Annotated in this window: 54 protein-coding genes and 1 riboswitch; of the genes, 23 read left to right on the forward strand and 31 right to left on the reverse strand. The window is 47.2% G+C overall.

What is annotated here, in order from left to right; translation table 11 throughout:
* The first annotated feature begins 362 nt into the window (after window positions 1-362).
* Both NG796_RS19245 and NG796_RS19250 read left to right on the forward strand, forming a co-directional pair.
* On the forward strand, window positions 363-617 hold the full coding sequence (locus tag NG796_RS19245) for a polyprotein (RefSeq protein ID WP_261208515.1): 255 nt from the start codon (window positions 363-365) through the stop codon (window positions 615-617).
* Between the two features lie 129 nt (window positions 618-746).
* The gene (locus NG796_RS19250; RefSeq protein ID WP_261208516.1) at window positions 747-1,388 is read left to right on the forward strand and encodes a GUN4 domain-containing protein; all 642 of its coding nucleotides are present in this window, start codon (window positions 747-749) and stop codon (window positions 1,386-1,388) included.
* Between the two features lie 189 nt (window positions 1,389-1,577).
* Here the strand turns inward: NG796_RS19250 and NG796_RS19255 are convergent, their stop codons facing one another.
* Window positions 1,578-1,823: a UPF0175 family protein gene (locus NG796_RS19255; RefSeq protein ID WP_261208517.1), complete on the reverse strand. Its 246-nt coding sequence runs from the start codon at window positions 1,821-1,823 to the stop codon at window positions 1,578-1,580.
* 274 nt (window positions 1,824-2,097) lie between these two features.
* Between NG796_RS19255 and NG796_RS19260 the strand changes: the two genes are divergently transcribed.
* The gene (locus NG796_RS19260) at window positions 2,098-2,304 is read left to right on the forward strand and encodes a type II toxin-antitoxin system HicB family antitoxin (RefSeq protein ID WP_261208518.1); all 207 of its coding nucleotides are present in this window, start codon (window positions 2,098-2,100) and stop codon (window positions 2,302-2,304) included.
* Window positions 2,301-2,507, forward strand: a complete 207-nt coding sequence (locus NG796_RS19265; protein ID WP_261208519.1) for a type II toxin-antitoxin system HicA family toxin — start codon at window positions 2,301-2,303, stop codon at window positions 2,505-2,507. The genes NG796_RS19260 and NG796_RS19265 overlap by 4 nt, the downstream gene beginning before the upstream one ends.
* A 118-nt stretch (window positions 2,508-2,625) precedes the next feature.
* Here the strand turns inward: NG796_RS19265 and NG796_RS19270 are convergent, their stop codons facing one another.
* Together NG796_RS19270 and NG796_RS19275 are read right to left on the reverse strand one after the other, a co-directional pair.
* Window positions 2,626-3,030 carry a type II toxin-antitoxin system VapC family toxin gene (locus NG796_RS19270; RefSeq protein ID WP_261208520.1) on the reverse strand — a complete coding sequence of 135 codons (405 nt, stop codon included), beginning with the start codon at window positions 3,028-3,030 and terminating at the stop codon, window positions 2,626-2,628.
* Between the two features lie 5 nt (window positions 3,031-3,035).
* Window positions 3,036-3,299 carry a hypothetical protein gene (locus NG796_RS19275; protein ID WP_261208521.1) on the reverse strand — a complete coding sequence of 88 codons (264 nt, stop codon included), beginning with the start codon at window positions 3,297-3,299 and terminating at the stop codon, window positions 3,036-3,038.
* A gap of 309 nt (window positions 3,300-3,608) precedes the next feature.
* Between NG796_RS19275 and NG796_RS19280 the strand changes: the two genes are divergently transcribed.
* The 5 genes from NG796_RS19280 (at window position 3,609) to NG796_RS19300 (ending at window position 7,045) form a co-directional block, all read left to right on the forward strand.
* Window positions 3,609-3,911: a hypothetical protein gene (locus tag NG796_RS19280; RefSeq protein WP_261208522.1), complete on the forward strand. Its 303-nt coding sequence runs from the start codon at window positions 3,609-3,611 to the stop codon at window positions 3,909-3,911.
* Complete coding sequence (locus NG796_RS19285) at window positions 3,908-4,312, forward strand: type II toxin-antitoxin system VapC family toxin (protein WP_261208523.1); 405 nt, start codon at window positions 3,908-3,910, stop codon at window positions 4,310-4,312. The genes NG796_RS19280 and NG796_RS19285 overlap by 4 nt, the downstream gene beginning before the upstream one ends.
* 368 nt (window positions 4,313-4,680) lie before the next feature.
* Window positions 4,681-4,833 carry a hypothetical protein gene (locus NG796_RS26600; protein ID WP_411268821.1) on the forward strand — a complete coding sequence of 51 codons (153 nt, stop codon included), beginning with the start codon at window positions 4,681-4,683 and terminating at the stop codon, window positions 4,831-4,833.
* Window positions 4,834-5,151: 318 nt separating this feature from the next.
* The gene (locus NG796_RS19295) at window positions 5,152-6,345 is read left to right on the forward strand and encodes an AAA family ATPase (protein ID WP_261208524.1); all 1,194 of its coding nucleotides are present in this window, start codon (window positions 5,152-5,154) and stop codon (window positions 6,343-6,345) included.
* Window positions 6,338-7,045, forward strand: coding sequence for a hypothetical protein (locus tag NG796_RS19300; protein ID WP_261208525.1), 708 nt, complete (start codon window positions 6,338-6,340; stop codon window positions 7,043-7,045). The genes NG796_RS19295 and NG796_RS19300 overlap by 8 nt, the downstream gene beginning before the upstream one ends.
* 132 nt (window positions 7,046-7,177) lie before the next feature.
* Here the strand turns inward: NG796_RS19300 and NG796_RS19305 are convergent, their stop codons facing one another.
* The 6 genes from NG796_RS19305 to NG796_RS19330 all read right to left on the reverse strand — a co-directional run bounded on the left by NG796_RS19305 (window position 7,178) and on the right by NG796_RS19330 (window position 11,613).
* Entirely contained in the window at window positions 7,178-7,561 is a 384-nt protein-coding gene (locus NG796_RS19305) for a type II toxin-antitoxin system VapC family toxin (protein WP_261208526.1), read from the reverse strand.
* Window positions 7,562-7,563: 2 nt separating this feature from the next.
* Entirely contained in the window at window positions 7,564-7,773 is a 210-nt protein-coding gene (locus NG796_RS19310; protein WP_261208527.1) for a DUF2281 domain-containing protein, read from the reverse strand.
* Between the two features lie 410 nt (window positions 7,774-8,183).
* Complete coding sequence (cobW, locus tag NG796_RS19315) at window positions 8,184-9,224, reverse strand: cobalamin biosynthesis protein CobW (RefSeq protein ID WP_261208528.1); 1,041 nt, start codon at window positions 9,222-9,224, stop codon at window positions 8,184-8,186.
* 78 nt (window positions 9,225-9,302) lie between these two features.
* Window positions 9,303-9,911, reverse strand: a complete 609-nt coding sequence (locus tag NG796_RS19320; protein ID WP_261208529.1) for a HupE/UreJ family protein — start codon at window positions 9,909-9,911, stop codon at window positions 9,303-9,305.
* Between the two features lie 433 nt (window positions 9,912-10,344).
* A riboswitch (cobalamin riboswitch) is annotated at window positions 10,345-10,521 on the reverse strand.
* Window positions 10,522-10,658: 137 nt separating this feature from the next.
* Complete coding sequence (locus NG796_RS19325; RefSeq protein WP_261208530.1) at window positions 10,659-11,237, reverse strand: Crp/Fnr family transcriptional regulator; 579 nt, start codon at window positions 11,235-11,237, stop codon at window positions 10,659-10,661.
* Window positions 11,238-11,358: 121 nt separating this feature from the next.
* Window positions 11,359-11,613: a hypothetical protein gene (locus NG796_RS19330; RefSeq protein WP_261208531.1), complete on the reverse strand. Its 255-nt coding sequence runs from the start codon at window positions 11,611-11,613 to the stop codon at window positions 11,359-11,361.
* A gap of 882 nt (window positions 11,614-12,495) precedes the next feature.
* Between NG796_RS19330 and NG796_RS19335 the strand changes: the two genes are divergently transcribed.
* Window positions 12,496-12,852, forward strand: a complete 357-nt coding sequence (locus NG796_RS19335; RefSeq protein ID WP_261208532.1) for a hypothetical protein — start codon at window positions 12,496-12,498, stop codon at window positions 12,850-12,852.
* Between the two features lie 154 nt (window positions 12,853-13,006).
* Here NG796_RS19335 and NG796_RS19340 read toward each other — a convergent pair whose 3' ends face one another.
* A complete protein-coding gene (locus tag NG796_RS19340) occupies window positions 13,007-14,005 on the reverse strand; it encodes a metal ABC transporter solute-binding protein, Zn/Mn family (protein ID WP_261208533.1) in 999 nt (332 codons plus the stop codon).
* Between the two features lie 77 nt (window positions 14,006-14,082).
* Between NG796_RS19340 and NG796_RS19345 the strand changes: the two genes are divergently transcribed.
* Together NG796_RS19345 and NG796_RS19350 are read left to right on the forward strand one after the other, a co-directional pair.
* Window positions 14,083-14,880 carry a metal ABC transporter ATP-binding protein gene (locus NG796_RS19345; RefSeq protein WP_261208534.1) on the forward strand — a complete coding sequence of 266 codons (798 nt, stop codon included), beginning with the start codon at window positions 14,083-14,085 and terminating at the stop codon, window positions 14,878-14,880.
* A gap of 184 nt (window positions 14,881-15,064) precedes the next feature.
* Window positions 15,065-15,952: a metal ABC transporter permease gene (locus NG796_RS19350; protein ID WP_261208535.1), complete on the forward strand. Its 888-nt coding sequence runs from the start codon at window positions 15,065-15,067 to the stop codon at window positions 15,950-15,952.
* A gap of 146 nt (window positions 15,953-16,098) precedes the next feature.
* Here NG796_RS19350 and NG796_RS19355 read toward each other — a convergent pair whose 3' ends face one another.
* Window positions 16,099-16,686: a tetratricopeptide repeat protein gene (locus tag NG796_RS19355; RefSeq protein ID WP_261208536.1), complete on the reverse strand. Its 588-nt coding sequence runs from the start codon at window positions 16,684-16,686 to the stop codon at window positions 16,099-16,101.
* 196 nt (window positions 16,687-16,882) lie between these two features.
* Here NG796_RS19355 and NG796_RS19360 point away from each other — a divergent pair, with 196 nt between their 5' ends.
* Together NG796_RS19360 and NG796_RS19365 are read left to right on the forward strand one after the other, a co-directional pair.
* Window positions 16,883-17,335 carry a peroxiredoxin gene (locus NG796_RS19360; RefSeq protein WP_261208537.1) on the forward strand — a complete coding sequence of 151 codons (453 nt, stop codon included), beginning with the start codon at window positions 16,883-16,885 and terminating at the stop codon, window positions 17,333-17,335.
* 531 nt (window positions 17,336-17,866) lie between these two features.
* Entirely contained in the window at window positions 17,867-18,901 is a 1,035-nt protein-coding gene (locus NG796_RS19365; protein WP_261208538.1) for an SGNH/GDSL hydrolase family protein, read from the forward strand.
* 187 nt (window positions 18,902-19,088) lie between these two features.
* On the opposite strand, the gene NG796_RS19370 is transcribed toward NG796_RS19365, so the two are convergent.
* The 3 genes from NG796_RS19370 to NG796_RS19380 form a co-directional block, all read right to left on the reverse strand.
* Window positions 19,089-19,886 carry a glucosamine-6-phosphate deaminase gene (locus tag NG796_RS19370; RefSeq protein WP_261208539.1) on the reverse strand — a complete coding sequence of 266 codons (798 nt, stop codon included), beginning with the start codon at window positions 19,884-19,886 and terminating at the stop codon, window positions 19,089-19,091.
* A 43-nt stretch (window positions 19,887-19,929) separates the two neighbouring features.
* Complete coding sequence (locus tag NG796_RS19375; RefSeq protein ID WP_261208598.1) at window positions 19,930-21,114, reverse strand: pyridoxal phosphate-dependent aminotransferase; 1,185 nt, start codon at window positions 21,112-21,114, stop codon at window positions 19,930-19,932.
* 147 nt (window positions 21,115-21,261) lie between these two features.
* The gene (locus tag NG796_RS19380) at window positions 21,262-21,837 is read right to left on the reverse strand and encodes a manganese efflux pump MntP family protein (RefSeq protein ID WP_261208540.1); all 576 of its coding nucleotides are present in this window, start codon (window positions 21,835-21,837) and stop codon (window positions 21,262-21,264) included.
* Window positions 21,838-22,169: 332 nt separating this feature from the next.
* Between NG796_RS19380 and NG796_RS19385 the strand changes: the two genes are divergently transcribed.
* Window positions 22,170-22,772, forward strand: coding sequence for a cytochrome b/b6 domain-containing protein (locus tag NG796_RS19385; RefSeq protein ID WP_261208541.1), 603 nt, complete (start codon window positions 22,170-22,172; stop codon window positions 22,770-22,772).
* Window positions 22,773-22,919: 147 nt separating this feature from the next.
* Entirely contained in the window at window positions 22,920-23,489 is a 570-nt protein-coding gene (locus tag NG796_RS19390) for a DUF981 family protein (protein ID WP_261208542.1), read from the forward strand.
* Window positions 23,490-23,638: 149 nt separating this feature from the next.
* On the opposite strand, the gene NG796_RS19395 is transcribed toward NG796_RS19390, so the two are convergent.
* From NG796_RS19395 to NG796_RS19410, 4 genes are all read right to left on the reverse strand, one after another.
* Window positions 23,639-24,556, reverse strand: a complete 918-nt coding sequence (locus NG796_RS19395) for a hypothetical protein (RefSeq protein ID WP_261208544.1) — start codon at window positions 24,554-24,556, stop codon at window positions 23,639-23,641.
* Between the two features lie 230 nt (window positions 24,557-24,786).
* Window positions 24,787-25,014 (reverse strand): heavy-metal-associated domain-containing protein, encoded by a 228-nt coding sequence (locus NG796_RS19400; RefSeq protein WP_261208545.1) that lies wholly within the window; start codon window positions 25,012-25,014, stop codon window positions 24,787-24,789.
* A 264-nt stretch (window positions 25,015-25,278) separates the two neighbouring features.
* Entirely contained in the window at window positions 25,279-32,943 is a 7,665-nt protein-coding gene (locus NG796_RS19405) for a CHAT domain-containing protein (RefSeq protein ID WP_261208546.1), read from the reverse strand.
* A 354-nt stretch (window positions 32,944-33,297) separates the two neighbouring features.
* On the reverse strand, window positions 33,298-35,505 hold the full coding sequence (locus NG796_RS19410; RefSeq protein ID WP_261208547.1) for a caspase family protein: 2,208 nt from the start codon (window positions 35,503-35,505) through the stop codon (window positions 33,298-33,300).
* Between the two features lie 722 nt (window positions 35,506-36,227).
* On the opposite strand from NG796_RS19410, the gene NG796_RS19415 reads away from it, so the two are divergent.
* Window positions 36,228-39,362 (forward strand): CHAT domain-containing protein, encoded by a 3,135-nt coding sequence (locus tag NG796_RS19415; protein WP_261208548.1) that lies wholly within the window; start codon window positions 36,228-36,230, stop codon window positions 39,360-39,362.
* A 102-nt stretch (window positions 39,363-39,464) separates the two neighbouring features.
* The gene (locus tag NG796_RS19420) at window positions 39,465-39,851 is read left to right on the forward strand and encodes a hypothetical protein (RefSeq protein ID WP_261208549.1); all 387 of its coding nucleotides are present in this window, start codon (window positions 39,465-39,467) and stop codon (window positions 39,849-39,851) included.
* A 95-nt stretch (window positions 39,852-39,946) separates the two neighbouring features.
* Here NG796_RS19420 and NG796_RS19425 read toward each other — a convergent pair whose 3' ends face one another.
* The 3 genes from NG796_RS19425 to petJ form a co-directional block, all read right to left on the reverse strand.
* Complete coding sequence (locus NG796_RS19425) at window positions 39,947-44,431, reverse strand: Hsp70 family protein (RefSeq protein ID WP_261208550.1); 4,485 nt, start codon at window positions 44,429-44,431, stop codon at window positions 39,947-39,949.
* A gap of 388 nt (window positions 44,432-44,819) precedes the next feature.
* Window positions 44,820-45,530 carry a rhomboid family intramembrane serine protease gene (locus NG796_RS19430; protein ID WP_261208551.1) on the reverse strand — a complete coding sequence of 237 codons (711 nt, stop codon included), beginning with the start codon at window positions 45,528-45,530 and terminating at the stop codon, window positions 44,820-44,822.
* A gap of 223 nt (window positions 45,531-45,753) precedes the next feature.
* The gene (gene petJ / locus NG796_RS19435; protein ID WP_261208552.1) at window positions 45,754-46,086 is read right to left on the reverse strand and encodes a cytochrome c6 PetJ; all 333 of its coding nucleotides are present in this window, start codon (window positions 46,084-46,086) and stop codon (window positions 45,754-45,756) included.
* 95 nt (window positions 46,087-46,181) lie between these two features.
* Here petJ and NG796_RS19440 point away from each other — a divergent pair, with 95 nt between their 5' ends.
* Together NG796_RS19440 and NG796_RS19445 are read left to right on the forward strand one after the other, a co-directional pair.
* Complete coding sequence (locus NG796_RS19440; protein WP_261208553.1) at window positions 46,182-46,310, forward strand: hypothetical protein; 129 nt, start codon at window positions 46,182-46,184, stop codon at window positions 46,308-46,310.
* Between the two features lie 119 nt (window positions 46,311-46,429).
* On the forward strand, window positions 46,430-47,971 hold the full coding sequence (locus tag NG796_RS19445; protein ID WP_261208554.1) for a diguanylate cyclase: 1,542 nt from the start codon (window positions 46,430-46,432) through the stop codon (window positions 47,969-47,971).
* Between the two features lie 35 nt (window positions 47,972-48,006).
* Here NG796_RS19445 and psbV2 read toward each other — a convergent pair whose 3' ends face one another.
* From psbV2 to NG796_RS19470, 5 genes are all read right to left on the reverse strand, one after another.
* Window positions 48,007-48,507: a photosystem II cytochrome PsbV2 gene (psbV2, locus tag NG796_RS19450; protein WP_261208555.1), complete on the reverse strand. Its 501-nt coding sequence runs from the start codon at window positions 48,505-48,507 to the stop codon at window positions 48,007-48,009.
* A 334-nt stretch (window positions 48,508-48,841) separates the two neighbouring features.
* The gene (gene psbV / locus NG796_RS19455) at window positions 48,842-49,333 is read right to left on the reverse strand and encodes a photosystem II cytochrome c-550 (protein WP_015149082.1); all 492 of its coding nucleotides are present in this window, start codon (window positions 49,331-49,333) and stop codon (window positions 48,842-48,844) included.
* Between the two features lie 290 nt (window positions 49,334-49,623).
* Complete coding sequence (locus tag NG796_RS26495; RefSeq protein WP_317619332.1) at window positions 49,624-49,980, reverse strand: hypothetical protein; 357 nt, start codon at window positions 49,978-49,980, stop codon at window positions 49,624-49,626.
* Between the two features lie 288 nt (window positions 49,981-50,268).
* Window positions 50,269-51,192, reverse strand: a complete 924-nt coding sequence (accD, locus tag NG796_RS19465; protein WP_261208556.1) for an acetyl-CoA carboxylase, carboxyltransferase subunit beta — start codon at window positions 51,190-51,192, stop codon at window positions 50,269-50,271.
* Between the two features lie 139 nt (window positions 51,193-51,331).
* A complete protein-coding gene (locus NG796_RS19470; protein WP_261208557.1) occupies window positions 51,332-51,556 on the reverse strand; it encodes a DUF2007 domain-containing protein in 225 nt (74 codons plus the stop codon).
* A 264-nt stretch (window positions 51,557-51,820) separates the two neighbouring features.
* Here NG796_RS19470 and NG796_RS19475 point away from each other — a divergent pair, with 264 nt between their 5' ends.
* The 3 genes from NG796_RS19475 (at window position 51,821) to NG796_RS19485 (ending at window position 54,041) form a co-directional block, all read left to right on the forward strand.
* The gene (locus NG796_RS19475; RefSeq protein ID WP_261208558.1) at window positions 51,821-52,342 is read left to right on the forward strand and encodes a photosystem I assembly protein Ycf3; all 522 of its coding nucleotides are present in this window, start codon (window positions 51,821-51,823) and stop codon (window positions 52,340-52,342) included.
* A 116-nt stretch (window positions 52,343-52,458) separates the two neighbouring features.
* The gene (gene gatC, locus NG796_RS19480) at window positions 52,459-52,740 is read left to right on the forward strand and encodes an Asp-tRNA(Asn)/Glu-tRNA(Gln) amidotransferase subunit GatC (RefSeq protein ID WP_261208559.1); all 282 of its coding nucleotides are present in this window, start codon (window positions 52,459-52,461) and stop codon (window positions 52,738-52,740) included.
* 170 nt (window positions 52,741-52,910) lie between these two features.
* Window positions 52,911-54,041 carry a hypothetical protein gene (locus NG796_RS19485; protein ID WP_261208560.1) on the forward strand — a complete coding sequence of 377 codons (1,131 nt, stop codon included), beginning with the start codon at window positions 52,911-52,913 and terminating at the stop codon, window positions 54,039-54,041.
* 53 nt (window positions 54,042-54,094) lie between these two features.
* Here the strand turns inward: NG796_RS19485 and NG796_RS19490 are convergent, their stop codons facing one another.
* The 5 genes from NG796_RS19490 to NG796_RS19510 form a co-directional block, all read right to left on the reverse strand.
* Window positions 54,095-54,919 carry a prepilin peptidase gene (locus tag NG796_RS19490; RefSeq protein ID WP_261208562.1) on the reverse strand — a complete coding sequence of 275 codons (825 nt, stop codon included), beginning with the start codon at window positions 54,917-54,919 and terminating at the stop codon, window positions 54,095-54,097.
* A 177-nt stretch (window positions 54,920-55,096) separates the two neighbouring features.
* Window positions 55,097-55,351 (reverse strand): hypothetical protein, encoded by a 255-nt coding sequence (locus NG796_RS19495; protein WP_261208563.1) that lies wholly within the window; start codon window positions 55,349-55,351, stop codon window positions 55,097-55,099.
* A gap of 303 nt (window positions 55,352-55,654) precedes the next feature.
* Window positions 55,655-56,137: a hypothetical protein gene (locus NG796_RS19500; protein WP_261208564.1), complete on the reverse strand. Its 483-nt coding sequence runs from the start codon at window positions 56,135-56,137 to the stop codon at window positions 55,655-55,657.
* A complete protein-coding gene (locus tag NG796_RS19505; protein WP_261208565.1) occupies window positions 56,131-56,475 on the reverse strand; it encodes a hypothetical protein in 345 nt (114 codons plus the stop codon). Before NG796_RS19505 ends, NG796_RS19500 begins: the two co-directional genes overlap by 7 nt.
* A gap of 209 nt (window positions 56,476-56,684) precedes the next feature.
* Complete coding sequence (locus NG796_RS19510) at window positions 56,685-57,368, reverse strand: hypothetical protein (RefSeq protein WP_261208566.1); 684 nt, start codon at window positions 57,366-57,368, stop codon at window positions 56,685-56,687.
* Window positions 57,369-57,671: the final 303 nt, after the last annotated feature.

Genomic DNA, 57,671 nt, shown 5'->3' on the forward strand with positions numbered 1-57,671 from the left:
GTTATTCCTACAAGCCTCGGGGTTAAATCGGGGTGTTCTTCAATATATTTTAGAATGACACTCATTGCAGTAAAAAATATAAGCCGCTCTTATTATAGCATAGTCTGTAATTTTTGGAGATGCCTATTGGCTCCTAGTTTGGGGTACTTTAACCCCCTATTATTCCACCTTTCCCCCCTTTTGCCAACAAAATGCTACATTATCCCATTTTGGTGTTTGTAAATACCTCAGAGATCCCCCCCTAAATCCCCTTTTTATGGGGTTGACGAACTAAAAATCACTTGCCAGAATATTAGCAATCAATCCATATAACCCTGCATAAATTTAGGGTTGTATCTTGTAAATTAAGCAGCTAAAATATTATGAAAACCTACTCCGATTCCGGCGATCGCACTGTGGTTGGCTACATCACGGGAAAAAATGGTCAATATGAAGTTTTTCACAGAAGTCCTCACTCCAATGATTTGTACTTTCACAACTCAGCTACGAATAGATCGACTGGCTTTCGGGTTAACTCCAACGGCAATTATATCGGCCCTGATGGTGCGGCTTACCATAACAACCCCAGTGTCATTGCAGCGATTCAGAATCGCTACGATTTGGGAAAATATAGTTGACTGTAGAGAGGAGGAAAGTTGCTAAAGAATTAAAAATCTGGACGTAGGGACAATCCTTTATAGTTGTCTGGTTTGATTATTGTAAATAACAAGATGCCTTAATCATGTCAATTACCATTTTTTTTATTAATGTTTTTTGGTTCTTTTTTTGTAGTTTGCTATAAATTTAATCGCCGTAAAGAGCTAATATCTAAAAGTAGATTACGAAATTTTTTGGCAATTGAAAGTTTTAAAAAAGCTGATATAGAAACTAGAAAAATATTACTACATTTGTCGGATAGAACACACGAAGGAGTTTTGCGGGATATAGATATAAAAAATATATCTTGTCAAGATTTTCAAGAAATTGATAATCTTTGGATTAGATATAGTAAGGGACGATTTGGATATAGTATTCAAAGACAAATTTGGAAAAAGCATGGTCTGGAACTTGAAACTGAACTCGTTCCGACTCCATACGATCCTGAACGTCTGGGGTATCACGTAGACAAAGGGTTTCCAGTCGAAGTGGGCTGGTGGTGGGAAGAGAGCAGGGTTGGGAAAATATCTCACAATGATCCAGTTGCATTTAAAAGATTTTATCAACTTAATTTTACTTTGAAAGCTCCAATAGGGCATCTTCCCACTCACTTACGAACAGTCAATAGACACAGCAATGGAAAAATAATTGATAACAGAAAATTATCATCTATTGATGCTGTTTATTTGGGAGAGCTTAACGAAGGATGTACCTTAGCTATAGCTCAAAAAATCGATGAATGCAATTTATGATTACCTATATTGCTAACAAAAAAATCTTAGCGGAGTTCCAAAACATTTCTCGGTAATCGAAAGAGGTCAAAAGAGAGGTGAATTTAAAATCAAGTAAAGCCAACTCACCCTATCTGTCCTACGTCCTATTTTGTTAGGCTACTGCTCTAACTGTGCAGGCTTTCAGGATTTAGGGTAAGCTGACAAAAATCATGAACACTCCGTTTCCTCGAAAGTTTTGAGGTCTTTCTGAAACTTCTCAATATCATAGTGGACGCAAATACCTCGCTCAGAAATCAGTTGTTGAAACTGCACCCGATGCAGTCCCAATAACTCACTGGCTTTCCCTAAACTAATTTTATATTGCTGAAACAACATCAACACAATTTCCAACAATAGCTCATTTTCCGAAAGGCCACTCGCCTTTACTAAGTCATCGGAAATCACTAAACTCATGGGTAACTCTCCTGGGCTGAAATCTCCTGCTTAAATCTTAGCAGCCGGGGGAGCGATCGCCCTGGGTTGTGGATGCAATATCGCCTCTTGAAATCGCTCCTTAGCCCGGTCAATGGGTTGGAGGCAACAACACTCAACAACCCTCAGCAAGTTGTTAGTCTAACAACTTAACGATTCCCTGTGAAACCTGGCAGCGATCGCCGCTACTCATTTGGCGTGAAAACTGTGTTTGAGTCTGCTATACTGAACTAAAAAAAGTGATGAAGCTAAGTTTATGAAAATTAAAGCCATTATTCATCCAGCAGAAGAAGGGGGCTATTGGGCAGAAGTCCCAGCCCTTCCCGGTTGCATTACCGAAGGTGATACCTTGGAAGAGGTTACGCAGAATTTACAAGATGCCATTGAGGGTTGGCTGAGTGTTGCGAATAATAGCCTGAAAAAAACAGAGCCAACAGACGAAATTGTGGAAATTGCGGTATGAAGTCTATTTCTGGAAAACAACTTTCTAAAATTGTGGAAAAGAAGGGCTGGGTTTTACAGAGAATTACAGGAAGCCACTATATTTATAACAATCCCGAAGAACAAAAAATTCTCTCTATTCCTGTCCATAGTAATCAAGACTTAAAAATTGGCACTTTAAAGGCATTGATGAAAGTAGCCAATCTCACCGAGGAGGACTTGTGAAAGAAGACCCAGAAACAGAATAAAATAGAGTGATTTTGCTTTTAAGCGATTGAATCCCATTGCAGATACCATATCGCCTAGACTCAGAAACCCGGTTTTTGAACACAGTTTTTTGCTTTTATCCGGGGATAACTTCAAAAGCATCTTTATCATAGAGTCTATAAACATAAAAATCACTGTCTAATGTAAAAATTCGCTTAATTTTTTGGCTTTCTGCTACAGCCACCAGAGAAGCATCGGCTAAATCCATAGACAGATCTTGATATTTTTCCATTAAAACTTTCATGGGTTGACATTCTGCTTCATTAACTGCATGAAGATACAAGGCTTTTCTATTGAGGAGTTCCCATAAGATAGCCTGTGCTGACCAACCTCGCAATTCTGATAAGAAGTACATTGCTTCAGTAAAACAAGGCCATCTTGTTAACATAGAACCTGTTAGCGTTTTGTAAGTTTGAACACATTTAACCTGGGTATCTCCCTGGCCTTTATCAATCATAGCAATGAGAGGCCCAGTGTCCACTAAAATCAGGGTCGTCGCAGTCCTTGTTTAGATAATTTCGTGGCAATCTGTTCGCCAAAATCAGTTGGCTGAACCTGATGATGAGGTTCCATTTGACTATCGATCGCCCCAATTAAGTCTCCGATTTTTTCAGGTAAAGGTTCCGCTTCATGCTGGGGTTGTTCAAGTTGAGATAAAATCCACTTTTCGGGAGTTAACCCTTGTTTTTGGGCGACTTTTAGGAGGGCTTGATAAGTTTTTTCGGATAGAATCAGGGTATGTTCTGACATAATTTTACTCAGTCAGCTTGCTCCGATTTTAACTCTAATCCCTGTGAATGACAACGGTGCAATTGAGCCAAAAAGTAGGGGCGTTCCCTGGAAAATACCCACGCCAATTTTTGCCAAATCCCGCCCTTCTCTGGAACGCGCCTTCACCCTGATTAATGGGGTGGGACTCTAAGCTAGGAGATCTGGGTTATTACCATCATTTGTGGCATAGGGTGAAACAGCCTACATCTGTTTAAATCTTAGCAGCCGGGGGAGCGATCGCCCTCCAATTGCGGATGCCATATCGCCTACACTCAGAAACCTTCTGTGATGGGTGTCTGCATCCTCACCGAGGGCGATCGGGACTTCAAGCCTTGCGCTACAATAGTTGGAAACCCTACCCACTTTTTTAAATCCATGACAACCAACACTTCACTAGAAGAACGCATGGCAGCAGTAGAAGCAGCCATTACTCAAATTCAAGAAGAGATTGCCCCTCTGAAATCAAGCAACTGGTTACAGCAAATTAGCGGTTCTTTCAAGGATGAACCGGCTTTTGAAGAAATCCTCGCATTAGGGCAAGCTATTCGCCGAGGCGATGAGTCCGTATTAGACCCATCAGAAATAGAATGAGATATTTATTAGATACAGATCACCTGAGCATTCTTCAACGTCAATCGGGTGCAGATTATCAGAATCTGGTGGAACGAATGGCTCAATATCCCCTGGATGATTTTGCTATTTCGATTATTACAATTCAGGAACAAATGCTGGGCTGTCATGCCTATATTAACCGCGCTCGTTATCCGAATGAATTGGTTAAGGGCTATGAGATCATGGGAAGGCTAGTAGCTGACTTTCAGCGATTACCCATTCTCCCTTTTGATGGGATCGCAGCTCAAACCTTAGAGCAGTTAAACTCACAACGGATTCAACTGGCTCAGATGGATGCGAGAATTGCAGCGATCGCCTTGTCTCGGCAAATGATTTTATTAACTCGTAATCATCGAGACTTTAGCAAAGTGGCAGATTAGCAATAGAAGATTGGACAATTTGAAGTGGGTTAATGCAGAAACCGGGTTTCTCTGATAGGTTTATCCATCCTCACAGAGATTTTGCCAGAAAATCAGTTTCTGAGGTACAATTGCTGCAAACCAAAATCTCAACCCTGCTGATCCAGATAATATCTTATATGAACAGTCAAAAAATCACTGCCATCTTTGATGGTCAATCCTTGCAATTAGAATGGAGAAATAAAAATAAAAAAACAGGAAAATATCATGTCATACCTCGCGCCACAAAATCCTGAAAACGCAAAAATGCAAATTACGACAATACAAAAAAACAATGGGAATTTGCCGAAATCTGGGTAGACCCTTGGCTTTCACTCCCTCATATTCTGATGTTAGTTAAAGAACAATCCGGTAAATTCTCGATTCAAAATCCCGCACAAGACTATAAATCTATCTTTACCAGTGATACCTACGAAGAAAGTCAAATGTGGTTGCTGGAAGATGAATACGAACGAGTCACAGGCCGGTTTTGGCAACCATAGTAAAAGCAAGGCGCTCGCTTTTTGTTATAGGGGTAGATTGGGTTGAGGAAGGAAACCCAATGCCCACCAATATTTACCATAGAAACTCAACTATTGAGTGGTTTCGCAGACGGGTGCTTTTCACCGGATTGAGCCAGATATAGCGCATAACCCACACCTTGCCGAACCTCCTCCGGGAACTCCTTTAAATCCTCAAGAGAACTGCCAACCCACTCATAACCCGCAATCATCCTGGCCTCTCCCGTGCCATAATGGTTTTATTTTAACCCGTGAGGGAGAGGTTTTTGCCCCGATGGGAGAGGATGGGATAAGATACTTATGACGATGATTCGCACGGTCACAATTCGAGGCTTCAAGTCCATTTACTCTGCCACCCTAGAACTCGGTAGAGTGAATTGCTTCATTGGGGCCAATGGAGCGGGCAAAAGTAACCTGCTGGAAGCCCTGGGAGTCTTAGGCGCTGCAGCGAATGGCGTGGTTGATGATGAAAGCCTGCTGCGTCGTGGGGTGCGGGCGGGCTTACCCAGGCTGTATAAAAGCTCCTTTGCAACGGACCGCACTCCTGCACACATTGCCATTGAGGTTACCGGCTCAGGTAACGAAGCTTATCGCGTTTCTTTGCTTAACCCCCTGGATTCCCCGGAACCTGCTTGGTCGTATAAAACTGAAGTCCTCAGTGACGGGTATGAGGAAATCCTTTCTGATGGAATTCGCAACAAGAAAAACCTCAACCCCAAAGCTGGCTTGGCCGCCTTGCAGTTGGTGGAGCTAGACCCCAAGAATCCGGCGGCTCAACTGATGCAGCGCCTTCAGGAATTTGCCATATACTGTCCGAACACTCCCACCCTGCGTGGCATTGTCCCTGACCAACAATCGCGCCTCCCCCTGGGTGTGAGCGGTGGACTACTCGCCGAAGGGTTTGCCGCCCTGCGGGAGCATTTAGACGCTAGAGGGGAAGAAGGTGAGGAGATTCTGGAGCAAGTGCTAGAGTTAATCGACTGGGTGGCTGATATCCAAACCACCAGCTATGGAACGAATCTGCTCTCGCCCAAAGTGCCTCGGACTAAGCTACTCCTGAAATTCAGCGATCGCTTTATGAACCAAAGCCGCAACGAACTCACCGCCTACGATGCCAGCGAAGGCGCACTTTACGTTATCTTTGCGGCTGTGCTTTGCCTGTTACCTCAAGCTCCCCGACTGCTGGCGATCGACAATCTGGATCAAGCCCTGAATCCCCGGCTACTGGTCCGGCTGATTTCCCGTCTTGCGGGCTGGCTTCAAGATAATGACAGCGAGCGCCAAGTGCTGTTAACGGTCCATAATCCAGCCGCCCTCGATGGTCTGGACTTACTGGATTCGGAGGTGCGCTTGTTTGTGGTAGAGCGCAATAGCAACGGTCAAACCTGTATCCGTCGCCTCACACTTACCCCTGAACTCACTCAACTGAACCAGCAATATCCCCTCTCACGCCTCTGGATTATGGGGCATCTAGGAGCGGTTCCCAATGTCTGATCCGTTAAAAATTGCCCTAGTAGCTGAAGGGCCAACAGATTTTGAAGTGATTCAAGCCGCCCTTAAAGCTATCTTACCCCATCCATTTATCCTGACGCTCCTGCAACCGGAAGCGACTCTACCACAAATGGGAAGTGGTTGGGGCGGTGTGCTGAAATGGTGTCATGCGGCGCAACAGAGGCATCATGGCTCCCTGGATACTGACCCGACCCTGATGAGCTTTGATTTGCTGATTATTCATGTCGATGTGGATGTCTCAATGGGGCAATATGATAACTGTGGAGCAGCGGTGACAGAACTAGCGCAGCAGAACAAGTGGGGAACTCTCCCCTGCTCACAGCCCTGTCCTCCTGTAGCTGATACGGTGAATGCTCTGATGATCGTGATTCAAAGCTGGTTAGGAGGGGCTATACCTGGCGATCGCACGGTGTTCTGCCTGCCTGCCCAATCCTCCGGCACTTGGTTAGCAGCGGCGGTACTCGCTCCAGGGCATTCCCTCCTAGTTAAGGGCGAGTGCGATGTCAATCTGGAGAATAGACTCGCAACCCTACCCAAGGGACAGCGCATCAAGAAAAACAAGCGAGATTACCAAGTCCATGTGCCATGTATTACCCAGCATTGGATACAAGTCAAAGGACTTTGTAGCCAAGCTGCCGATTTTGAGCAGACTGTATTAACTGTAGTCCGTTTCCTGTCGTAGGGGGTTAGTTCTGTTTCTCTAGAGCCTGTTAATGATTGAAGTCGTTCTTATTTCCCTCCTGAGAAATTTGGCTTTTCAGAATTCGGCTATAATTGCTCAAGAACAGCAACAGATTAACACCCGGCCAAATTATTACCAGACTCGGTGAATGGAATAGGCATCAAAAGCCGAATCTCGACTAATCAAAATCAAGCGATGATTCATGGCTTGCGCCACCAAAATCCTATCAAATGGATCGCGATGATGCAGGGGTAGGGTAAGGTAGCACGCTGTATCAGAAAAAGTGATGGTCAAAACTTCTATTTTTAGTTGTTGTAGCACTTCCTCTAAATCAGAAAATGGTTTCTGTAGCCTAAGTTTGCCTAAACCCAATTTAATTGAAATTTCCCACAAACTGGCAATACTCACCGAGAGATTGTTATTGGCATCTTCCAAAATTTCGGTGACTCCATCACTTAAATTTTCACTGTTTTGCAAATACCAAAGCAAAGTATGGGTATCCAGTAGGCACTTCATGTTTACATATAATCCTTTAAATCTTCCAGAGGTTCATCAAAATCGTCAGACATCCAGATTTGACCCTGCCAAATCCCGAGCCCGCCTCGCTGGGGTGTTTTAGCGGGGGCTGTCGTATATCGGTTCACCAAAAATTCTGTATAGTCCAAAACTGACTGTTTTACAGATTCTGGGAGTTTTTCCACATTTTTTAAAATCGCATTCTCTATCATTTTTTTCCTTGAAAATCTGCCTATGTATGAATCAATCCCCTCTTTGACTGGGCTTTCACAGACCCTGGGATTTGATGTAGGTTAGTCCTCCCCTAGCTTTTAGGCAAGCCAACCGACTAGACTATAGCTATTGGTTTTAACCTGCTGAATCCTTGTTCTGTTCTTGTTAGCATAACACATTGCGGCTATCAAGGCCAGTCAGATGGTGTTTCGCCTAGGTCAAAAACAGTTGGGGAGGCAAGGTTCCCAAAATGAGTAAAGTGGCAGCAAACACAGCGGGTTTCTGGCAGGGGTTCTGCATCCTCATAAAAATTGAGGCAGAAGGTTTCTGAACCGATCGCGTGCAATCTTTTAAAAATTCCCCTGCATCCAATCCTTGGGTGCAGGGGAAGAAACGACTGAAGTTAGTGTTAGGAACTGGGGACGATCGCCTCTAAAATACGCTCACGGTTGAGGTTGCGTCCGATGAAGACTAGGCGGGTTTGGCGGGGTTCGGCTTCTTGCCAAGGGCGATCGTAGAAGTGGTCGAAGCGTTTGCCAACGCCTTGTAAGACTAAGCGCATGGGTTTATTGAGGACGGAAACAAATCCTTTGATACGATAAATTTCTAATTGTTCTACTAAGTTTTCTAGCTGCTTAACTAGGGTTTTAGGTTCAAAGGTTTGGTCGAGGATAATGTTGACTGAATTGATATCATCATCGTGGTCATGCTCTTCCTCGGTGTCGTGATGGCTGGGACGGCTGTCGAGGTTGTCTTCGACGGCAGCATTAAATCCGAGGAGTAAGTCGGCGGTAATTTCACTGCTTTTGCAGGGTACAATTTTGACGTGAGGGGGAAGTTGCGATCGCAGCCAAGTGATGACTTTTGTTTGAGTTGCCACATCGACTAAATCGACTTTAGTAAGTAATACTAAGTCCGCACAAGCGAGTTGATCTTCAAACAGTTCTTCGATCGGGGTTTCATGGTCTAAATTGGGGTCGGCTTGGCGCGCTTGTTCTAAGGCGTCGATATCGCCGACGAGGGTACCGGCTGCGACGGCCTCACAATCGACCAAGGTAACCACGCCATCTACTGTTGCACCCGTGCGAATTTCCGGCCAGCGAAAGGCTTGGATCAGGGGTTTGGGGAGGGCGAGTCCGGAGGTTTCGATTAACATACAATCGAGGCGATCGCGCTGTTTGAGCAATTCCTGCATGGTAGGCAAAAATTCCTCTTGAACGGTACAACAGAGGCAACCGTTGGTAAGCTCAATAATATTGCTTTCGGTAGCGGGAGATTCGTCACACACTTGACAGGATTTGAGAAACTCGCCATCGATGCCGACTTCGCCAAATTCATTGACGATTACGGCAATGCGCCGTCCTTGATTGTTTTGGAGGAGGTTGCGAATGGTGCTGGTTTTGCCAGCACCGAGAAAACCTGTGATGACGGTAACGGGAATTTTATGCATGGGGTGATGTGAGATAAAGTGAAAAATTAGACCCGATGAGGGTTGGATACGTCATCGGGTTGATGTTGAGGACGGGGATTAACCTAAAATTGAAGAGGCGAGAAATGCTGCGCCGATGCCACCGATCGCAAATCCAGCAAATCGGAGGGATAAGTTGGGGTCTTGATCCAAAGCGGTGAGCGTTTTGCGGACGAAGCCGATCGCAGCGGAGGCGATGGCGATTTGGATCGCGGTAAATCCAATCAGATAAGCCAATAGAGGGGCGGTTTCTGCGCCGATGATGGCTTCTCCGTAAGCATAACCATGAAAGATGCCAGCGACAGCAGCGATCGCAGCGACAAGCTTTAAATTAGGCCGTTCTTTCATCCCGAGGAGGATTCCGACAAGGAGGACGGAAGCGGCAATGATGATTTGTACCGCTGGAATATCTAGGGTGAGTAAGTGAATTCCGGTGCCTCCCATTGCCGCGATCGCAAAGGTGATGGGAATGGCGATACCGTAGGGATGGAAGGCAGAAAGTAAGGCGATCGCCACGACAAAGGCGAAATGATCTAACCCGATAATTGGATGTGCGAATCCCGAGAGGAGTCCCTCCCACACGTTACTCGGTGTCGCGGAATCCATCCCGTGATGGGCGAATGCCGGTTCGATTCCCCAGAACAAGGCAATGGCGAGGGCAACTATCATCACTCCCCCTTTTATTCTGGGTTCATGGGGTAGAACAGATGAGAATCGGTTGAGGATTGGCTTTAGCATGATGGGTTAGGTTAAAAAAAATTGATCGGGTCAACATCTATAAGTGAGTCAGGCCACGGGTATAAGTGCGACACAGACTCCATTTTTTAGGAAAGGTGAGGATTAACTCCTGGCAATGGGGAGAAAAAATCAGGCACTCGGAACCATTCCGAGACCTGGGTTTCCGGAAAAGTGGCTAAAATGTGAGAACTGGGTCTAGTTTACAGAACTCACAAAGACCGCAAATTTTTCCCCTCGGCGTTGGTGTAGGGTCAAAAGTACGATCGCGCTGCCGCACTGTTCCGCGCAAGGGCTACTATCGAAAGAATAGAGGGTTCTAGTAAAGGAAAATCAATGCCCATCTGTACCTCGCAGATGAATGTAAAGGGTGGACGACCGAGGCGGTGGGCATTCTGACTTACCAACCCCAGAGGGCAAATGGAGATTTACCGGAAAGCTGGAGTTGGGATCACAGTTGCGGGACAGTGCCGGATTGGGACCGGGCTTTCCCCCTTGCGTCTAATGGCTGGACCCCATCAGAACCGCCTGATAGGGCATATCTTACCCCATCGGTGACACTTTACGACGGGGGAAATGAGAGAAGCTTAAAAAGTTGCCCAGTTATCCCGGTTTTCGGGTGAGTCAGCGGGCAAAAAAGGGGCCAACGCTAGGTTAGGCCCTGGGGGTGGGATGAATGAGTTAAACCAGGGGTAACCCAATGGATTCGTACAGCAAAATGGATTGACGATGGGGACGGGCGATCGCCCCTTCATTTTCCAGGCGTTGGAGGAGGCGAGTCACCGTAACCCGGGAGATACCGATCGCCTCGGCAATTTCTTGATGGGTGATCGGCACTTCTAGCAACCGTCCCTGTTCCACAGGGCGACCGAATTTATCGCCTAACCAGACCAAAAATTTAAGCAAGCGTTCCTGGACTTGCTTGCAGTGAATAATAGTAAGGAGTTCCTCGGTTTTTTGAGCGTGGGTGCGAATCGCCTCTAAGACTTGTTGCCACTGATGCCCTGGAATCATGCTGACTTCCACGGAGGTTAAACATTCTATTTGATACCCGTTAATGCAACAGAGGGGTTCACCCACCACATCTCCTGGACCCCAATATCCCGAAGCGATGGTGGACCCCTCTTCCGTCCAGGCGATCGTCCGGACCACTCCGCCATCGATTTTCCACAGGATATCTTGCCACATCGGAATTGAGTCTTTGCGGCGGAAGGTTCGCCGCAGGGTGGAGGGGACTGAAGCTAACGTTGCAATGGTCATAAAAATATAGTTCTGAGATTATTATGAGTGGTTTTGAAATTGGATGAAAAAAGAGGCGATCGCCCCAAAAGTGCATTGGGGAAATGCGGGGGCAGTCGCCTCTTTTTTCGGCTTGAAAATGTTATTCAGCCTCATCGGACTCAGTGCCAATTCTTAATTGTTTTTTAGTCCGTTTGAGCTGTTTCCAAAGTCTTTTAATTTGTTTGTAAGCGTCCTCTGGCGGTAATTTCCCCCCGGTTTCTAAACAGCTAATCACGCTAACGCGCTGGGCAAACTCCTGCAAGTTGGCATTAAACACCATATTTTCTGGATGCTCTGGCGTAATTTTGCCGTAGTAACGACTGCGAGGAGATATAAAATCAAATTTGTCCTGCATTGTCTTAACCCCACTCTTTCCCTTGGCTATTTGCGGGAGAATCAAGCCCTGTACCGGAATTTGTTAGCACAGATTCCCCCTCCTGAACACTTTAGCGTTATTGCCAACTTGTGGCAATTAACCCCTGGGCCTTCAATTTTTGCGGTTCAGGTCTAGGCCGGAAACCGATTTTTAGCCGAGTTCAGGTTCGGCCATTGCTGCGGGAAAATTTTGCAAGGTTTGGGACCTATGTTTTTTAGCAGTTTTCCCCGGTAAGCAGTCTGTTCTTTTAAGTAATAAGCGCATTATTACTAGGGTATCTTTAGTCACCTATCTACCAAATCAGTCAAAAGAAATATTTTCAATTAAGTCGGGTTTCTGAGGGCATCAAGACCGTTGGAACTCTCGCAGAGGACCAACCGGGGACCCCGGCCCAAAGCCCCTGGGAAATCAGGCAAAAATTAGGTGAACCACTCCGTTATTTTCCGGCTATTGCTGCGGGATCCTCCGAAGGATAGGGCAACTTTGAGCAATGCAATGAACAAGGGTCTAGCATGGGGAACCTTACGAGGGTAAGGTTTTTTACATTCAGTGGGGATTTGCCTCACAAGTTTAAGACCATTTCCACTCCCCTCCCCTTACCAAAGGGAGGGGACCTCAGGTGCAGTTCCGCGTTTTAACCCTACTGGGGTAAGCAGGGGGGACCCTAACTTGGGGAGGGAGGGGAGCCAATAGTTTAAATAAATTAAGATTCAACATCCTCCAAAAGGTAGAGATTTAGACCGGATTCCGGTACAGTGAACAAAAGCGGGATGGAGAGGCGGAAAGATTGGCTGCCCCGATCGCCGCTGGTACGTGACAAATCTGCTGTCCAACGGCCTACTATCAGCAAAGGAATCCCAGATGAACCTCCTAGAACTAGAACGAGAAACCACCAAAATGACTCGGGTGATGATGACCCGACACATGGCGATCGGGAAAGATACGATCGCCGATCTCCGGACCCGGATGACCCTCGAAGAGTTATCCGGCGTGATCATTGTCAGCATCGAACGGTTGCTATGGTTGGACTGGGATGCGGTCGTTTGGGCGATCGCCCATCTGATTCCCGCCGATATCATGGCTCAAATCCAAAGCAATCTCCGGACCACCCTCTATCAGCGCTTGATTCACAAAGGCTTAATTCCCGGAGTGGATTTCAGCATTGATGGTCATGGAAATCTCAGGTTGAATGCCAAAGCCCAAAAATCCGTTGCTTAAGCCGGTTTTAAGGCGTCCGTTCGGCTTCATTCCACCGCTGTAGCGCCAACTTAGCAAGAAAAAGTAAAGAACGGGTAAAGAAAAATTGCCAATTCCAAACGGGCAGTTTTTCTCTACCCCGGGGCAGATGTGAACCCATCCCCGACATCCGCCTCTACTTCTGGGCTTCTACAAACGGGGTATAAGTCCCGCCCAATGCTTCTACCACTGCACGGGTATTCGAGACCATCATCTTAATATAAGAGTCAGACTCGCTACCGGCTACACCAATGGAGTCGGAATACAGTTCCTGCGGGGCTAATTTAACTCCGGCCTCCGCTGCTACAGTGCGGATAAGCTGTGGATTAATGGTGGTTTCCGCAAAAATAGCCGGAACCTGAGCCCTTTTAATGTCTTCTACCAACCGCGTCACGGTTTGGGCGCTGGGTTGTTCCTCCGTACTGATGCCGATTAACGTGCCGATAATCTTTAATCCATAGCTTTGGGCATAGTATTGGAAGGCATCATGAGTGGTGACTAAGCGGCGGTTTTCTGGGGGAATGGTGGCAATTTGCCCTTGAATCCAGCGGTGGAGTTCTTCCAAGGTGGCGGTATAGTTGGCGGCATTTTCCGCGATCGCAGCGGCATTTTCTGGGGAGAGTTCGCTTAAGGCATCCCGAATGGCGTTCACCATTGCGATCGCATTTGTGACATCCCCCCACACATGAGGGTCCGCCGTCGTTGCCGCCTGCTTCTCCATCAGTAAAGGGAGTGCGACTTCCCCCACGGCAACTTTCCGAGCATTCACCCCCGCCGCATTCATCAATTTAATCAGTTCCGGTTCTAGGTTATAGCCGTTATAGAGAATCAAATCCGCATTCTCCAAGGCAATGGAGTCAGCGGGGACGGGTTCATAAATATGCGGATCCACTCCCGGGGTCAAAATACTGCTGAGTTGAATCTCTTCCGTAGCAATGGACTCGGCTAAGTCGGCAATAATGGTACTGGTAGAGACTACTTGCGGCTGACTACCTGAACTCTCCCCCGCCTGATTCACCCCAGGGTTAGTACAGCTACTCAGGCAGAACCCTAAAATCAGTCCTGTGGCTAATTTTAATAGAGATTGTTTTCCCGGATAGTCCGCGATCGCTCTCCTGTGGATAGAGGTTTTCATTTTTGTTTCATATTTTATTCACAATGGGTTCATATTTACACTATCCTGGAATTAAAAGCTAAATTTTAGAAACCGTTATGAAAAGACCTAACCCTTTCAACCCGGACAGTTCTTGGACAAATCGCCCTCAAACTCCCTCAGAAAAAGGGATTTCTGTTAGTCATCTGGGCGTCAATTATCGCCAGGTCGAGGCCCTCACCGATGTTAACGCGGTGATTCGCAGTGGACGCCTCACCGGGGTGATTGGACCCAATGGTGCTGGGAAAAGCACCTTAATCAAAGCGATGTTAGGATTAACCCCCATTCTCAGCGGTAGGGTCCTCTATGAGGGGAAACCCCTGATGGAACAACGCGATCGCATCGCTTACGTTCCCCAGCGATCGCACATTGACTGGACCTATCCTGCTACGGTTTGGGATGTGGTAATGATGGGACGGGCCAAAAAAACCGGCTGGTTTAGACGCTATAGTACCGTCAGTCGTCAAATTGCCTCCGATGCGATCGCCCGAGTTGGCATGAGTGACTACCGCAACCGCAAAATTGGGGATTTATCCGGGGGACAACAGCAGCGAGTGTTTTTAGCGCGATCGCTGGCTCAACAAGCCGAGATATTCTGTTTCGATGAGCCTTTTGTGGGCATCGACCAAAAAACCGAAACCGTCCTGTTTGAGATTTTTCATGAACTCGCCGTAGCGGGAAACATTGTAGTTGTGGTGAATCACGACCTCGGGGAATCGATTACCCATTTTGATGATTTAATCCTGTTAAATCGGGAATTAATTGCCTGTGGTGGACGAGAACAAGTCCTGCGATCGGACAATATGTATCGCGCCTATCAAGGACAGGTGCAATTTTTTAGCGATCGGGCTGCCTAGAAAACCTCACCCCCCCAGCCCCCCATCCCTCGTAGGGAAGGGGGGAGAAGAGAGCAGAAAACCTAGCCCCCAGCCCTTACAAGAGTAGTTTTTTACGTTTCCGGTCCCCTCCCCAAGACACAGGGGAGGGGACCGGAGGTAAGGTTCCCAATAACCCCCTACATTCTGTATAAATTCCCCTGCCATGTTAGACGGATTAATTGAACCCCTCCAATATAGTTTTATGCAGCGATCGCTCATCGTAGCGATTTTAGTGGGCTTGATTTGTGCCGTGGTTGGCAGTTATTTAATGGTTCAGCGTCTGGCTTTATTAGGAGATGCGATCGGGCATTCGGTTCTTCCCGGATTGGCTGTCGCCTATACGATTGGGGCCAATATTTTTGTGGGGGCCTTTATTGCCGGGGTTCTGAGTACCGTGGTAATTGCCTGGATTAGAACGCGATCGCCCATTAAAGAAGATGCCGCAATGGGAATCGTTTTATCCTCCTTTTTTGCCCTCGGAATTACCTTAATTACCCTCATTCAAAAAGACGAAAAAATTGACCTCAATCATTTTTTATTCGGCAACATTCTTTCGGTTACCCTAGAAGATGTAACAACCACCGCCCTGATTGCCCTGTTAACCCTCGCGGTAGTTTTTTTACTGTACAAAGAACTCTTGTTTTACACCTTTGACCCCTTGGGCGCTCAAGCTGCCGGACTGCCCGTGAATTTGCTCAATTTTGGGTTAATGGTTTTGATTGCCCTAACCGTCGTTGCCAGTATGAAAGCGGTGGGGGTGGTGCTCGTTTTATCCCTGCTGATTGCCCCGGGTGCCACCGCCTATTTATTGGTTCCTCGCCTCCATCAGGTGATGATTGTTGGGGCGTTGATTGGCATTGTTTCCAGTGTCTCAGGAATGTATTTGAGTTTTTATCAAAATATCCCCTCGGGTCCAGCGATTGTATTAGTAGTTTCAGGCTTTTTCCTGTTAGCTTTGCTCTTGAGTCCGAGTCATGGAATCCTGACTCATCCTCGGGCCAAAGGGGAGACTTCCCCCTTTTGGCAAGAAATCAAAGGGTTATTTCGCTAGGGCCAACTCTCCAGATTTTAGGTTATACCCAAGGTAAAAAACCCTTTCTTCTCTATTCTTTATAGCCCGCGTAGGAGAGGCTCTGTTCGTATAGCCCCCGGTTTGACGCTGCGGGTTATTATCGAGTCAAAGTAGACGATTTTGGGTTAGGGTTCTAAGTCTTGTAAAATCTGATTAATTTGTTGAACGGCTTGAAAATTATTGCGGATTTGGTATAAATCTCGGGCGGTTTTCAAGGTAGCAAGGGCTTCAGAAAATTGATTTTGATTTAAGAAGGCAATCGCTAAATTAAAATGGCTATCGGGTTCGTTGGGATAGCGGGCGATCGCCTCTCTCAAAACGTTAGTCGCTTCGGAGATTCTCCCCAAGGAACCCAAGGCACTGCCCAGGTTATTATAGTATTCCACATTGCCAGCATTCAGGGTAAGCGCTTGCTCAAAAGCACTCACCGCTGCTGAGAAATTGCCCATTTGGGCATAAGCAATTCCCAAGTTATTGTAGGCCGTATCATAAGCGGGATACAAGGCGATCGCTTGTTCAAAAGCTGTCACTGCTTCGATGAATTTTCCCTGAGTCGCTAAATCATATCCCTCGTTATTGTAAGCTTCTGCCTGTTCTAAAGCTTCTAAGGAATTACTTTGACTCACAGGAGGCAGGGTGGCATGAGAGACCCTGGGTATCGCGGTGACAAGGACTACACTAGCGAGTCCACAGGCGAGGAAATGTCGAATCATGATTGATTAATTTTTTCTAATCTTGTGTAGATGATGACCGGACCTGCACTGAGAATTTCAGGGAGTGCCTAGTCTGATGGCTAAATCAAGCCTTTCTCTAATTTCTTCACCGGGGAGAGCTACCATTGCGGGGACAAATTGCGGTAACATTACAAAAGTTAACATTTTGCAAAGAAAATACCCAGGACAAGGGATTATGAGCGTACAAATTGGAGATACCGCCCCGGATTTTAGTTTGCCATCCCAAACCGGCGAACCCGTTAAACTCAGCGATTTTCGAGGGAAATCTAGTGTGGTGCTCTATTTTTATCCAAAAGATGATACTCCCGGATGCACAAAGGAATCTTGCGCCTTTCGCGATAGTTATGAACAGTTCAAACAAGCGGGGGCCGAGGTGATCGGGGTCAGCAGCGATTCGGCGGATTCTCACCAAAAATTCGCCAGTAAGTACAGTCTGCCCTTTACTCTGTTAAGCGATCGCGATAAAGCCCTTCGCAAGCTTTATGGGGTCCCTTCAACTCTGGGACTCCTCCCCGGGCGCGTCACTTATGTAATTGATAAACAGGGCGTTGTCCGCCATATCTTCAATTCCATGATGAATTTTGAGGGTCATGTAGAAGAGTCTCTCAAAACTCTAAAAGAAATCTAAACCGATTCACTCCTATTTGACTCAATAGACCTCTTGCAAAAATCCGGATTGATCCCCCCAAACCCCTTGATTATCCCCCTCCCGTCCCCCTTAAGAAGGGGGAAGCCAGAGGAATAAATGTTTATTTGCTGGGGGGCTTTAAAGAAGTTTGCAAGAAGTCTAATTTTGAGGAGTTCACCCTGAATAAAGGGAACGTTTGGAAATTCTAAAATACCGCGTTTAGGGTAGGGGCGAGAACGTGAATCGCCCCTATTATTTAGGGTTTAAAATTCAAGAGTGCGGAAGTTTTAAGCAGCAATTTACGTTAGGCTACTATTTCGGATTGATGATAGCACAAAATACAACCAAATTACTTATTCTAAAGAGGTATTTTTTTTTAAAATTCCCTAAAAATTATTATGCCTAACTGCTGAGGGGACTAGCTATCTCCTTTGGAAATGTCCGACTCGCGAGAGAGGGCAACCGGGCTAGGGACGTGAAAAAATAGAGTTATTCCGGACCGTTCTTTCTTCCGCCAGAGAATTGAAATGAGTGAGTCCAGATTGCGACTCTCTTCCATCCCCGGTGATTACCCCAGGAGACCTTCTGAAGATTACCATGCGACAACGGATTTTAGCGAGTGCAGCCGTCCTTTTTTCGTTTCTAATTCCCGATCCTGTTATGGCAGCTAACTTTACCGAGATATATGTTTTTGGTGACAGTCTCTCCGATACGGGACAATTGTTTCAACGGTCCCAAGCTCAAATTCCTCCGAGTTCCTTGTACTTTCAGGGGCGTTTTTCTAATGGCCCGGTGTGGGTAGAATATCTGGCAGAACAGTTAAATATTCCGTTTAATCCGGATACAAATTTTGCATCAGGGGGGGCGATAACGGGGGAAATGAATCGCAATGAAACCCCGTCCCGAGGACTGTTGGATCAGGTGAATCGCTTCCAACAAACCCAAGATTCAGCAGACCCAAAAGCCCTTTATATTGTCTGGGCAGGACCGAACGATTACCTGGGGAATCAGGAAAGAAATCCCACTCAACCTGTGTCCAATGTTTCGGAGGCGATCGCCACCCTGGCGGCAATGGGCGCTCAAAATTTCCTAGTGCCGAATCTGCCGGATTTAGGGAATTTACCGGCAACTAGAAATCGGCAAAGTTCAGTGCAGTTAAATGAATTAATTCGCCTGCATAATCAGGGATTAGCCCAATCTCTGCAACAGTTAAGCCTCCGCCTGGGTTCGGAGGTAGAAATCATTCCTTTGAATGTCAATGAAATTTATAATCGGGTGTTGGAAAATCCGGCGGATTTTGGCTTTGAAAATGTCACCGAACCTTGTCTAAATCAACAAAGGGGGATGATTTGTAAAAATCCCCAAGATTATCTATTTTGGGATGATATTCATCCGACGACTTTTGCCCATGAAAAACTGGGAGTCTACGCTTTTCAGTTATTAGAAAATAGCGAAGCGGCGATCGATTCTGATGTGAGTTCGGGCAAGGAAAGACTGACAGTCCCTCCGAGGGGGACTCAGAAACGGATTAAATCGCGGATGCCTGTTCAAATGGGTTCAAATTAAGGGCAGTCCAAAAAATGTAATCTTTTAGGAGAGATCCCCCCAACCCCCCTTAAAAAGGGGGGCTAATTCTGCAAAACCTTAAAACCTTGAATGCAGAACTTTGTTTGAGGGATAAGGACCTGGTTCGTAAGGATAATAAACCAGATTGCTGTCATACAAAATCCGATTGTCAACCGACGTCATGGCGTTAAATTTCTCCGGCAGAATCTTGGTCTAAAAATAAGGTGGCGTGGGATTGCGATCGCAAAATTGTGGCCGGAATTTCTGGGGTGATGGGATGGGATAACATCTGCTGGACAATTTGGGTTTTGCGCCGGGAAGGGGCGAGGCAGATGATGTTTTGGGCGGCACAAAGTTGGGGAATGGTGAGGGTAAAGGCATATTTTGGCACTGATTCTAGGGTGGGAAATTGTCCTTGATTCACTAATTGCTGATGGGTAGCGCGGGCTAATTTTACCAGTTTAATGGGGTAGGGGTCGTTAAAATCAGCAATTCCTGGTTCATTAAAAGCTAAATGACCATTTTCTCCCACGCCTAAGCAGCATAAATCAATGGGTTTTTCTAACAAAAGTTGGCTATAGCGATCGCATTCTTTCAGAGGTTCGATCGCATCTCCGTTGATGTAATGGAAGGCGGCAGGATGGACTTGATTTTCCACGCGATCGCGCAAGTAACTCCGAAAACTAGCCGGATGGGTGGCAGCAATTCCCAGGTATTCATCTAAATGAAAGAAGACAATTCGGGACCAATCCACCCGATTTAAGGCGATCGCCGCATCCAAAAATTGGATTTGGGAATTCCCCGTTGCCAGAAGTACCCTCGCCTCCCCCCGTTGGGCGATCGCTTTCTCTAAGATGTCACTGGCGGCAACCGCCGCATCCCATGCCATCTCAGCTTCGGTAGCAAACAGACGGACCGCCAAGGCATCCACCGAAAAAACTTTCAGGGGAGGGGTGACTTGGGAAGAATTCGATGGATGATCCATAATTTTCGCGGGTAGGGGAGTTTTAAAGGAGACTCTCCTATTTTCACATACGGGAATGGGCAGTTTTGTACATTGTCTCTAATCCGCGAAATAATCGATTAATCCCTTTCACTGCGGTTTCGCGGTCCAATCCGGCGTAGGAAACCCGTAGGGAACACCCGCTTTCAATCCCAAAGGTCGTACCAGGGATCGTGGCAATGCCGAATTTCTCAATCAGTAGTTTAGCCGCTTCCATTGGGGAGAGTTTAGTTTCCAGTTTGACCAAGAAGTAAAAAGCCCCTTTGGCTTCGGGGACTGTACAAAATTCAGATAATTCTGAGAAGTTTTTCAAACATAAGTCGCGCATTTCTGAAATCATGGGAAGATGTTCTAAGCAATAGTCTTTCCCAGCTTCTAATGCACCTAATGCCACATACTGAGATAGAATGGGGGGACAAATTAAGAGGGTATCTTGAATTTTTTTGACCGCTGTTAGGAGGGATTGAGGAATGACCATGTAGCCAATTCGCCATCCCGCAAATCCATAAGCTTTGGAGAGACTAAACAGAGAAATAGTGTGGGAATGGCTATTGGGAATAGAACCCGGTGAAAAATGGGTTGCGCCATCGTAGGTAAAATATTCATAAGCTTCATCACTGATATGATAAAGGCCGCGATCGCCACAGAGTTGATTGATTTGGCGTAAGGCGGCTTCTGAATAAACAACCCCGGTGGGATTATTGGGAGAAATGGTAACAATTGCACGGGTTTTATCCGTAATGGCGGCAGCGATCGCCTCGGGACAAAGTTGATAGTTTTCATCCGTTGCCACACAAACGGCCTGACATCCAGCAATCGCGATCGCCATTTCATGATTGAAATAATAAGGAGTTTGAATAATAATTTCATCCCCCGGGGAAGTAATCGCTAGAATGGCATTCATAAACGCCATATTTCCCCCAGCCGTCACAACAATTTTACTATCCTCGTTGATGGGAATACCATTTTCCGATCGCAGTTTGGTGGCGATCGCGGTTTGTAATGCCGGAATCCCTTCTACGGCTTGATACTTATGATTATTCGCATCCGCCAAACATTCCGAAATGCGTTCAAATGCCCCAGGCGGTGGGGGATAATATACCACCCCTTGTCCTAAAGAAAGCGTACCGGGATAAGCGCGAATCAGTTCCCCAATCTGTGGAATAATTGGCGATTGCACTCCCTCCATCCGAGAAAGTATCGGGTCCATTCGTTTCATCCTCCATCTCATTACAATTCTTGCTAAATTCTAAAAAGCCCGCCTTAATAAGAGGGGTTGGGGGGATCGATCCAGAATTTTACAAGAGGTCTATTGTTTCCTAGCATACAAGAAATGGGGGATGAAAGAGGCGATCGGCTAACCCGCAGCCATTAAATGTTCCACTAAGATTTTGACGCCTATTCCGATTAAAATCACGCCGCCTAGAATCGTCACTTGCTTTTCACAAAAGTGCCCCACGCGATTTCCGATATAGACCCCCGCAAAGGATAAAACAAAGGTGACAATCCCAATCACCACCGCTAACTCGACAATGGAAGTTTGTAACAAAGAAACGCTTAATCCCACCGCTAACGCATCAATACTCGTGGCAACGGCTAATCCTAATAAAATATATAAATTACGGGGATTTGCAGCTTTGGCTTCCTCTACTCCATCCTGTTCATAGATAGATTCATGAATCATTTTACCGCCGATAAATGCCAGGAGTAAAAACGCAATCCAATGATCGATATTAGAAATTACCTCTCGGATCGCTAATCCAACTATCCAGCCGATTAAAGGCATGATTAACTGGAATCCTCCAAAAAATGTGGCAACTAAAGCTGCATCATACAGTTTGACTTTTTTCAAAGCCATGCCACTGCCGATCGCCACGGCAAAAGCATCCATTGCCAAGCCTAAAGATATCAAGAAAGTGGTGATAAAGCTCACTATTTTGCTTAACCTCTATCTTTTACGGTAGTGATTTCAGCCTACCATAGTTAAGTGCATTTCACAACTATCCCTATAATGAAACAAAAATGAAAAAAATCCGTGAATTTGGGACCAATTCCCTCAGTTTTCTCCCCAGAGTTTCCAGGAAATTTGGGAATATTTTTCATTATTTAATCATTTTTGTAATATTCAGAACCTCGGAGATAGAGGCGAGGTCACTCCAAGGTGCATTCTAGTAGGCGTTGAGTACCGGGTTGACCCAATTCTTTCTCAGAGTCCTACCTCCCGTTGTAAAATTGGTAATCCCTTGACAAACATCAGAGTAGCCTATGCGTTCCATTCCTTATCAACCCTTGATGCTGCGATTATTGCATGGTCTTAATGCCCTTTTAGTCCTGGCAGCTTTCATGAGTGGGTTTTTGGTTTATGATAGCTGGGATGGCCGATGGGGTGGCCTAGACCTTACCAAAGCAAACCGCAATCTGATTGATATTCATGGCACATTTGGCTTTTTATTATTCTTTATTTTGATTGGCTTTGCCATTTATAGTGTCCGATTTGGAAAACACCGCTTAGTTGCCAAAAATTCTTTGTCGAAACTCCGCAATGTCGGTAAACCCAGTTGGTGGTATGCCTTACATCGGATTGCTAATACGGTCATGTTAGCCGCAGCGGGATTATCAGTAATTACGGGGAAGTTTCAGGATGAAAACTGGCTACCCCAGGGACAGATGAATCAACCCGCATATTTTCTCCATTTGACCGCCTGGGTTTTGATAGGATTAGCCCTCACCTTCCACCTGTTGTTAACGGCGAAAGTGGGAGGAATTCCCCTGTGGCAATCCATGATCCAAACAGACTATCGATCGCCAGAAAGTCCTAAGCTATGGCCCCAAAAAATCAAAAATTGGTTCCGTCATCCCCGCTGGTAGCAACAGTCCGTTCCCCTCAAAAATCAATTTCTCATCATGGGAATCTCAGGTTTTCTGCTGATTTTGAACCTTCCCTGACCCCGATTTTCCCATAGTAGGGTACAATCAAATCTTGCCACTCTAAATAGAAATCAGAGAGGGTCAGTCATGATTAATTACATTAGTTTAATGCTCATTAATTTAGTTGCCGGTCATTTTTTGCTGGCTTACTATATTTATGAGGGATTAGATAATATCCGACAAAAACGTTGGATTCCTGGCTTTGGAATGACAGGTGCAGTTGCCTTAGTGACGGGGTTACACATGATTTGGACTTGGCCGATTCCAGGGAGTTTTAATATAGCCTTTGGCGAAATGTCCGTCTTGTTTGGGATTGTCTTTATGGGCGCAGCAGTCGCCCTAGCTGCGGATTGGGATTTGATTACGGTTACTATTTACGCCTTTTTTGCCGGGTTAGCCGCGATTGTTGTGGGGGTGCAAATCATTAATTTAAACCTGACTAAGCGGCCTTGGATGTCCGGAATTGGCTTTATTATTTCTGGATTAGGCGGTGTTTTAGCCACTCCCTCTCTCTATCTGAGAAATAATCCAACTCTCCGAACAGTTGGGGCTGTTACCATTACCATCGCAGGTCTGATTTGGGCAATTACCGGCTATCTTTCCTATTGGGGACATCTAGCAGGCTATATTGATTGGGTTCCGCCTACTATGAGATAAAAAATCAGGGACAAGGGATTACCTTGTCCCCAATTACACCTCTTGGAGAATTTTCAAAAACACCCCTAAACGAAGCACTAAAGCGCTTCCCAAAAGCCCCCCTTAGAAAGGGGGGTTGGGGGTATCAATCCAGAATTTTGCTTTCCTCTCTACTTAACCGTTACCCAAAATTCAGCAGCAATAATTTCACCATTACGATTAAATTCTCCCCACATTTTATAGTTCCCCGGTTCCGGAAACTGGGTCATAAATTCGAGATGTCCGGGTCCATGATTGGGCATAGGATGAGCGTGAATGTAATCTGCTTCTGTGGGAGAATCAGATTGTTTGACGATCACTAAATGGCCCAATTCTCCTAAATAAGACTGCAAATCGGTAACCATCGTTTGAGTCTGGACATCTTCCAAATGGAAAGCAAGGGTAATCGGTTCACCGGGGGAAATTTCTTCCGTGGGTAACATCAACCCCACCTCAGTATTCCCTAGGGTTTGCGATCGCGTTAATGTCATCTCTTTCGGTGGTGAGGGATTTCCCGCTACCGTCGTTTTTAACGCGGAAACTCGTTGGGCATCCCCCCTCGGTTTGTAATCTGCAAAAAGGGTATAATTTCCCCCACTGGGAAAAATATTTTCCACTTGAAATTGTCCCCCTTGATTCTGAGTGGGATGGATATGAGAAAAGAACTGGAGATCATCACTCACCACAATCAAGTGCATCTTTTTTTCATGGACAATATCAAATTCAGAGATGGGATTTCCCGCAGTATCTTGAATCTCAATCCCTAATGCAACGGGTTGATTCGCCGCGATCGCCGAGGGAACCGTGAGTTTAGCTTGAGTAGGATTCTGAGGTTTTTCAGGTTCCTCCCCAGAATGTTCTGAATGAGAATCTGGGTGATGCTGCTGATGATGCTGATTATGTCCATCTCCCTTCGCTTCAACGGGATTAGATTCTATCCTTTCTACCTCAGAGGATTCATTTAACGATGCCTCGGAGGTGGGGCGGTAACAACCGGGAATGACCAATAAACTAGAGGCGATCGCGACTGCAATAACTAACCGATTCATGATGATTTATCCTGTTTTTGTGTAATAGAATCTGGGGGATTGCTTAAACTAAGATCTGGAAAATCTGAAGGAAGAAATCCTTCTTCCCGAGATTTAGAGCCATCGTCAATGAGTTATAATAAATCATGTACAATGGCTATAATAGGGCGCAAAATACTCCCCCTCCTGAATTGTCGGGTCTACTTACCAATCTGGTTCCCTTGCCGGGATTGTTGTTCCGGATTCATCGCTTAACTTTTCAACTCTTGCAGGAGTTCGGCAGTATATCCAGCATCAGATACAGCAGTTTGGATGCGATCTAGTTCCGTTTTTCTGGGATTATACTTCACTCGCGCTTGTTGCGCGCTAAAGTTGAGGCTACATTCTTCCACACCGGGAACGCCTCGGATTGCTTTTTCAATCTGGGTTGCACAGGAGGCACAACTCATCCCTTTTAATCTCAAATTGACGGTTTCCATAATTCAAACTCTCTCCTTACAAGGGTCGTTAGAGGTTGCTGAGTTCAGCATAAACCTTCCTCTGCACTGGAGAGTCTAGTTAAATTAACAAAACTTCACATTTCACGGGGTCCCCGTCGTTTCTGGGTCCAATATCTTAATTTTAGAAATCAGCGGGAGTTTGAACCCCCACAGATATTGCAGAAGGAACGACTGAAGTCATGACTACCAACTAAGAGAATGACTTCAGTCGTGACGTTGAACTTACGATTGATTGCACCTGATTTACCAAGGACTGCCGATGAGAGTGAAGGCGGACCAATAATAAGGATGGGTTAAATCCGATTGAGAGAGATGGGCGATCGCCTCGGGTAAAGGGATTTGCTGATTAGCCGTATAAAGGATACCATCCTCGACTCGGACTTGCCCTTGAATCATCGCCAGTTGGGTTTGCCGGAGGGCTTCGGCTTTGATGGGGGCTTGACTTAAATGGTGATAAAATTCAGTCATTAACCCAAAAGTTCCTTCATCCGAAACATACCATAAACTGGCTAGGGCAGTTTTAGCCCCTGCTTGGACTGCTAACCCGGCAAATCCTAATTCCGCTTGTTCATCCCCCACCGCAGTTCGGCAGGCGGAGAGGACCAGCAATTCTAACGGCGGGTCGTTAAAACCAAGTTCTCGAATTTCATCCATTTTCAGCTTCCGGTCCCAGAGTTGAATATAGGAATTGCTGAGTTGTCCGGATTGAAATTCCCCATGCGTTGCTAAATGAACGATGGAGTATTGATGAGCATTTCGTTCTCGTTTGAGAATTTCTAAGGTAAACAATTCATTGATAAAGGATTGTCCCTTTCGCAGTTTTGTGGTAATCGTTTCCACTTCTAAGGGAACGGCGGGTAAGGGGTTTAATTCCGTAAATTCCGAAGCCCCCATTGCTAAAACTTCCCGGGATTTAATATCTGCATATCGGGTATCGGTTAAGCTTAAAGAAGGCATCAGCCCAACGCTGTATGTTTCCACGAGGAATTGATTGCCATCATGGAGGGCCGCGATGGGAAGACTCCGCAATCCGCTATCCATGATGAAGGCTAAATTTTTAATATTTTTGGCTTTTAACTCCGCTTCGATGGGGGCAATGATCCAGTTATAAAGCTGTTGGGCGCTTTGTAAATAGCGTTTACGACGAATTCCGGTTGCTGTCAGTTCTCCCCGAAAGGCATTCGCTACTTTTTGAATTTCGGCGCGACTGGTGTTAGGAATTCGTTTGGGAATGGGTTGTCCCTCGGCGGTGACAATCAGGATTTCCAGTTGGTCCTGGTCCCGATCGCTGTCTAAACTGATGGGGGCAAATCTGACATAAATTAAGGCAGGTTTCACGCCGGTTTCTGCTTCAATATTCCCCATCAAGGTTTGTGCTTGGGTTAAGGAAACGATTTGTCCCGCTGGAATCCCGTTATGTTGACTAAAGCTATCGCTAAAAACTTGTTCCATTGCCCCCATGCCAGTATCAATATTTTGAGCAATGGATTCCCGAAAAATGCCGATCGCCGGTCCTTGATTTCCCTCACTGGCATTGCGTTCGATTACCGATCGCAGGGTGTCGGAAAGTCCTTGTTGAATCAGGAGTACCGGCGATTCTCCCAAAGGTTGAAGGGGGGTTTCTGCTAAGACAGACAGGACGGGTTCGGGAGTGTTTAGGGTGGGTTCCAAGTCTTGGGCAGGGGGTACAATCTCCTCAGGGGCGATCGGAATTGTCTCGCCTGGGGAGGCGATCGCCGGAGGTGCAATGGTGGGCGCAATTACCGCGTTGGGATCTTCCGCAACCGTCGATTCCACGCCAACAGGGGCGGCGGTTTCCGATGGGGATACCGTTGCTAGTGTGGGTTCCCCTGTTGCGGGGGTTTCCGATGTTGCTTCCCCGGGTGCCTCTGTTGCCGATCCCAAGGGTTGTATATCGGTGTTCCCCGGGATGATTGTCGGGGTCAAAATGGGTTCTGCCGGTGGCAGTTCTTCCGGGGGTACTGCCTCGATGGGTTCTTCCGGTGGCAGTTCTTCCGATGGTACTTCCTCAATGGGGACTTCCTCAATAGGGACTTCCTCGATGGGTTCTTCTGGGGGCAGTTCTTCTGGTGGGACTTCCTCGATGGGTTCTTCTGGGGGCAGTTCTTCCGGTGGGACTTCCTCGATGGGTTCTTCTGGGGGCAGTTCCTCGATGGGTTCTTCCTCTTCCGGTGGTATCACTTCCCCGGTTACCACGGTAATATTCCCGCGAGTCACAGGACCGAGGAAGGATTCTCCCAAGGTGAGAGTTTCGCTGCCGGTGGTAATCACCCCAGCAGTCCCGTTGCTGCTGTTATCTCCAATGATCAAGGGAATTTCCAGGTCCCCTCCCCCATGATTGAGGGAAATGGAACCGCCGCCTTGTCCCCCCGCCGAAGAAATACTGGCGGTTTGTCCGTTGCGATCGCGAAAGGTATTCATCGCCCGGAAAAACTGTCCGGTTTGGATAAAGATATCTCCCCCACTCCCGGAATTACCCCCTTGGGCGTTGATATATCCGACTTCTGTATCGTTTTCCGGGTCAATAAAAACATTACCGCCACTATTGATACTGCCGGAGGAATCAATGTTACCGACTTGAATGCGATCGCGGGCAATGACGCGGATATCTCCCCCCGTTTGTCCGGTGGAAATTAAGTCACCGGCGAGGGTTGCGGCATTGGGCGCTTCGATGGCGATCGCCCCTCCGATTCCATTGGGATTGGAACTATTCAGGTTACCGGCATTAGTATCCCCAGTAGTGTTAATCACCTGAATTGCGCCCCCCGATGTGGTAATATTTCTCACCCTTAGCTGATTATTAGCAGTAACGGTGACATTTCCTCCCGGTGTGGTAATGTCTCCATCCAGTTGGATCTGACTGGCGGAAATCCCTACGGTATTGCTAGTAATGGGGGCAGTTGCCGTAACCGAGGTAGCATCGCTGACTTGTAATTGGGCGAGGGGAATTTGAGAACCCACTGCTTGGTTCAGGGTAATGCCGCCTCCTGCACTTAGACTCAAATTAATGGGAGACGTGAGACTATCCACTAATCCATTGAACTGGATATCCCCATTTTGGGAGGCGATCGCCGTATTATCAATCAGGCGGAGGTTACCATTCAGGATAATATCCCCGAGGGTACGAAGTCCCGAGGATAACAGGATCGTATTCCCACTGGCAGTCGTCCCCGCTAACGGTTCAGTTCCTCCGACTGCCCCTAACCATTCCACATTCCCAGTCCCTGCCTGGAGGGTGAGTTGGTGAGGTCCGTTCACCGTTCGTTCAAAAGTGATGGTTCCCTCACCAGGACCTGTATTCAGGGTAACATCAGCAGCAAGGGTCACATTGCCATCGAAGACAATATCAGTTCCATCGGTTTCGATTCCGGCAGCGAGTTCAATCTCATTGGCAAAGAAGGTGAAATCCGCACCCAGGTTACCCCGTAGCAGTCCTAACAAAGAAATAATGCCGTTGCCGCTTTGGAAGACAAAGGATTGGTTAGACAGGGTGAGAGGCGCAAGGGCAATGGTTCCGATACTATCAATCCGTCCGATGGTAATTTGGGCAAATCCCGGTTGAAAGAGATTCAGTTCGGCAAGGGAGAGATTTAGGGCATTAGTGCTAACTGTTCCCCCGATTTGAATATTGCGATCGCTAGAAGCGGGGGATAAAAATACTAACCCAGTCCCACTAATTGCCCCGCCAAACTCCATCTCATTGGCGGTTAGACTCAGATTACTGGTCCCGGCGTTGAGGGTATTATTAAAAGACAGACTCCCTGTTCCTGCGGAGATTTCTGGGGTTCCGGTGAAGGTAACCGGGCTATTAAAACTGATATTCTGGTTAGCAGTAGTGAGATTATTTCCTAAAATTACGGTTCCCGTTCCAGTTTGGGAAAAGAACCCGGCGAGATTCAGTAATCCAGCAAGGTTGAGGGTTCCGGTATTGTTAATCGCCAGGGTTCCCCCGTCTGTGGTGTTGACGGTATTCAGGGTGATAGTGCTGCCAGTGAGATTAATTCCTCCACTCCCGACGTTCAAATTAGCAGCATCCAGGATTCCCCCGGCGATCGTCAGTTGAGGTAAGGGGGAACTTCCCCCAACGGGTTCAGTTAATCGCACATCTCCGGTTCCTGCTGTCAGGGTTAGGGGAAACGTGCCCTCAACTGCCCCAGTGACGTTAATGGGACCATTCCCAATTCGGGTATCGAGGGTGACGGGAGATCCCACGGTAATCAGTGCATTGAGGGTGACCCCTTCCACTCCCTGGGTGGTGACATTGCCGGTGAGTTGGGCAGGGTTGATACTGTCAACGCTGAGGGAGGAGACGGGGGTGGTAGTCCCGATCGCCGGGAGGGTGACTGTCCCCTCTCCGGAAGTGAGAGTCAGGGGAAAATTCCCATTGACTTCACCTGTTAAGGCGATCGCTCCATTGCCGGTACTACTATTAATCGTGACGGGTCCGGTTAAGGTGATTCCTCCTGTTCCGGCGATCGCTACGCCATCAGGACCATTGGTGGTAATGGCATTCCCCAGGGTAACAATCCCCCCGGTATTCATTGTTAATGATGATAACGGCGTAATATTCCCCACGGCTTCAGATAAGGCAACCGTTCCATTCGTCGAAGTCACCGTCAAGGGTTGTGTGCCATCTACCCCCGCTAAGGTAATGCTGCCATTTCCCGATTGTATAGTAGTGGGAACGGTTAAGGATAAATTAGTACCAGAAATCGTCCCGTTTCCATCCACACGCCCAACTATCAAGGTAGTAAATCCCTGAAGGGCAGCTAAATCGGCGGCAGTAATATCTAATGTGTCCGCGCTGTTTTCTATGGCATTACCCAGGGCAATGGGGGTTGTCAGGGTAGCAGGTTGCAGGGTCACCACTCCGCTTCCGGTAACGGTTCCCCCAAAGGTGAGTTCATCCCCAGTTAAGGTGAGGTTCCCTAGGGTGAGTACATTATCTCCATAGACTTGCCCCAGGGGTTCAGTCGTGGTGACATCGGCCCCGAGTTGGGTTGTTCCCCCCGCATTCGTTGTCACACTGGCAGCAGCGATCGCACCGCCAAAGGTGGTAATTCCGGTACTATTCACAGTTAAATCCGCAAGGGGAGTGACCCCGCCAATGGCCCCGGTAACACTAATATCCCCAATTCCTGCATCTAAGATGAGGGATTGATTCCCGTTCACCTGTCCTGTAAGGGTAATTGCCCCATTCCCTGAAGTGAGAGTAATGGGATTGAATCCCAAGATGGCATCTCCTTCCATAATGGGATTGGGACCCAAAGTGACATCTCCCTCAATGGCGATCGGTTGATTCACCGTAGTGAGGTCAGAATTGAGCGTGGTTGCACCCTGTAGCGTAATCGAAGCTGTACCCTCTGCCTCAATTGGACTATTCACCGTAATCGTACCATTGGGCGATCGCACTGTCAGAGGCGCATCAATCGGGTTGAGAAAACTATCCAGAGTGACGGTCCCGCTTCCATCCACCCCTCCGATCATAATTGAATCAAAACCCGAATTCAAGTTTCCGAGTTGGAACTGAGTCAAGCTTAAAGTGCCCGGTACTTCCGCCTCGGCATTAATCGCAATATTGGTATTGGGGGTACTGGGTTGCAGCAGTAAAATTCCCCCGTTGTTACTCTGTCCCGACCCTTCTGGGGGTAACTCTATCTGATTCCCCGTGAGTTCAACATTCCCCCCACTGTTGGGTTCAGAACTCCTAGAATTTAATAAATTGCGGATAATTAAACTCGTCCCCGCATTTACCACCACATCCCCGCCTGTACCTGCGGTTCCATCCACAGATTCCGCATAGGATCTAATCGCATTGGTATCAACACTCCCATTCAGTGCCTCTACCAGAACCTCCCCCCCATTACCTGCCGTCCCCACCTCGTTCATATTTGTCGAAGAATCCAGCAACTGAACTGCTATATTTCCATTTATACTCCTAACGGTAATCGGCCCTCCACTCCCAGCCCCAGACTCTAGGGAGTCAGCATTGAACACGGAACTGGTATTGATTGTATTCATGTTAATATCCTCGGTGGCAGTTACCGTAACCGCCCCCCCGTTACCCAGGAATCCGCTACCCTCTTGCAAATTCGTCCCGGAGTACAATGTGCCAGCAGTAATACTGCCGTTCGTGGCATTTAAAGTAATTGCACCCCCATCACTGGAACCGAAACCCAGTCCTGTATTAATATCCCCAACCACTATATTCGCGCCGGAAATGGATAAATGTCTCCCCCTTGCCGAGATAGTATTGGCGGTATTCATGGAAAAATCGCCTACCCCATTACCATCAGCATCTGCCACCAAGGAAATAGAACCCGTTCCCGCTTGAAACCTGAGTTCAGTTCCAAACCCTACCAACTCCTCAATTGTTATATTATTATTCGCCTCTAAAATCAGATTTGCTGTTCCTGGCAAATCTTGTAGTGCACCCCTAGAAATTGTATAATTTGCGGTATCCCCATCCCCTGCAAAAATTTCTCCTTCCAGGTTTCCTAAGACGGGAATATCCGCGTCTAATTGATTATCATCAGGACCTGGTACAAAAAATTCGCCCCCGGTTGCATCACTATTTTGAATAATAATATCTTCTGGATCAAGCAACAGCGTTCCCAAACTGCCATTAGGCGCACTTAGATCCACGGTCCCCCGAAAAATCAGGTTTTGTTTCCCCGAAACTTCTACAAATCCGCCATTCTGCGGGTCATTTCCGGGTTGAATCCCTCCGCGCGCATTAATGATACCCCTGAATGTTGTGGTATCATCTGCCCAAATAATCACGCGGCCCCCATCTCCCTGGGATAGGGCATCGGCAGAAATAATCGAATCCCGACTCACAAAGGTATCTGACGCATTGGGAACGGGACCTTGACCCTGATATTCACCCCCCACCAAAACCGTACCGCCGCCATCCATGCCTGAAGCATCAATATTCGCCCCAACCACCGCAACCCGTTCACCCAATACCTGGACTGTTCCCCCCGTTTCCCCTGTTACATCAATGTCACCGGAAGCCACAGCATCCCCTGATTGCACTGGAACCCTGGAGTGAGACCCCGTGAGAGCGATCGTGCCATCGGGATTCACCTGCACCTGATTGGCATGACTCACCCCAGTCCCCGTTAAGAGTTCCGGTAAACTCAACGGTGTGAGTTGGGGAGTGAGGGGATTCTCAGGAGAGGGGCTAACTTCTAAACTCAGCAAATGATTCGATTGAGAAATCCGGACCCGACTCCCTCCCGCAACCGCTGCAACGGTAATATTTCCTCCCAGAGAAGAAAGAATACCCCCATTGAAAACCGTTCCTCCCAATAGGGTTAAATTCTGCCCCGGTGATAGAGTTAAATTGCCTAAATTAGCTACTACTCCCGGTTGAGAAATATCAAAGGCAAATTGATTAGGTGTTCCGACTAAATTCCCCCAATTGTTTTCTCCTAATGCCTGAAACCAATCATTTTCAAACCCAATTCCAGTAGCGGTGGTAGCGGTAAATGAAGCAGGGACATTTAAGGAGGCATTGGGACCGAATAAAATCCCTGCTGGGTTCATTAAAAATAGATTAGAATTGCCTCCGGTGATTTGAATGAGGCCATTAATAACCGAAGCCTCTCCCCCGGTGACTCGTCCCAGGATATTTTGAATCTCTGGAGAGGATAAAAAATTGGCAATTTGACCTGGATTGAGGCCAAATTGCTCAAAACTATGAAATAAATTCTGGCGATCGCCCGACAGGGTTCCGCCGGTAATATTAAACTGATTTCCCTCGGGGTTAACCTGAGTATTTGTGCCATCAGCAGCCGGGGCGATGGGTTGTGCAAAACTGGCTGGTGCAGTCAACACGGATGAGAGCACCAGTGCGATCGGCATCATGCTGAATTTGTTCATCTTATAGCCCTGTAGTAATCACCTAAACCGAAATCAAGTAGCGATCGCAACCGGGGACCCTTGCCAGTTTCAAGGCATCTCGGATAACATTCACGAGGGCAATCACGCTGGCGATCGCACCCTCAATTAACCCGTTCCGCCCAAATCCTGCTCCGGGTTGCGTCTCCCGAAAAACCCACTATTTAATAACCCACAATTATATCACGTTATTTTATTTTGTCAAGAAAGATTAAAAAAATCATCCCTTCCATCCAACTCTACTGCACCCGGGAATCAAAGTCCTACGGATTTCTAATTCATTCTCCGGATTTATCAATTCCCAATTCCGTCAATAATTGCATTCAGTTTTCAACATCAAACTACCTGAAAAGTAATCGATAAAGCCGCCATTTCTTCTGCTTGGGCAATGCGAGAACGCGGGTCAAATGACGCCGTAATATTGCGAGTTTGGCTTAAATCAGTCCATAAACTTTCCACCGCCGAAACCGATTCCTCTTCCAACCCTAAAACTCCCTCCCGCGTCCCCCGCGCTGCGGCAATTTGTTGTAACTGTTGTAGGGAAGTTCGCAAGGGAGATAAACTCGCGATCGCCAACATTTCAGCCGTGCCCAAGGGCGGTGAAATTGTCAACTTAAACGGATCGCGATCGCCATCAGGAATCAACCGGGTTTCCCCTGCCTTCACCAACGCTGCATCAATGCCAGCAGTCCAACTATTCGGAAAAACCACCACCAATTCCCCCGTCGTTGTAATCACTAACAAAGTCACATATAAATCCCTATTTTCCCCATTCCTTACCTCACACTGTACCTCCACCCCAACCGGAACCGCTGGAATCCCCCCTCCCAAGTTCGGTGTCACGACTTCAGTGGTTCTCCCAGTTCCCCCGCGCGCCGTAAACGCACTCGCTGAAAACTGCGCCTGAGACCCCTGCAACACCTTCAACCCCATTGATACATTCAACCGAGAGGATTCCGCATTCAAAGTGAGTTTAACCAGTCGCGCCGCCAACAATGCGCGAAACTTACTTTTCAGGCGATCGCACCCCGCAACCACCGACTCTCCCACCTTCCCAAACGAACCCGGAATCAAATCCAAACCCGCACCATATAACCCCAAACTCCCTACTGCCGGAACCTCCCCCACCCCGGATTCCCGGACCTCCTGATGTAGCGCCTCCGTCATCCGTCCCAAAATATAATGCACCTGCGTTTCCCCTAACGGCAATGCTTCCATCCGTTCCACCGCAGCAACTGCCTGTTTTGCTGCCTCCCACTCTCCCCCCAACGACTCATCCAACCCAATCCGCAACGTGAGATTTTCCGGAATCGCCCGCGCCTGTTCCTGCAACAGCGCACCGGGTTGCAATCCTGCCGAAGGTGCGACTGCCTTCCCCTGCGCTACCAACCCTTGCCGTGACTCAATTTGCACCAATCCCCCCGCATCTCCATCCGTCGCCAGCGCAAACACCGCATTGCTATTAAACGCCGTCAACGACTGCGGGTCAATCCCCCCTAACCACAATTGCAGGCGATCGCCATTCACTGCCGTAATCACCGCCTCTGCCGGATTGGACTGTACCGGCAGGAAATAAGTCGGTTTCGATTCATTCCCGCTTCCCGGTTTAACCTCCATCTCCGGAACTTGCTGAGTCGAAGAAATGCGTGTCGTAGTGCGTGCGACATTCCCTAACACCGTCTGCACCACGTGACTCCCCGTTTGCTGCCATAGATACTGAGTGAGAGCATAAGTAAACGCCCCGGCAAAAAATCCCTCAAACGGTGTATCTGCCGCCAACTGCGTCGCTGCTGCCGAAGCAATCACCACCCCTTTTGCTACTCCCTTTTGCCGGTCCTCCATAAACTTTTCTTCTGAAATTCCCAACTTAGACACCCACTGCTGATGATATTCCCGTTCCTCCAAACTGGGATAATCCCCGCCAGGAATTGCCCGAATCGTCAAATTCCCCCGCTTGCCACCCCCCGAGTGACAACTATCTAAAACTACCGTAATATTTTCCGTATTAATTGCTGACATCCACAGGAACAAACTCGCCCCCATAATATCAGAAACCATCGCCTGTCCTTCCTGAATTTCCGCAGTGCGATCGCTCGGAACAAACGTACTATTCAACCGTTCCCGAGGATTCCCCAACGGATTATAAGGATTAACCACCTGTGCGCCATGTCCCGAAAAATGAAACACTACCACATCACCCGGTTTTGCCTGAGCAATTAAATGAGATTCCACCGCCTCAATCAACCCCGCCCGAGTCGGTTTAATTGCTGTATCATCGGTCACCATCAAAATATCCTGGGGATTAAATCCAAACCGATGAATCAACAACTCTCGCTGTAACTCAACATCCGTAATACATCCCCGTAACGGACTAACCTTAGCCTGAGAATAATCATTAATTCCTATTAATAACGCCAACTTACGCGGTGTATCCTGAGCCAAAACCCGAGCATACCGTAACCCTTGCCGCTGAATCTCGAATTGACTCCACCCTAAAGCCGCTAAAGCCGCCCCTGCACCCTGAACAAAATAACGCCGTTTCATAATACACCTGGGAAAAATTTAGGAACAATTTGAAACCGTATCACCCTAAACCAGATTCCCCCAATTTTACTCGAAAGATGGGCAAATTCCAACTCCCCCCTAACCTAAACTGGGGGTTTGCTCTCAATGTAGTCACAGATCTCCTATAAATAAAATACCCAATTAGGCCCTCTCCTCATAGGAAACCCACCCCAAATCACTGAACTCTCACTAAACTCCTCTAAAAACATTAAAAAATTATTAAATTTTACACAACTCCACCATAAACCTATGCTATCGTGTCGAAACCCTTAACCTAATTGAACAAATAAACCTAGTCCAATCCACCCCAAACCTACTCCCGAAAAACCCTCTGTAATTCCATCCATCCAAGGCCAAAATCATAAAAATTTTTCAGTTAAAATCAGGAAAATCTGGGGTTATTCAACCCAATTATCCGATTTATTAAACTTTAAAGAGAGTCCAAAAGCCTGCCCCAGTCCCGGATCGATTCGCCGCTAGACCTTCCACTCCCCTGAGATTACAAAAAAGACCAGTAACAAAGGCGATCGGCTCCTTCAAATGGAAGTTTTTAATGCTTAAATAATCACTTACAAATTCACAAATCAGGATTTAAAGCAATGGTGCATCACGGGTTATTACTACTATCTCATTCAGCATTGACTATAGCCACAACTCTGCTACTCGGCGCAAGTGTTGTCCCGCCAAGTTCAGCCCAGGACATGGAAAAATTATCCGAATTAACCAGAATTGGAGAGAGTTTGATTGCCCAGAATAGTAGCAGTGCAGAGGGGAGTGCAGAGGGCGATCGGTTGTTCCAAGAAGGAGTCCAACTGTTTCAACAAGGGACAGCCGAATCGTTGCGTCAAGCCTTGCAAAAGTGGGAAGCAGCACGCCCACTCTATCAAGATGCAGGCGATGCCGCAAAGGAAGCAGCCACATTGTTAGGAATAGGCCGAATTTCCGACTTACTGGGAGAGAAGCAAACGGCCCTAGACTACTACAACCAATCCTTGCCCCTGTCTCAGCAAGTGGGGGATCAAGCAGGGGAAGCGGTTACCCTCAACAATATTGGCCTGGTTTACTCCGACTTGGGAGAGAAGCAAACGGCCCTAGACTACTACAACCAATCTTTGCCCCTATGGAGGCAAGTGGGGAATAAAGTAGGGGAAGCGACAACCCTCAACAATATTGGCCTGGTTTACTCCGAGTTGGGGGACAAGCAAACGGCCCTGGACTACTATAACCAATCTTTGCCCCTGAGACGGCAAGTGGGGGACCTAGCAGGGGAAGCGGTTACCCTTAACAATATTGGCCTGGTTTACTCCGAGTTGGGAGACAAGCAAACGGCCTTGGACTACTACAAACAATCCTTGCCCCTATTGCGGCAAGTTGGAGATAAAGCAGGGGAAGCAGTTACCCTCAACAATATTGGCCTGGTTTACTCCGACTTGGGAGACAAGCAAACCGCCCTGGACTACTACAACCAATCCTTGCCCCTATTGCGGCAAGTTGGAGATAAAGCAGGGGAAGCGGTTACCCTCACCAATATTGGCCTGGTTTACTCCGACTTGGGAGACAAGCAAACCGCCCTGGACTACTACAACCAATCCTTGCCCCTGTCTCGGCAAGTCGGGGATAAGGCAGTCGAAGCGGTTACCCTCTCCAGTATTGGCCTGGTTTACTCCGAGTTGGGAGACAAGCAAACCGCCCTAGACTACTACAACCAATCCTTGCTCCTGTCTCGGCAGGTGGGGGATAAAGCACAGGAAGCGGTTACCCTCTCCAGTATTGGCCTGGTTTACTCCGAGTTGGGAGACAAGCAAACATCCCTAGACTACTACAACCAATCTTTGCCCCTGTCTCGGCAGGTGGGGGATCAAGCAGGGGAAGCGGTTACCCTCAACAATATTGGCCTGGTTTACTCCGAGTTGGGAGACAAGCAAACCGCCCTGGACTACATCAACCAATCTTTGCCCCTGAGACGACAAGTGGGGGATAAAGCAGGGGAAGCGACAACTCTCTCCAATATTGGCCGGGTTTACGCCGACCTGGGAGACAAGCAAACAGCCCTGGATTACTACAACCAATCTTTGCCCCTGAGACGGCAAGTGGGGGATAAAGCAGGGGAAGCGATTACCCTCTCCAATCTTGCTTTCACCAAGCGCAGTCAAGGCAACCTCACCGAAGCGCTGACGGACATGGGAGCGGCTATTAGTATTATCGAAGAACTCCGCACCAAAATCGACAGCGAAAAACTGCGCCAGTCTTACTTTGCTCAAAACCAAAATGCCTACGAGTTCTACATCGACCTGCTGATGGAACTGCACCAGCAAAATCCTGAGCAAGGATATGACAAACAAGCCTTTAATACCAGCGAACGCGCCCGCGCTCGCACGTTGTTGGAAATTCTCGCTGAAGCCAATGCTGATATCCGCAATGGGATTGACCCTGAACTGCGGGAGAAGGAACTCAATTTACAGCAGCGCATCAATGCCACGGAATCTCGTCGCATGGAGTTACTTTCTGGAGAACATACCCCGGAACAAGCCAATACCATTCAACAAGAGCTGGATACTTTGTTACGGCAACTGGATGAATTAAGGGCGGAAATTCGGCGCACTAGCCCCCGTTATGCAGCCCTGACTCAACCTCAACCCCTGACTTCTGAACAAATTCAGCAGCAGGTTCTTGATAAGGATACTTTGCTCTTACAATATTCCCTGGGCGAAGACCGTAGTTTCCTGTGGGCAGTAACTCCAGACAGTGTAGAGGTTTATGAACTCCCTCCGCGTGCTGAAATTGAGGAACTAGGAGAACAATTTTATCAACTAATGCAAAACCCTGAGTATCGGGGTGAGAGTCGCAATATTACCGTGTCTCCTAACCTTCCTCAAATCAATGCCTCTGCTACCGAACTGAGTCAGATGTTGTTGTCTCCCGTGGCGGATAAATTAGCTGGGAAACGGTTGTTAGTGGTTCCCGATGGGGTGTTGAATTTCATCCCTTTTGCTGCCTTACCGACGCCGGGACAAGGGGAGGAGTTAACGCCGTTATTGGTGAATCATGAAATTATCAATCTACCTTCCTCCTCGACTTTGGCGATTCTGCGCCAACAAGGTGAGGGACGAAGTATTGCACCGAAAACCGTGGTGTTGATTGCAGACCCGGTGTTTGAACCGGATGATAGACGGGTTACGGGACAAAGTGCGGTGAAGGCATCAGATTTAGGTCGAATTATGGTGAATCGTTCGGCGGAGACAATTATCGGGCGTCCGATTCCGGCACTGCCTGGGACTCGTGAGGAAGCGGAGGCGATTTTGGCGTTAGTGCCTGGGGGTAGGGCAATGTCGGTATTTGATTTTGATGCCTCTCGCGCTACGGTGGCGAATACAGATTTAACTCAGTATCAAATGGTGCATTTTGCTACTCACGGGTTTGTGAGTAGCAGTAATCCGGAGTTGTCCGGCGTTGTGTTATCTCTCGTGGATGAGCAAGGGAATGGAGTAGATGGGTTTTTGCGCCTGCATGACATTTTTAATCTCCAGTTGAATGCTCAGGTGGTGGTGCTTTCCGCTTGTCAAACGGGACTGGGAGACTCGATTCGCGGTGAGGGGTTGGTGGGGTTGACGCGGGGGTTTATGTATGCTGGAACGCCTCGGTTGGTGGTGTCGTTATGGAGTGTGGATGACAAGGCAACGGCGGCGCTGATGTCGAAGTTTTATGGGAAGCTGCTTTCACAAGGGGTGACTCCGGCGCAAGCGTTGCGGGAGGCACAGTTGGAGATGTTGGCAAGTGAGGAATGGAAGTCTCCCTATTTTTGGGCGGCGTTTACTTTACAGGGAGAATGGCGATGAGGGGCGGTTGATTCGTCTTGATTTCGGGAGTGGGGTTTTTTGGGCCGATCACTCTGGATAAAAAGGGTCTTGTTATTGGACTAATTTAGGAGGGTTAAGAACATGAGTGCAACCAAAGACAACGAAGAGTTTTTTCCCGATGATAATCCCAGCAAAGGAGAGTTGTTTATTGAGGTCCCCAGTAATAGTCCCCCACCTTATATTGAAGGGGTTCCCAATGCTTTTGACCCGATGGAAGAAATTCAGGCGAGGGGGATCGCTTATCGAGGGTTAGCTGGAGGAAATGTTCCTGGAATCACTCTGATTATTAGTTGGATAATGTTTGGGGTAGCTCCCCTCATCGCTCTAATCCTGATGATTGTTTTTGGCGACTATTCATTTCTACCTTTTGTTTTAGTTTCTAGTCTAATGATGGGGATTTTAATACGGGGTACTCAGGCAAAGTTGGCTAAACGAAGAGCTTTAAAGAAAAAAATAAAAAAAAGATAAATTAAATCCCTGTTAAAACGGATACTTTTTTAACAGGGATGGGGTTGAGTATCAATCTGAATTTATCGGAATTTGAGGGAGATTTTTAGGAGGATTTAGGTCATCCAAAGGCGGCGCAAGACGGAGACGGGAATGGCATAAAACGATCGCTCACTGTAGGCGTCTCCGTTGGGTCCTTGCCGTTTTTGTTCTAAGATAAAACTGAGCAACCCAATGACTTCTCCCCATTGGTTTAATAAGGGGGAACCACTAATTCCACCCTGGAGGGGAATGCTCACTTCTAAGACGCGATCGCTGCATATCGACTGCGGGCGAATCCGGTTGATTAATCCCACGTTACAGTAGAGATTGTCTTCAAATCTTCCCTCGTAAACAGCAGGAAATCCTAGAGTTAAAACTCGTTCCCCTACTTCCACCAATTCAGAAAAACCCAATCGCAAGGGGGTCCGGGAAACTGAGGTGGGTTTTAAGTGCAAAATAGCGACATCATCCGGTCCCCAATGGGGTAATTGGATGGAAGCAACTTGAAGCATTCCCTGTTGAGTCATTACCTGAATGGTGTGGGGTAAAACACATTCTCCCGTTGCTTCATTGAATACTACATGACGGTTGGTTGCTATACGATCGCCTCCGATGAAAAACCCACTCCCATTCCCCGTATATCCCGGGGAATTGACCTGAATCCAGGCTACAGAAGCCGCATAAATTTGTACAGAATGGTTGAGATTGGTAAAGTCTGGACTGTGAATTTTTAGGGGTTGCGCTTGTGCTTGAAGTAAAGCCTGGTAATCTTGCCGTTGTCGCGATCGCGCATAAATTTCTAGTCCCAATTCTACCTGATTGAGAGACAGGGGAAGCTCAATTTGCTGAAAATACTCTATCGCCTCAGCGTAGCGGTGCAGACTGAGAAAATATTGTGCCAATTCTTCTGCCTTGCCATCGGAATTGACGGTCAAATTTTCAATCGCACTCACCCATTTAAGATAGGTTCCCACCACTTCTGTTAATTCCGTTACCGCTTCCCGAATTCGCTGAAGTAAACTCGACCCTTCTTGGAACATCAGCTTAACGCGATCGCTGATTTGAATTCCTTTCCAATCTAAGGACTGATACCCCTGAATCCAACTTTGACAACTCCGTTTTAAGGTATCCCAGCGATCCTGTGCTAACCGTTCTTTCATCTCTAATTCAGGGTGATCGCGATACAGTTCTAACAACATTTGATTATCTGTTTCCGTTAACTGATATCGGTCCCGATAATTTTCATAAAACTGCAACCGTTCCCGTAATCGGATGGCTAAATCACCGAGTTCCATCTTGTCAACGGTCGCAAACTGTGTCATTATTTCTGCGGAAATTTTTTGTAAATGCCCCAATTGTTCTTGATAAGTTTTTGCTTCATAAAAGCGAGTTTGGAGGGAGGTTTGTTGAGCCGGAGTCAATAAATGAGAATCAGCAATGGTAATGCTACATTGATTTCCCGTCCCCAAATCCAACGCCGATACTTTCAAGAGACAATTGGTGTCAATGTCAAAACTGACCTCAATTTTTGGGACTCCCGCTTTGGCGGGGAAGATTCCTTCTAAGATAAATTGTCCGATTTTGAAATTTTCCTCGGGAATCGGCGATTCGCCTTGAAACACTTCAATTTTAACCCGGGTTTGATTATCTTCAATCGTGGTGTAATTATGAGTCTTGTGGGTGGGAATCGTCGTATGTTTAGGAATCAAAACATCAAATTTAAACTCAGTGGGAGATACAGAAGACTTAATCCCGAGACTGAACGGCACTACATCTAGTAAAACGGTTTCCTGAAGTGCTCCTAATAGAATCGCTGCTTGTAAAACTGCACCCCTGGCTACGGCAGTTAACGGATCTAAATCTGCATTCGGTTTTCGTCCAAAAACTTCACGAATGCACTGCCGTACCGCAGGCATAACGGCACCTCCACCAATCAACAGAATTCGATGGGGTTTATGAGTAATTTTCTGACAAGTTTTGCGAATCTGATTCAGCCAGGGGGCCGCCAGTTGTTCCAGTTCCTGGCGGGTGAGTTTTAAATCAAGGGTCGTACCTTTAATAAATTGGGGAAGCTGAATCGTCCAAGCCTTGCGGGTGGAAAGTTCGATTTTTAACTCTTCGCAAGCCTGACGAAGCCGGGTAGCAGCAAGGCGATCGCTGGCAATTTCATACCCCGTTTCCCGTTCAATTTTAGTCATAAAATGGCGGTACAAAATCTCGTCTAAATCCGCACTGCCTAGGGAATTATCCCCTTGAATTTCTAAGACTTCAAAAACTTTGTCTTCCACCTCAATGATAGAAATATCAAAGGTTCCCGCCCCCAAATCAGCAATTAACAGGGTTTCATTGTGAGGCACTCGATGATTCTGAGCCAAACAAGCGGCAGTGGGTTCATGAATGAGTCGTAAAACATTCATATCAGCCAGCATTCCCGCTGTTTTAGTGGCTTGTTTTTGCGCATCATTAAAGTAAGCGGGAACCGTAATCACTGCATTGCTTATAGGAATAGCGAGGGGATAACGATCCAGATAAGCGATTACCCATTCTTCCGGTGGGACAGTTCCCATTGCTTGCGCCGCCAAGTGAGAAACTTGTTGGACAATTTTTTGGCGGAGGCGATCGCGGGCTAATTGCCTCGCACAATTAATAATTCGGGCCGAAATTTCTTCGGGACGGTACACCACTCCCCCCGCCTTAAATTTCGTCTCTGTTCCCATTTTTCGCTTCGCCTGGGTGACAATGGCGCGGGGGGATTGACCCAGTAACTCAGGGATGGGAACCCCAACCAGTTCTCGCCCCATCTGGTCGATCGCAAACACGGAAGGAATTTGTTGTTTGCCCTGCCATTCCACAACTTCCACTTCGGCTGTGCGTTTATTATACAAACAAACCACACTGTTACTGGTGCCGAGATCCAACCCGATTGCATCAATGTAGTCCCCTAACACCGCTTCCGTGGCAGCTTGCACCCATCGCGGCGCTTGTTGTTCAAACTTGCGTCGATCCAAGGCTTCAATCTGCGGCAGTTCCCTCGCCACTAAAGTGAGCAAGCGATCGCTCACTAAGCCGCGATCGCCCAGTTCCTTGATGCGTCGAAATAACAGGGCTTTTTCTTCCGGCGATCGCTCGGGTTCGTAAGCATTTGCGGCATACAGTTCCGCCAGTTCCTCAATCCGTCCCGCTTTTGTGAGTAATTCAATGAAGCGCTCATCAAAAACGACCTGGCGATCTCCCACCTGTTGCCGTCGCAATACAGCCGCCCGTTCAAATTCTTTTGCCTGTTCATACATTGCGATCGCGCGATCGGTTTCCCCTAACTCTTCATACAGCAATCCCGCCATAAAAAAATCCCCCCCTTGTTCCAGTAATTGGGCTTTTTTCTGGGGGATACTCTCAGTTGTCTCACAATCCGCCGAATCCAGGGCGGATAAGGCTTGCCCGAAGGCTCCGGCTTTTTCAAAGAGCAAAGATGCGCTAAAATAATCTTGGGCTTGCTGCGCTTTGACTGCCGCCTCTTGATAATTTTCTGCCGCTTCTTCCAACCGACTCCACGCTTTGAGGAGTTCAGTCTCTCTCACTCCTTGAGCCTCAGTTAACTGGATTTCCAACCCAGCGCGAGCCGTTTTGAGGACTTTCCCCAATAAATGTTGAGTGCGATCGGCTTCGGACTGGACTTGGGAGCCTGCGGAATGCTTCCGCCATGATGTTTCCAAGGCTTTTAAGAGGCGCACTGCGGGCAAAAATTCGTCCTGATCCAAGTGCGATCGCACGGTTCTTTCCATGCTGTCTCGGACTTGTGCGATCCACTCAGGATTTAAGGTAGGACGGAGTTGCACTGCCTCGGGTAAGTTCCCGAGTTGGTAATGACAATCACTCGCCCGTTCCAAGTCTCCCGCTTTTTGAAAATGCTCCAACGCCGTTGTATAATCCCCTTCGTCCCAAAAACAGGAGGCGACTTTTTGATGTGCTTGGGCGATCGCCTCAGAGGATTGAATCCGTTCAGATAAGCTTAAAACCTGGAGTGCATTTTCTTTCCCTCCCATCTCCATGCGGTAAGCGATCGCACAACGATAATCTTTCACCGCTTCCGCTAAATTCGCCGCCTCTTCCCAGCGCTCAATCAACCCATAAACCGGATGGAGGCGAGGCAGTTCCCTCGGGGTTAATTGCAAGAAAAAGGCTTTCCAGGGTACATTTCCTTGAAAGGAATTAGAAACTAACAAGGGGTTCAGAATCGCTTCAAGCTCTCCGGAGTCCAAACGCCCTGCTTGCCGACGTTGTACCAACTTCCTCAGTAGTTCATTCTCTTCACCCATTCGGGCGATTTCCACACAAATAAACTGTTGAATTTCCTGACGAAATGACGCGTCTTGTACTCGTGCCGATAGCCGCCAAGCCGCATTTAATGCCTGCACCGTTACCGGGTCTCTTGTCAGCAAAAATTTTAGTGATCGCTTGGCGGAAAATGTCCCCGTTGGCAGTAATGTTCCCAGGCGGGGTTCAAATTCATGAATTACTTGAATTAGGTGAGAGCCATTCCCGCTAGTATAGCGATTCACTCTATCACATTTTGCTGCGCGGTCCAAAACTTGGGCATAGGTTTTCCAAATCTTTTCCCGATCTGAATAACTCGGATGTTCCAAAGCTAATAATTGCTCTAAACTTTTGCAACTCCGGCGTAATTGTGACGACGGATTGCCCCCGGCTTTGAGTCTCTCCAACAGATGGGAAAAAAATCTGAGCAGCTTGTTGAAAAATGGCCGCAACGGGTTGGGTGAATTTAATTTCATCTTAACTAAGCGGGATAAGTTGAGGTTAAGTCCAGATCAGCCGTCTTGAGGGTGATAAAAAATCCCTTATTCTATAAGAATAAGGGATTGAGTGAGGGGATGGGGAATTAAAGACCGTCACGGGTGAAATAAACAGCCAGAATAGGGACAGGATGAGTTAAACCGACGATCGCCGGTTAGAAAATAACCCCAGTAATGGACCTAGAACTGCCCCGACAATAAATCCGCCTGCGTGCGCCCAATAGGCAATCCCGCCACTTTCCATGCCGATATTGGTTTGTTGAGAGAGACCCGCTATGCCGTAAAAGGCTTGTTGGATAAACCAAAACCCGAGAAAGAATACGGCGGGGATGCGAAAGGTTGTGAGAAAAAATCCCAAGGGAACGAGGGTGAGAATTTTCGCTTGGGGATAACGCAGAATGTAAGCACCCATGACTCCGGCGATCGCACCCGATGCACCTAAAGAGGGAATGGTTGAATCCATTGAAAAAAACCATTGTGCTAAGACGGCGATCGCACCACAGGCTAAATAAAAGATGATGTATTTGATATGCCCTAAGCAGTCCTCAACGTTATTTCCAAAAATCCACAGAAATAACATATTACCGCCCAAATGTAACCAGCCTCCATGTAGGAACTGGGAACTAAACAAAGTCGCCAACTCAGGAACACTGCTGGGAGTCGGTTCTCCCGCAAAGCTGGCACTCAGTTGTTGGGGAACAACGGCCCAATCTTGCAAAAATGGATCGAGCTGTCCCTGTTGTTGTAAGGAAATTTCATAGAAAAAGACCAAAATATTAACGGCGATTAACCCATAAGTGACATAAGGGGTAATTTCCGCCGGTGTTTCATCATGTAAAGGAACCACAGAATTTATCGTGCTTTTTTCAAAAGGTTTGGGACCAAGATAACAAATCTCAGGCCGATCGCCCAATAACTAGGGGCAGAGATTGCTACAAAAAACCCCTCCGGCTACCAGAGGGGTTCGTCTGAAAGGGTGGAAATAGGCTAGGAATTGCCAATATCCCAAAGCCTGCACTTAACAGACTTTCAGGGCGATCGCCTCACCCAATAAGGATGAGTTAAGCACTCTACCAGCCTTTTTCAGCTTGTTCGAGAACGTAGGTGGCGACATCTTCGATTTGATCGTCACTCAGACGACCCCCAAAAGCGGGCATCGCATTCTTGCCATTCTTGACCTGAGTCTTGATTGCATCTAAAGAATTCATGCCATATTGATCGAGGGCATCTTTTTTCAGGGTTTTGTTAGCCATGATGACGTTATTGCCACCCATGTGACAAGCAGCACAGTTGGCGCTAAAGATTTTGGAACCATTGGCGGCATCTCCAGCGAAGGCGGGAGGTACGAAGGCAACAGTCAGGACGGCGATCGCCAGCAAAACGATGGATAATAGTCGCTTCAAAGCAGTTCTCCTCTATTTAACTCAGAATTGTCAGTCAAAAAGTATTTTATCCCGGTTCGTTAACATCCAACGCGATATGCCGAAACGATTCGGTGATGTTTTTCGTAAATTCCCCAACCGAGGCGATCGCCAGACCCCCTAACCCTAGCCCCCATTTCCTTAACAACCCCAATGAGCGCGATCGGGTAAAAACCTTTACAGTAGAGGCAAAGTCGGCAATTTAGCTCCCCTCCGACATCCTCTTGGAGGGACTCCACCGGGAGGACCTCAACCCCTCAGTATTGGGCATTCGTCCTTTACACTCAAGGGTTATGGGGAGATTTAACAAAAAGATGTAGCTGTCATGTTTGTGTCTTCTCTTAGACAGGCAATCAATCCCCAACCCATCACCACCACGGCGGATACCACTGTAGAAGCCGTAATCGCCCTAATGAGTCGGGCCAGAACCAGTGGTGTCCTTATCCTAGACCCTCAGCGAGGAAACGGGACTCAACAGGATCAGTTAATCGGGATTTTTACAGAACGGGATGTGGTCAGAATGATTGCAGCCTCTCAAGACATTAAAGGGGTGGCGATCGGCGAAGTCATGACCAAAAAAGTCCTCACCCTAACCGAATCCTTAACCGACGATCAAGATATCGTCACCGTCCTGACCCTATTTCGTCAACATCGCATTCGTCATCTTCCCGTATTTGATGCCAATGGAACCCTCCTCGGTATCCTCACCCAACAGGGGATCCGTACCGTCCTCAAACCCATTGATTTCATGCGTCTGCGGCGAGTTGATGAAGTGATGACCACTCGGGTGATTCATGCCCCAGTCTCCACCACAGTCCTCAATATTGCCAAACTGATGGCAATCTATAACGTGAGTTGCGTTGTGATCGCTCAAGTTCATCACCAGAGTTTAACGCCCCTCGATTCAACTTGGGGGGTTTGGTCCGCAGATAGCTGTCAAATCAAACCCGTCCGGCCAATGGGGATCATCACCGAACGGGATATGTTACAGTTTTGCAATCTTGAACTGGACCTAGAGCGGCTCAAAGCCTCCACGGTGATGAGTGCACCGTTATTTCCCATTGCACCGGATGCCTCCTTGTGGGAAGCCCATCAGCAGATGCAACGGCGGCGGGTTCATCGCTTAGTCGTGGTGGGGAATGAGGGGGAACTCGGGGGAATTATCACCCAAACCAGTTTGTTGCAAGCCTTAGACCCGATGGAAATGTATGCCGAGATTGAGGTCTTGCAGGAATTATTGCAACAATCGGAATCAGAACGAGAAGCCCTACTCAAGCAACTGATCGCTCGGAATAAATTACTGGAATCCCTGGCCCTCACCGATGAATTGACCGGGTTACCTAACCGCAGGGCGATGGAACAGGCCCTACCTCAGATGCTGCCCCATTCTGCGGCTCAGGAGAAGTCTGTTTATAGTGACTATATCTGCTTGTTTGCGATTGATGTGGATTTTTTTAAACGGGTGAATGATACTTATGGTCATCCCACCGGCGATGGCGTGCTTAAAGAAATTGCGGGGCGGTTGCAAAGACAGGCCCGAGCGAATAGTTGGTTTTATCGCTATGGGGGGGAGGAGTTTATTTGTCTCACCGTGGGGATTGGACCGGAAACCGCCTGGGAATATGGGGAAGACTTGCGAGAGGCGATCGCCCAGGAACCGTTCATCACCGCTGAGGGGGTCGAAATTCCCTTGACCATTAGCATTGGCGGGGCGATCGCCCCACTGTCGGGGATCACCGCTGAAGGGATCAAAATCGGACAAGACCCCCAGGCGTTATTGGCAGTTGCCGATCGCGCCTTATATCAAGCCAAACGAGAGGGCCGCAATCGGGTACAGTTCTGTCCCTATTCGGAAATTCACTGCTAATTCGACTCTAACCCTCTCGATGTCCGGTCTTGACTCTAACCTTTAAACTCTTCGGTTCCCCACCCTGGCGCTTTTTGAGCCGCCCGGAGAATAAAGGCGGCCATATTTTCCACCTGGTCCGTGGGTAGCCAAGTTTCCGGGACTTCTCGACACCAATAGATATCCTCGCTGCCGTCATAACTCATCGGCGATCGCATATAAGCAACCAACCCTTCGAGATTATTCCGGGGGGGTGTCGCGCCGCTGAGGTCCTCTAGGGACAGAGATACCGTCGGATAGGGCAAAGTCGCTCCACCCACATGACAGTTCAGGCAATGTTGTTTAAATAACTCTTTGCCTTCATGCAAGCCTTCTGGGGAAAATAAGCGGGTGTCTCCCTGCTCATTGATTTCAATGGGCACCGGCTCGGTGACTTGCAAATAGCGGCGTAAATAGAGGTCAATCGAGTCGGCTTGTGCCGGTAATGTGAAAGTCATAAAACCCAGGCAGGTAAAGACGATCGCCACCACTGAGCGGATTAAAATTTTTGGCAACATTAGCACTTGACTTGGGGTGCAGTTTAATCGCGAATTCTGGCCCTGGATTGCCACCAGTGATGAGTCGGGAATCCAGAGGGGGATAAGCACAGGAGGGGTTAGAAACTCTCACCCTGACTCCGGTGCCACGGACCACGGTTGGGTTCAAGGGTGAACCTAGAGCGTTTTGGGGTTTGGAGAAGCCCGTTGAGCCGATCGCCTCTCATAGGGGAGAGGGAGTCCCGATCGCTGACTTCCCCATCCCCAAAACGCCCGGTTGCACTTGAGTTGGTGCCGTTACAATATCCGTGAGGCCCGGTCGAGTCTGAATGCAGTCTGTAACCGATGGGGAGATTTAGCGGTAGGCTTTACCGCCACCCCATTGTATGCCTTGGATTTTAGGCTGAATGAGGATGTGTCCGGCGATCGCGAACAGATCGTCCTCGGTCAGATTTCTCATTTCTGCGAAAATATCCGCACTCTTAATGCTGGGGTGTAATTCGGAAATGTCCGTCTCCCCGTCATAGCTTGTCGGATTTTTCATGTAATCGATTAACCCTTCAATCGTATCTCGGCGCGGAGTAGCAAAGGCCAAATCTTCTTGGCTCAAACTCACGTTGAAGTCAGTTTTGGTCACCCCACCGGCATGGCATTTGGAGCAGGTATCGTTAAATACCCGTTTGCCTCGTTCAACTTGTTGCAGGCTCAAGACGACGGTTTGTCCACTCTCGTTTAGTGGTACGGTGCGGATCCCGCGATCGAGTTCCACTGCCGTCGCATTCCCGACAAATATTTGAAAGGTGAAGAATACAGTGGCTACAGCCAGCCAAATGCATCTTTTCAGCATGGTTTTCCTCAAAAAAAAGCGGATATGGTATTGAACGCTAAACACAGCTCAGGCTTTGATTAGCTCGGTTGCTAACAGGTTCGGAACTCTTCCTGTATCCATCGATCGCTTCCAAAATGCCCCATCCGCGCTCGGGTCACGAGTTGACGAGTTAGCGCGTTTGTGCATAATTTAGGCTTGATGTCAAGGATATTAGTTCGCGATCGCCCGGTAAAACACCGAACTAGCCCGGGGTCCCGTCATTTGCCGCTAATCTGGGTTCGAGATGCGATCGCACGGTTCAAGCTCGCTCAGGGACATTCCGATCCAGAATTCTCCTGGGGATCGTCGTGAATCTTACTCAAAATTGCTTTGGCATCCTCCAACGCCAGACGGGTTTGAGGACTTTTATAGGCAATCGAGAGCTCGTCGCACCACCGCAGGATCTCCTCAATCGGGAGATTATAGTCTTGAGCAATTTCCGAAATCGACAATTCGGCGAAACCCATAATTTTTGGCAGACAGGTCAACATTAAGCCATTTTCAATATCATTATCATGCCAGTAAGTGGCACTTTCTAAAAATTGCATTTTTGCTTCAAGGATGGAGGATGCACCAATCTCTGGAACACCCCCCACCTCAATGGGAATCTCTCGGGAATTTTTCAATTCTTCTTTCCCTCAATCTCCCTACAATCTCTGACCAATCCCCTACAAATTAGGTATTTCTTACCTTTGACTTTTGCTAAAGTTTATGCTTATCCCGCAAAGTAACACAACAGACTGGACTACCAAAGTTTGACGAGAGTCTCAACCCGACAACCCCGGTAAAGTCTTCAAAAAACCCGACAAGATTGATATAGATTTCTTCCAAAATCCTAAAAAGCCCCCCTTAATAAGGGGGGTTGGGGGGATCCATCCCAATGTTTGTAGGAGGCTTAATGATGTACGCGAGATCTAATCGATCGCCGTGGTACTCAAATGCATCGCATCCGGTAATGGAATCCGATGAGACAAAGGAGACTGAGGCTGATGCAAACAAATCAACTGAGCCAAAGTCTTCTTAATCTGAGTCCGAGGAACGATCGCATCCACAAACCCATGTTGCAGCAGGTCCTCCGCCGACTGAAAATCCTCCGGCAACTTCTCTCGCAGGGTTTGCTCAATCACCCGGCGTCCAGCAAACCCAATAGTAGCTTTAGGTTCAGCAATAATAATATCCCCCAACATCGCAAAGGATGCCGTCACGCCCCCAGTAGTGGGATGGGTCAAGATGGGAATATAGAGCAACTTGTTCTCTCGATGCCGTTCCAGGGCCCCAGAGATTTTCGCCATTTGCATCAGCGACAACATTCCTTCTTGCATCCGTGCCCCCCCAGAAGCACAGACAATAATCAGGGGTAACCGTTCTCGGGTGGCTCGTTCAATCAGGCGGGTGAGTTTTTCCCCCACCACGGACCCCATACTGCCCCCCATAAATTTGAATTCCATCACCCCCAGGGCCACGGGTAAACCATCTAGCTTGCCGAGTCCAGTTTTCACCGCATCTAAACAGCCGGTTTTGTCTTGATATTCCCGGAGGCGATCGCTGTAAGATTTGCGATCGCGGAACTTGAGGGCATCCACCGCTTGCAGATTCTCATCGAGGGGCATCCAAGTCGTGCCATCAATGAGTTGGTTAATCCGTTCTGATCCATCCACCCTCAGATGATGCCCGCATTCGAGACAAACCATCTGATTCGCTCTGAGGTCCTTGGTGTAGGTCAAAACCCCACATTCAGGACATTTCGTCCATAGCCCATCGGCTATCTCTCGCTCTTGCCGCTCTTGGCTCATGGGGCCTGACTTGCGGCGATTTGCAAACCAATCAAATAGAGACATGAAAACGCTTAATCCCTTCTGTTTGTTACCGATTCAACTTCCCGGCTTTTGATCTAAACAAGCCGATACCGAATCCGATCGCTGGCGATCTTCGGTGCGATCGCTTCCTCTGCTGACGTTTCTCCACAAGCTCTTTTGTTCAGAGTTCGCACCCAGGCTCCTCTTCTTCGGGAGGACTGAGTAATAACAACGCCGTCCACCGATCTTCTGGACGCACTTGCAAAGCCGTTGGACTCCCGGTTCCCAAATATGAAAGAATTCCTAAATCAATAATCCGAGTGGGAATCTCATGGGCCTCCAGCACCTGTTGCATGAATTCAGCTTCCCAGCGATGGCTGGTGGTTTTCACTGTGATCCAGGTCACAATAAACTGATCTTACCTAAGATTGTTTCCCGTTTCCTTCTGAGGTCAGGCCCCAGAACCCCAATTTTAACGCGATTTCGCTTTTTAATTTTCCTATAAATTGGTCGAACTGGCATGAGAATCTCCCTCCCCGGCTTATCAGTTGACTGAATCCGCTTCCACAAATTCAATTCTCAGCAAGCGGATGGAACCACAATGCCTACAATAGGATTGAAGAATCAGGCAATCATCAAACTCTGTTAGCAATCTTAGACCGAAACCCCCATGCCCAGAACACAACGCAACGATAACTTCATCGACAAAACCTTTACTGTGGTAGCGGACATCATTTTAAAGATCCTACCCACGAATCAACAAGCGAAGGAAGCCTTTGCTTACTACCGCGACGGAATGTCGGCACAAGCTGATGGGGAATATGCTGAAGCGTTAGAAAACTATAACGAAGCTCTCAGTCTGGAAGATGACCCCTACGATCGCAGTTATATTCTCTACAATATTGGCTTGATTCACACCAGCAATGGCGATCGGGACAAAGCCCTGGAATTTTATCATCAAGCCCTGGAACTCAATCCTCGGATGCCCCAAGCTCTTAATAATATCGCGGTGATTTTTCATTACCAAGGGGATCAAGCCAAGGATGCCGGAGACACGGAAGGAGCCGAGGAGTTATACGATCGCGCCGCAGACTACTGGAAACAAGCGATCCGTCAGGCTCCCAATAACTACATTGAGGCCCAAAATTGGCTCAAAACCACTGGACGTTCCACGATGGATGTGTTTTTCTAGTCTCTGGGTTCTCTTAGCCTAAACCTTTTGCGGCGATCTCTCCGGTTTGATGCAGTTTTTCTTTCAAACAAAGGGCGATCGCCTTCCACCCTGACCCTCACCCTCCCAATTTACCCATGATTGACCGAGAACAAATTCGCAAAGTCGCCCATTTAGCTCGTCTCGAACTCACCGAAGCCGAAGAGGAACAATTCACCACCCAAGTGGGCAGTATTTTAGAGTATTTCGAGCAGTTGAGTGAACTCGATACCGAGAATATCAAACCCACCACCCGGGCGATCGATGTCAGTAACGTCACCCGTCCCGATGAACTCCAACCCTTTACAGACCTTCAATCCATTATGGACGCCGCCCCTGATGTAGAAGGGGACTTTTTCAAAGTGCCTAAAATTTTGTAGGCAAATTCATCCCCTCTTCCTATGAAAAACCCCAATTTCTAATAGCCTGCTCACGCGGGCTATTTTCTTGGAAACGATGGGTGACACTCCACTAAATCTTTATACTTCATGAACCCATCGCACCCCTATAATTCATATCAAAACCTCAGAACCTCCACCCCATTTCAACCATGAGTACCTACCAATATTATGAATTCCAAGCCTTAGACCGTCCCTTGACTGAGAAAGAACAAGACTATATCCGTACCCTATCCAGTCGGGTTAAACTCAATCGAACACAAGCCATATTTGTTTACAGTTATAGTGACTTTCCTGGCAATGCCGAACAGGTTTTAGAAAAATATTTTGATATCATGCTTTATACGGCGAATTGGGGGAGTCGCCAACTGATGTTTCGCTTACCGAAATCTTTGATTAACCTGGCTGATTTAGAACCCTATCAAGTCCCCGAGGGGATTGAGATTTCTACAACTGAACAGTGGGTTCTGATCAATATCAACATTAACGATGAAGATTTGAATGGTTGGTGGATTGAGGGAGAAGGATGGCTCCCTAGAATGTTATCCTTGCGCGATGATTTATTACAAGGGGATTACCGAGTTTTGTACTTAGGGTGGTTAAAAGCTGCCCAACTCTGTTATGACTTTGACCCAGATACTTGCATAGAACCGCCTATCCCGGCCAACTTAAACAAGCTTTCCAAACCGTTACAAGCATTTGTAGAGTTTATTGAACTCGATCCAGATTTAATTGAGGCAGCAGCGAACTTGAGTCCCCAAGCTGAAACCAAATCAGACTCGATTAAAGAACTACAGAAAATAATTCATCAGCTTTCTGAAGAGGAACGCAACGACTTTTTAGCGCGCTTGTTACAAGGAGAACTGAATCTGAACCTAACACTGAGCCAGCGTTTACAATCTTTCTCCAAAAAGCCCACTCTTCAAACTTTGTCGAACTCACCAGGTCGTTCTTTATCTGAACTTCTCACCCTCGCGGTCCAATTAAACACACTCCGAAAACAGAAAGAAAAACAGGCTGCAAAACAGGAAAAAATTAAAAAGATTCAGGAACTAGCGCCTCGGGAATCGGAGATTTGGGAACAGGTCTTTCATGAAATTGGAACCAAGCACGTTAAAGCTTACGATCGCGCCATTGTTCATCTACTCAATTTACAGGATATCGCCGAATATCAAGGCAAATTGCCGGAGTTTAAAGCCCGAGTCCGCCAGATTCAGGAAGACTATAAAAACCTTCGCGGAGTGATGTCCCGATTGCGAGAGTTTAAACTCTGGCAAGATTAAATCGAAACCCAGTTTGAGGGGAGTTGAGAGTTTTTAAATACCAACTTCGGCGCTTACTGCAAGGGAAAAAACAGGTCAAGATAAGCAGATAAAAGGGTCTCTCCCCACAAGGCGGCGATCGCTGCACCGACAGCCAGAAAGGGTCCAAATGGCATGGGTTTACTGCGTTCCAGCCACCCCAAGGCGACTGCACCCCCGCCGATAAAGGCACCGGCAGCACAAGCAATAAAACCGCCTAAAAGCATCAATTTCCACCCTAGCCAAGCCCCCATCATGGCGGCGAGTTTGGCATCCCCGGCCCCCATTGCGGTTTTTCCAAAGGCGAGGGACCCGAGAAAGGAAATGCTATCCAACACCCAAATCCCAATCACTGCACCGATTATCCCGACCATTAATTGATGGGGAATTCCTTGGACATTAGAGGCGATCGCCCAACCTGTCCCCATCTGAAACCCTAATCCCACCACCAATCCCGACTGGGTAAGCTTGTTCGGCAGGGTCATGGTATCTAAATCAATAATTGAGAGGGCCAATAACCAGCTAAAAAAGACCCAATACCCGATCATTTGCATCGGGTTTTCCCAGGTGAACAATGCCACCACCATGAAGATGACGGCAGTTAAGGCTTCAATGATGGGATATCGGACCGAAATCGGACTTTTGCAGTGAGCGCAGCGACCCCGCAACCGTAACCACCCAAAGACTGGCACGTTCTCGGTTTTACCCAGTTTATGCAAGCAATGGGGACAGCGTGAAGGGGGCCACAGTAAGGATAAACCCGCAGGAATCCGGTACGCTACTACGTTGATAAAGCTGCCGATGGAAGCACCCAAGGTTAAGGCGACTGCAACCGCCGCGATCGCAACAATCACATCCATGATGACCCGATTTTAAACAGTTGACTTGAGCCGTGAGACTTTTAAAAAATGATGCAATAGTTGTTTTTTTATTCAAATTTTTTAGAGAATTATTTCTGATTAACAATAGGTAATCATCAAAACTCAATAAAAAGTCCGAACCTTATCTTGTCCGGTGATCATCATAGCCCATTTCCTTTAATAGAGTCCGGCTTCAAGCTGATCGAAGGGCACAAAACATTCCGTCAGCAATAAAGCAGGCTTTTGGGTAAAAATGAGCTGACCGCGATAAGTAGAGCGATCGATCGCCACCCCAAGAGGACGCTGAATCCCATCGGGATGAACCTCCTTGTACGCTCGATAAAGCAACCTTGCCGCTTTGAGCAAAGTTGGGTCAAGCAACTGCGGGGAGGCGATCGGGGTATCTTCTTGGAGTTGTGGTGCAGCGTACATGAGCGAGCAACCTTAAATCGTAAAGTTTAAATGGATACAGGAAAAAGTTTGGTGCTGGTCATGGTTTGATTGTAGTCTACCTATTCTTAAACTGTGGCGATCGGGCTGACAAAAATATCTATCTCTGGAATGAAAATCATCAAACCTGAGATCCTTATGTCCCCCTTAATGGAGGGTTTCACCCCTCACTTAAACAGCCACTGCGCCGCGTCCAACTCAGCCAAGCTGTGGGTTAATTAATTACGGTATTAGAGAATAAACAACACAGTCCCAACAATTAGCTCATTCATTTAGCGGCACAATTTAAAGGATAAATTTTTTCAGGATAACTGCAACCTGACCATATTTTTCTCCCACCAATCCATCTAATTCGTGATGTTCTATGTCTTCGTTTGCTCCGAGTTTACTGGTCCATTTCCCCGAATCTAATTGTCGGGCAGCATGAGTAGGTCTTCTATTTGAGTCGGCATAGAGTGCTACTTTTTGAAACCCCACCTCTAAAGAACCCGTTTCACAAACCTGATATCCAAAAGATTCAAAAACCTGAATAAATGCTTCTAAACTTTCTTCTCTTTTAACATTGGGCGGCCAATACTGTTGCTCCATTTCATCGGGCCACCACCAGTTAGAGTTATCTTCTAACGCCCAAGCAATACAATTATAATCCGCTGTATCCTGGCTGGTTAGTCTATATCGAGTCGGTAATAAATTGGGATAATCCGCTTCAATCCACCCTCTAACTTGTGTTCTCCAGGCTGAATTACCGATTGGTTCATTCTCTACCATCTGTAACCTTTCTGCTTCCCCCACTCTAGCCAATATCTGATCATCTCCTGAGTCTGACCTCGTTTTTCTAGGGGAACTGGATCTTCTCGACTAATGGCTTTGATTGCCCAGAACCATTGTCCGGAGTTTCGTTCCAGTTCTCGGAGTAACAAGGGGATTACTGCTTTCCCCATGCCAATAATCTGCTGATAGGCAGGATGCATGGATGCTTTATTGGTGGAAGAGATTCCCCTTGTTTCTCTACGCCATTGATGGGCCAATTCTAGGAAAGTCTTTTCTAATTCAGAATTAATCGATTCTAAATTTTTATTTCTGTAGGATTGATAATTTTTGGTCAACCTCCAAGTTTCCTGAGTCCCAGTTTTCCGACTCTTTTCTACATCTTCACTCTCCGCAATCCAGGTTGATTGAAGTCTATTCGGTTTGAAAAGTGAGAGGTGATATTGAACTGGAGATTTTAAAGCCAATAATTTATCTTTTCGATGGTTTTTACAAAAAAAATCTCTCTTTTCGGCTTCGGTTCTAAATTTTTTTATTTTTAACATTTTTACTCTTCTATTTCAAGATAATTAACGTTCGCCCTTTCTATTAATTGTCTAAGAACTTTTGCTTTTTTTTCAGCCCTGTTCAATTGTTCTTGAAGGTGCTTGATATCTATTGAATCTAGGGCTAAAAAAAGTTCTTTTGATTCATCAGCTTGACGATATTCTAACTTTAAAGTATGGATAATAGTAGCACTAGCAGGGCCTTTCTCTATGTCCCTATCAAATATTGGCCTGATATCAGAAATAACTCTTGCCTTGAGAAAGATTCGCTCTTGTTCAAGTATGACGTTAGCGGCTTTAGATAAAACAGCAAGAACCCCCCCCTGCTCCATCACTCTTAATAATCTCTGACTAAAGCGCTGTAATTGAAATTCAGTAAATTTTTGAGAAAACTCTTGAGAGGTTCTTAAAAATTCTAAAAGTGAATCCACGAATTCTTGAGGATAAAAATCAGAATCATTGAATAATAAATACAAAGAAAGAATAAAATCGGTTATTTTTTCAGCCCGTTTTACATCTAATTGGGTGACTTGGTTCGCAACCGCATGGGTTATTTCTTCTATGTTTAATAAAGGAGATATATTGTTGCCCAGAGATTCTACAATCTCCTCTATAACTTCATCTTCTAATTCTACGAGTAGCTTTAAAGCAAAATGATATCTTTCAGGAATCCCTGTTATTTTCATAAAAATTGATTAGGAGGGTAAAGAAGGTTGAATATTTAGGGATTTTTTGTGAAATTTAACTGAGAGGGGTCACGTTTTGCTAAAAATACAAGTGCCTTTCACAGATATTAACATAATTTGAGCGGAGCACAAGACATTAAATGTAGAGTTCCGATCCGGTTTTCAAAGACCTATTTGCTTCTAAAAGAAGCGCTTCTGTGGGGTTCCTCGCTGTAGTCTCACCCTCTGGGTGTCGCGTGCAACAGACAGACGTCCAGTAATCGGATTTTGGATTAATTCTGCCAACAATCAGAACAATCGGAT

This window comes from Laspinema sp. D2d (assembly GCF_025370755.1).
Taxonomy (GTDB): domain Bacteria; phylum Cyanobacteriota; class Cyanobacteriia; order Cyanobacteriales; family Laspinemataceae; genus Laspinema.

What these genes read in the sequence shown, in the direction of transcription:
- NG796_RS19255 (WP_261208517.1), bottom strand. Translation starts at nt 1,823, where the DNA reads ATGAGTTTAGTGATTTCCGATGACTTAGTAAAGGCGAGTGGCCTTTCG.
- NG796_RS19485 (WP_261208560.1), top strand. Translation starts at nt 52,911, where the DNA reads ATGAGTACCTACCAATATTATGAATTCCAAGCCTTAGACCGTCCCTTG.
- NG796_RS19335 (WP_261208532.1), top strand. Translation starts at nt 12,496, where the DNA reads ATGAACCTCCTAGAACTAGAACGAGAAACCACCAAAATGACTCGGGTG.
- NG796_RS19275 (WP_261208521.1), bottom strand. Translation starts at nt 3,299, where the DNA reads ATGTCAGAACATACCCTGATTCTATCCGAAAAAACTTATCAAGCCCTC.
- NG796_RS19320 (WP_261208529.1), bottom strand. Translation starts at nt 9,911, where the DNA reads ATGATAGTTGCCCTCGCCATTGCCTTGTTCTGGGGAATCGAACCGGCA.
- NG796_RS19495 (WP_261208563.1), bottom strand. Translation starts at nt 55,351, where the DNA reads ATGTACGCTGCACCACAACTCCAAGAAGATACCCCGATCGCCTCCCCG.
- NG796_RS19245 (WP_261208515.1), top strand. Translation starts at nt 363, where the DNA reads ATGAAAACCTACTCCGATTCCGGCGATCGCACTGTGGTTGGCTACATC.
- NG796_RS19345 (WP_261208534.1), top strand. Translation starts at nt 14,083, where the DNA reads ATGAAAAGACCTAACCCTTTCAACCCGGACAGTTCTTGGACAAATCGC.
- NG796_RS19370 (WP_261208539.1), bottom strand. Translation starts at nt 19,886, where the DNA reads ATGGATCATCCATCGAATTCTTCCCAAGTCACCCCTCCCCTGAAAGTT.
- NG796_RS19410 (WP_261208547.1), bottom strand. Translation starts at nt 35,505, where the DNA reads ATGAAACGGCGTTATTTTGTTCAGGGTGCAGGGGCGGCTTTAGCGGCT.
- NG796_RS19420 (WP_261208549.1), top strand. Translation starts at nt 39,465, where the DNA reads ATGAGTGCAACCAAAGACAACGAAGAGTTTTTTCCCGATGATAATCCC.
- gatC (WP_261208559.1), top strand. Translation starts at nt 52,459, where the DNA reads ATGATTGACCGAGAACAAATTCGCAAAGTCGCCCATTTAGCTCGTCTC.
- NG796_RS19395 (WP_261208544.1), bottom strand. Translation starts at nt 24,556, where the DNA reads ATGAATCGGTTAGTTATTGCAGTCGCGATCGCCTCTAGTTTATTGGTC.
- accD (WP_261208556.1), bottom strand. Translation starts at nt 51,192, where the DNA reads ATGTCTCTATTTGATTGGTTTGCAAATCGCCGCAAGTCAGGCCCCATG.
- NG796_RS19510 (WP_261208566.1), bottom strand. Translation starts at nt 57,368, where the DNA reads ATGAAAATAACAGGGATTCCTGAAAGATATCATTTTGCTTTAAAGCTA.
- NG796_RS19445 (WP_261208554.1), top strand. Translation starts at nt 46,430, where the DNA reads ATGTTTGTGTCTTCTCTTAGACAGGCAATCAATCCCCAACCCATCACC.
- NG796_RS19405 (WP_261208546.1), bottom strand. Translation starts at nt 32,943, where the DNA reads ATGAACAAATTCAGCATGATGCCGATCGCACTGGTGCTCTCATCCGTG.
- NG796_RS19340 (WP_261208533.1), bottom strand. Translation starts at nt 14,005, where the DNA reads ATGAAAACCTCTATCCACAGGAGAGCGATCGCGGACTATCCGGGAAAA.
- NG796_RS19305 (WP_261208526.1), bottom strand. Translation starts at nt 7,561, where the DNA reads ATGAAGTGCCTACTGGATACCCATACTTTGCTTTGGTATTTGCAAAAC.
- NG796_RS19390 (WP_261208542.1), top strand. Translation starts at nt 22,920, where the DNA reads ATGATTAATTACATTAGTTTAATGCTCATTAATTTAGTTGCCGGTCAT.
- NG796_RS19500 (WP_261208564.1), bottom strand. Translation starts at nt 56,137, where the DNA reads ATGGTAGAGAATGAACCAATCGGTAATTCAGCCTGGAGAACACAAGTT.
- NG796_RS19260 (WP_261208518.1), top strand. Translation starts at nt 2,098, where the DNA reads ATGAAAATTAAAGCCATTATTCATCCAGCAGAAGAAGGGGGCTATTGG.
- NG796_RS19385 (WP_261208541.1), top strand. Translation starts at nt 22,170, where the DNA reads ATGCGTTCCATTCCTTATCAACCCTTGATGCTGCGATTATTGCATGGT.
- NG796_RS19440 (WP_261208553.1), top strand. Translation starts at nt 46,182, where the DNA reads ATGTTTTTCGTAAATTCCCCAACCGAGGCGATCGCCAGACCCCCTAAC.
- NG796_RS19310 (WP_261208527.1), bottom strand. Translation starts at nt 7,773, where the DNA reads ATGATAGAGAATGCGATTTTAAAAAATGTGGAAAAACTCCCAGAATCT.
- NG796_RS19375 (WP_261208598.1), bottom strand. Translation starts at nt 21,114, where the DNA reads ATGGACCCGATACTTTCTCGGATGGAGGGAGTGCAATCGCCAATTATT.
- NG796_RS19325 (WP_261208530.1), bottom strand. Translation starts at nt 11,237, where the DNA reads ATGACCATTGCAACGTTAGCTTCAGTCCCCTCCACCCTGCGGCGAACC.
- psbV (WP_015149082.1), bottom strand. Translation starts at nt 49,333, where the DNA reads ATGCTGAAAAGATGCATTTGGCTGGCTGTAGCCACTGTATTCTTCACC.
- NG796_RS19400 (WP_261208545.1), bottom strand. Translation starts at nt 25,014, where the DNA reads ATGGAAACCGTCAATTTGAGATTAAAAGGGATGAGTTGTGCCTCCTGT.
- NG796_RS19295 (WP_261208524.1), top strand. Translation starts at nt 5,152, where the DNA reads ATGACGATGATTCGCACGGTCACAATTCGAGGCTTCAAGTCCATTTAC.
- NG796_RS19300 (WP_261208525.1), top strand. Translation starts at nt 6,338, where the DNA reads ATGTCTGATCCGTTAAAAATTGCCCTAGTAGCTGAAGGGCCAACAGAT.
- NG796_RS19350 (WP_261208535.1), top strand. Translation starts at nt 15,065, where the DNA reads ATGTTAGACGGATTAATTGAACCCCTCCAATATAGTTTTATGCAGCGA.
- NG796_RS26600 (WP_411268821.1), top strand. Translation starts at nt 4,681, where the DNA reads ATGTTAGTTAAAGAACAATCCGGTAAATTCTCGATTCAAAATCCCGCA.
- NG796_RS19355 (WP_261208536.1), bottom strand. Translation starts at nt 16,686, where the DNA reads ATGATTCGACATTTCCTCGCCTGTGGACTCGCTAGTGTAGTCCTTGTC.
- NG796_RS19360 (WP_261208537.1), top strand. Translation starts at nt 16,883, where the DNA reads ATGAGCGTACAAATTGGAGATACCGCCCCGGATTTTAGTTTGCCATCC.
- NG796_RS19330 (WP_261208531.1), bottom strand. Translation starts at nt 11,613, where the DNA reads ATGCAGGACAAATTTGATTTTATATCTCCTCGCAGTCGTTACTACGGC.
- NG796_RS19490 (WP_261208562.1), bottom strand. Translation starts at nt 54,919, where the DNA reads ATGGATGTGATTGTTGCGATCGCGGCGGTTGCAGTCGCCTTAACCTTG.
- NG796_RS19280 (WP_261208522.1), top strand. Translation starts at nt 3,609, where the DNA reads ATGGGTGTCTGCATCCTCACCGAGGGCGATCGGGACTTCAAGCCTTGC.
- NG796_RS19285 (WP_261208523.1), top strand. Translation starts at nt 3,908, where the DNA reads ATGAGATATTTATTAGATACAGATCACCTGAGCATTCTTCAACGTCAA.
- NG796_RS19475 (WP_261208558.1), top strand. Translation starts at nt 51,821, where the DNA reads ATGCCCAGAACACAACGCAACGATAACTTCATCGACAAAACCTTTACT.
- cobW (WP_261208528.1), bottom strand. Translation starts at nt 9,224, where the DNA reads ATGCATAAAATTCCCGTTACCGTCATCACAGGTTTTCTCGGTGCTGGC.
- psbV2 (WP_261208555.1), bottom strand. Translation starts at nt 48,507, where the DNA reads ATGTTGCCAAAAATTTTAATCCGCTCAGTGGTGGCGATCGTCTTTACC.
- NG796_RS19265 (WP_261208519.1), top strand. Translation starts at nt 2,301, where the DNA reads ATGAAGTCTATTTCTGGAAAACAACTTTCTAAAATTGTGGAAAAGAAG.
- NG796_RS19250 (WP_261208516.1), top strand. Translation starts at nt 747, where the DNA reads ATGTTTTTTGGTTCTTTTTTTGTAGTTTGCTATAAATTTAATCGCCGT.
- NG796_RS19415 (WP_261208548.1), top strand. Translation starts at nt 36,228, where the DNA reads ATGGAAAAATTATCCGAATTAACCAGAATTGGAGAGAGTTTGATTGCC.